Origin of the sequence: Streptomyces sp. YIM 130001 (assembly GCF_003574445.1) — a bacterium.
In the GTDB taxonomy this organism is placed as follows: Bacteria; Actinomycetota; Actinomycetes; order Streptomycetales; family Streptomycetaceae; genus Streptomyces.
Window position 1 is genome coordinate 1 of sequence record NZ_KZ984551.1, and the last position, 57,671, is coordinate 57,671.

General features: G+C 71.5%; 45 protein-coding genes and 1 pseudogene (1 of these 46 running past the window's edge). 19 read left to right on the top strand and 27 right to left on the bottom strand.

Going from position 1 to position 57,671, the window contains the following annotated elements; all coding sequences use genetic code 11:
- The first annotated feature begins 317 nt into the window (after positions 1-317).
- Positions 318-767, top strand: a complete 450-nt coding sequence (locus tag DSC45_RS07780) for a PTS sugar transporter subunit IIA (protein WP_119288487.1) — start codon at positions 318-320, stop codon at positions 765-767.
- A gap of 77 nt (positions 768-844) precedes the next feature.
- A complete protein-coding gene (gene ptsP, locus DSC45_RS07785; protein WP_119288489.1) occupies positions 845-2,515 on the top strand; it encodes a phosphoenolpyruvate--protein phosphotransferase in 1,671 nt (556 codons plus the stop codon).
- Positions 2,516-2,598: 83 nt separating this feature from the next.
- On the opposite strand, the gene DSC45_RS07790 is transcribed toward ptsP, so the two are convergent.
- Complete coding sequence (locus DSC45_RS07790; RefSeq protein WP_119288491.1) at positions 2,599-3,483, bottom strand: hypothetical protein; 885 nt, start codon at positions 3,481-3,483, stop codon at positions 2,599-2,601.
- Between the two features lie 82 nt (positions 3,484-3,565).
- The gene (locus DSC45_RS07795; RefSeq protein WP_119288492.1) at positions 3,566-5,539 is read right to left on the bottom strand and encodes an acetoacetate--CoA ligase; all 1,974 of its coding nucleotides are present in this window, start codon (positions 5,537-5,539) and stop codon (positions 3,566-3,568) included.
- 200 nt (positions 5,540-5,739) lie between these two features.
- On the opposite strand from DSC45_RS07795, the gene DSC45_RS07800 reads away from it, so the two are divergent.
- A complete protein-coding gene (locus tag DSC45_RS07800) occupies positions 5,740-8,106 on the top strand; it encodes a glycoside hydrolase family 31 protein (protein WP_119288494.1) in 2,367 nt (788 codons plus the stop codon).
- 82 nt (positions 8,107-8,188) lie between these two features.
- On the opposite strand, the gene DSC45_RS07805 is transcribed toward DSC45_RS07800, so the two are convergent.
- On the bottom strand, positions 8,189-8,704 hold the full coding sequence (locus tag DSC45_RS07805; protein ID WP_240434560.1) for an NUDIX domain-containing protein: 516 nt from the start codon (positions 8,702-8,704) through the stop codon (positions 8,189-8,191).
- Between the two features lie 155 nt (positions 8,705-8,859).
- On the opposite strand from DSC45_RS07805, the gene DSC45_RS07810 reads away from it, so the two are divergent.
- From DSC45_RS07810 to glpK, 5 genes are all read left to right on the top strand, one after another.
- Positions 8,860-9,666, top strand: a complete 807-nt coding sequence (locus DSC45_RS07810) for a M15 family metallopeptidase (RefSeq protein ID WP_119288497.1) — start codon at positions 8,860-8,862, stop codon at positions 9,664-9,666.
- 311 nt (positions 9,667-9,977) lie between these two features.
- Positions 9,978-10,421 (top strand): Zn-ribbon domain-containing OB-fold protein, encoded by a 444-nt coding sequence (locus tag DSC45_RS07815; protein ID WP_240434533.1) that lies wholly within the window; start codon positions 9,978-9,980, stop codon positions 10,419-10,421.
- Positions 10,418-11,614 (top strand): lipid-transfer protein, encoded by a 1,197-nt coding sequence (locus DSC45_RS07820; RefSeq protein ID WP_119288501.1) that lies wholly within the window; start codon positions 10,418-10,420, stop codon positions 11,612-11,614. The genes DSC45_RS07815 and DSC45_RS07820 overlap by 4 nt, the downstream gene beginning before the upstream one ends.
- Positions 11,615-12,020: 406 nt before the next feature.
- Positions 12,021-12,782, top strand: a complete 762-nt coding sequence (locus DSC45_RS07825; protein ID WP_119288503.1) for an MIP/aquaporin family protein — start codon at positions 12,021-12,023, stop codon at positions 12,780-12,782.
- 28 nt (positions 12,783-12,810) lie between these two features.
- Positions 12,811-14,334 carry a glycerol kinase GlpK gene (gene glpK / locus DSC45_RS07830; RefSeq protein ID WP_119288504.1) on the top strand — a complete coding sequence of 508 codons (1,524 nt, stop codon included), beginning with the start codon at positions 12,811-12,813 and terminating at the stop codon, positions 14,332-14,334.
- 93 nt (positions 14,335-14,427) lie between these two features.
- Here glpK and DSC45_RS07835 read toward each other — a convergent pair whose 3' ends face one another.
- From DSC45_RS07835 to DSC45_RS07855, 5 genes are all read right to left on the bottom strand, one after another.
- On the bottom strand, positions 14,428-15,033 hold the full coding sequence (locus tag DSC45_RS07835) for a GTP-binding protein (protein WP_119288506.1): 606 nt from the start codon (positions 15,031-15,033) through the stop codon (positions 14,428-14,430).
- Between the two features lie 102 nt (positions 15,034-15,135).
- Positions 15,136-18,780 (bottom strand): hydantoinase B/oxoprolinase family protein, encoded by a 3,645-nt coding sequence (locus tag DSC45_RS07840; protein ID WP_119288508.1) that lies wholly within the window; start codon positions 18,778-18,780, stop codon positions 15,136-15,138.
- A 29-nt stretch (positions 18,781-18,809) separates the two neighbouring features.
- Positions 18,810-19,205, bottom strand: a complete 396-nt coding sequence (locus DSC45_RS07845) for a DUF742 domain-containing protein (protein ID WP_119288514.1) — start codon at positions 19,203-19,205, stop codon at positions 18,810-18,812.
- Positions 19,206-19,214: 9 nt separating this feature from the next.
- A complete protein-coding gene (locus tag DSC45_RS07850; protein WP_119288515.1) occupies positions 19,215-19,658 on the bottom strand; it encodes a roadblock/LC7 domain-containing protein in 444 nt (147 codons plus the stop codon).
- Positions 19,655-22,447, bottom strand: a complete 2,793-nt coding sequence (locus DSC45_RS07855) for a sensor histidine kinase (protein WP_119288517.1) — start codon at positions 22,445-22,447, stop codon at positions 19,655-19,657. Before DSC45_RS07855 ends, DSC45_RS07850 begins: the two co-directional genes overlap by 4 nt.
- Positions 22,448-22,860: 413 nt before the next feature.
- On the opposite strand from DSC45_RS07855, the gene DSC45_RS07860 reads away from it, so the two are divergent.
- Entirely contained in the window at positions 22,861-23,280 is a 420-nt protein-coding gene (locus DSC45_RS07860) for a hypothetical protein (RefSeq protein ID WP_240434534.1), read from the top strand.
- Positions 23,281-23,358: 78 nt separating this feature from the next.
- Here DSC45_RS07860 and DSC45_RS07865 read toward each other — a convergent pair whose 3' ends face one another.
- From DSC45_RS07865 to DSC45_RS07880, 4 genes are all read right to left on the bottom strand, one after another.
- Complete coding sequence (locus DSC45_RS07865; RefSeq protein WP_119288521.1) at positions 23,359-28,029, bottom strand: hypothetical protein; 4,671 nt, start codon at positions 28,027-28,029, stop codon at positions 23,359-23,361.
- A 56-nt stretch (positions 28,030-28,085) separates the two neighbouring features.
- Positions 28,086-28,979, bottom strand: coding sequence for a hypothetical protein (locus DSC45_RS07870; protein ID WP_119288523.1), 894 nt, complete (start codon positions 28,977-28,979; stop codon positions 28,086-28,088).
- 58 nt (positions 28,980-29,037) lie between these two features.
- Positions 29,038-30,543 carry a hypothetical protein gene (locus DSC45_RS07875; RefSeq protein WP_119288525.1) on the bottom strand — a complete coding sequence of 502 codons (1,506 nt, stop codon included), beginning with the start codon at positions 30,541-30,543 and terminating at the stop codon, positions 29,038-29,040.
- Between the two features lie 179 nt (positions 30,544-30,722).
- The gene (locus DSC45_RS07880) at positions 30,723-31,796 is read right to left on the bottom strand and encodes an alkene reductase (protein ID WP_119288527.1); all 1,074 of its coding nucleotides are present in this window, start codon (positions 31,794-31,796) and stop codon (positions 30,723-30,725) included.
- Between the two features lie 117 nt (positions 31,797-31,913).
- Here DSC45_RS07880 and DSC45_RS07885 point away from each other — a divergent pair, with 117 nt between their 5' ends.
- Positions 31,914-32,291, top strand: coding sequence for a MerR family transcriptional regulator (locus DSC45_RS07885; RefSeq protein ID WP_119288529.1), 378 nt, complete (start codon positions 31,914-31,916; stop codon positions 32,289-32,291).
- A gap of 44 nt (positions 32,292-32,335) precedes the next feature.
- On the opposite strand, the gene DSC45_RS07890 is transcribed toward DSC45_RS07885, so the two are convergent.
- On the bottom strand, positions 32,336-33,757 hold the full coding sequence (locus DSC45_RS07890; protein WP_119288531.1) for a HEAT repeat domain-containing protein: 1,422 nt from the start codon (positions 33,755-33,757) through the stop codon (positions 32,336-32,338).
- 293 nt (positions 33,758-34,050) lie between these two features.
- Complete coding sequence (locus DSC45_RS07900; RefSeq protein ID WP_119288533.1) at positions 34,051-34,443, bottom strand: ankyrin repeat domain-containing protein; 393 nt, start codon at positions 34,441-34,443, stop codon at positions 34,051-34,053.
- Between the two features lie 297 nt (positions 34,444-34,740).
- Here DSC45_RS07900 and DSC45_RS07905 point away from each other — a divergent pair, with 297 nt between their 5' ends.
- Both DSC45_RS07905 and DSC45_RS07910 read left to right on the top strand, forming a co-directional pair.
- Positions 34,741-34,935, top strand: a complete 195-nt coding sequence (locus DSC45_RS07905) for a hypothetical protein (RefSeq protein ID WP_030360399.1) — start codon at positions 34,741-34,743, stop codon at positions 34,933-34,935.
- Between the two features lie 37 nt (positions 34,936-34,972).
- Positions 34,973-36,649 carry a hypothetical protein gene (locus DSC45_RS07910; protein ID WP_119288535.1) on the top strand — a complete coding sequence of 559 codons (1,677 nt, stop codon included), beginning with the start codon at positions 34,973-34,975 and terminating at the stop codon, positions 36,647-36,649.
- 33 nt (positions 36,650-36,682) lie between these two features.
- On the opposite strand, the gene DSC45_RS07915 is transcribed toward DSC45_RS07910, so the two are convergent.
- Positions 36,683-38,182 carry an SCO1417 family PLP biosynthesis transcription factor gene (locus DSC45_RS07915; protein WP_119288536.1) on the bottom strand — a complete coding sequence of 500 codons (1,500 nt, stop codon included), beginning with the start codon at positions 38,180-38,182 and terminating at the stop codon, positions 36,683-36,685.
- 101 nt (positions 38,183-38,283) lie between these two features.
- On the opposite strand from DSC45_RS07915, the gene DSC45_RS07920 reads away from it, so the two are divergent.
- A complete protein-coding gene (locus DSC45_RS07920; RefSeq protein WP_119288538.1) occupies positions 38,284-38,943 on the top strand; it encodes a membrane protein YczE in 660 nt (219 codons plus the stop codon).
- Positions 38,944-39,230: 287 nt separating this feature from the next.
- A complete protein-coding gene (locus tag DSC45_RS07925; protein WP_119288540.1) occupies positions 39,231-39,608 on the top strand; it encodes an RNA polymerase-binding protein RbpA in 378 nt (125 codons plus the stop codon).
- Between the two features lie 145 nt (positions 39,609-39,753).
- Here DSC45_RS07925 and fxsA read toward each other — a convergent pair whose 3' ends face one another.
- The 4 genes from fxsA to DSC45_RS07945 form a co-directional block, all read right to left on the bottom strand.
- Positions 39,754-40,329 (bottom strand): FxsA family membrane protein, encoded by a 576-nt coding sequence (gene fxsA / locus DSC45_RS07930; RefSeq protein WP_119288542.1) that lies wholly within the window; start codon positions 40,327-40,329, stop codon positions 39,754-39,756.
- Positions 40,330-40,409: 80 nt separating this feature from the next.
- Entirely contained in the window at positions 40,410-41,195 is a 786-nt protein-coding gene (locus DSC45_RS07935; RefSeq protein ID WP_119288544.1) for a polyprenol monophosphomannose synthase, read from the bottom strand.
- A gap of 565 nt (positions 41,196-41,760) precedes the next feature.
- Positions 41,761-43,407 carry an amidohydrolase gene (locus DSC45_RS07940; protein WP_119288546.1) on the bottom strand — a complete coding sequence of 549 codons (1,647 nt, stop codon included), beginning with the start codon at positions 43,405-43,407 and terminating at the stop codon, positions 41,761-41,763.
- A gap of 101 nt (positions 43,408-43,508) precedes the next feature.
- On the bottom strand, positions 43,509-43,949 hold the full coding sequence (locus DSC45_RS07945) for an Lrp/AsnC family transcriptional regulator (protein WP_119288547.1): 441 nt from the start codon (positions 43,947-43,949) through the stop codon (positions 43,509-43,511).
- 204 nt (positions 43,950-44,153) lie between these two features.
- Here DSC45_RS07945 and DSC45_RS07950 point away from each other — a divergent pair, with 204 nt between their 5' ends.
- On the top strand, positions 44,154-44,576 hold the full coding sequence (locus DSC45_RS07950) for a hypothetical protein (protein ID WP_119288549.1): 423 nt from the start codon (positions 44,154-44,156) through the stop codon (positions 44,574-44,576).
- A gap of 28 nt (positions 44,577-44,604) precedes the next feature.
- On the opposite strand, the gene DSC45_RS07955 is transcribed toward DSC45_RS07950, so the two are convergent.
- Both DSC45_RS07955 and DSC45_RS07960 read right to left on the bottom strand, forming a co-directional pair.
- Positions 44,605-45,699: a phosphotransferase family protein gene (locus tag DSC45_RS07955; RefSeq protein WP_119288551.1), complete on the bottom strand. Its 1,095-nt coding sequence runs from the start codon at positions 45,697-45,699 to the stop codon at positions 44,605-44,607.
- Positions 45,700-45,715: 16 nt separating this feature from the next.
- Entirely contained in the window at positions 45,716-46,837 is a 1,122-nt protein-coding gene (locus DSC45_RS07960) for an Rv3169 family protein (RefSeq protein WP_119288553.1), read from the bottom strand.
- An 824-nt stretch (positions 46,838-47,661) separates the two neighbouring features.
- Here DSC45_RS07960 and DSC45_RS07970 point away from each other — a divergent pair.
- Complete coding sequence (locus DSC45_RS07970) at positions 47,662-48,900, top strand: glycoside hydrolase family 18 protein (protein ID WP_119288554.1); 1,239 nt, start codon at positions 47,662-47,664, stop codon at positions 48,898-48,900.
- A 90-nt stretch (positions 48,901-48,990) separates the two neighbouring features.
- On the opposite strand, the gene DSC45_RS07975 is transcribed toward DSC45_RS07970, so the two are convergent.
- The gene (locus DSC45_RS07975; RefSeq protein ID WP_119288556.1) at positions 48,991-49,137 is read right to left on the bottom strand and encodes an SCO1431 family membrane protein; all 147 of its coding nucleotides are present in this window, start codon (positions 49,135-49,137) and stop codon (positions 48,991-48,993) included.
- A 458-nt stretch (positions 49,138-49,595) separates the two neighbouring features.
- Here DSC45_RS07975 and DSC45_RS07980 point away from each other — a divergent pair.
- A pseudogene (locus DSC45_RS07980) lies at positions 49,596-50,502 on the top strand (aminoglycoside phosphotransferase family protein).
- Between the two features lie 452 nt (positions 50,503-50,954).
- Here the strand turns inward: DSC45_RS07980 and DSC45_RS07985 are convergent.
- Complete coding sequence (locus DSC45_RS07985) at positions 50,955-52,313, bottom strand: peptidase C39 family protein (protein ID WP_119288558.1); 1,359 nt, start codon at positions 52,311-52,313, stop codon at positions 50,955-50,957.
- Positions 52,314-52,591: 278 nt separating this feature from the next.
- Between DSC45_RS07985 and DSC45_RS07990 the strand changes: the two genes are divergently transcribed.
- A complete protein-coding gene (locus DSC45_RS07990; protein WP_205571280.1) occupies positions 52,592-53,254 on the top strand; it encodes a uridine kinase family protein in 663 nt (220 codons plus the stop codon).
- A gap of 412 nt (positions 53,255-53,666) precedes the next feature.
- The gene (locus DSC45_RS07995; protein WP_119288560.1) at positions 53,667-55,532 is read left to right on the top strand and encodes an AAA family ATPase; all 1,866 of its coding nucleotides are present in this window, start codon (positions 53,667-53,669) and stop codon (positions 55,530-55,532) included.
- 26 nt (positions 55,533-55,558) lie between these two features.
- Here DSC45_RS07995 and DSC45_RS08000 read toward each other — a convergent pair whose 3' ends face one another.
- The 4 genes from DSC45_RS08000 to ribH form a co-directional block, all read right to left on the bottom strand.
- Entirely contained in the window at positions 55,559-55,996 is a 438-nt protein-coding gene (locus DSC45_RS08000) for a PH domain-containing protein (RefSeq protein WP_119288562.1), read from the bottom strand.
- A 12-nt stretch (positions 55,997-56,008) separates the two neighbouring features.
- Entirely contained in the window at positions 56,009-56,857 is an 849-nt protein-coding gene (gene hisG, locus DSC45_RS08005; protein WP_119288564.1) for an ATP phosphoribosyltransferase, read from the bottom strand.
- A gap of 61 nt (positions 56,858-56,918) precedes the next feature.
- Entirely contained in the window at positions 56,919-57,191 is a 273-nt protein-coding gene (locus DSC45_RS08010; RefSeq protein ID WP_119288565.1) for a phosphoribosyl-ATP diphosphatase, read from the bottom strand.
- 80 nt (positions 57,192-57,271) lie between these two features.
- A protein-coding gene (ribH, locus tag DSC45_RS08015) for a 6,7-dimethyl-8-ribityllumazine synthase (RefSeq protein ID WP_119288567.1) crosses the window boundary here: on the bottom strand, positions 57,272-57,671 show its 3' portion. The gene runs 86 nt beyond the window's last position; 400 of the gene's 486 nt are visible here — the last part of the coding sequence; its start codon lies beyond the right edge, outside the window — the gene reads right to left on this strand; the stop codon is at positions 57,272-57,274.

Below are 57,671 nucleotides of genomic sequence, written 5' to 3' on the forward strand. Positions count from 1 at the left end.
GTTTCCAAACTCTATCAAGCTTTTTCGCTGCTCCTGACCACCCCCTGCGAGCATGCAGAAGAATGATCCAGGGCTAGGATCGGCAAGACAGATGCTGTTCGAGCTTCGGCTTTGATCGCCGTTCGGCCGTGAACAGATGGACGACAGTACAGGCGGGCGCCGTGGGGACGCAAATCGTTTGTGGAGCTCCCCGAGGTCTGTGAAGCAGGAGTTCTCGTGGGGAACCGGGACTTCTTATGACTTAGGCTTCTCACCAGTGCGTCGTTGGCGACAGGTAGTAACGACGCAGTTGATCTCCACCCCCTGGGAGGCCCTCCATGACGACCGTGACGTCCCCACTTGTCGGCCGTGCCATCGGACTTGCTGCAGTACCCGACCCGGTCTTTTCGGGTGCGATGGTCGGGCCCGGCACTGCTATTGACCCCCCGCGCGAGCCGTCGACGGCTGTGGCGCCGGTCGATGGCGTTGTGGTGTCTCTGCACCCGCATGCCTTCGTCGTCGTCGACGCTGAAGGGCATGGGGTGCTCACGCATCTGGGCATCGACACGGTTCAGCTCAACGGTGAGGGCTTCGAGCTGCTGGTGAACAAGGGCGACACCGTGCAGCGCGGTCAGGAAATGGTGCGCTGGGACCCCGCAGCCGTCGAGGCTTCCGGTAAGTCCCCGGTGTGCCCGGTGGTGGCTCTCGAGGCGACGGCCGACTCCCTCTCCGGCGTCGTCGAGGACGGCGACGTCAAGGTCGACGACACGCTGTTCAGCTGGCAGTGACGTCAGTGCCGCCGCCGGCGGCAGGTTCCAAGTCCAAAGCGGCGGCAGTTCCGCTGCACGTACCGGAGACGGGTGAAATGGAGACAACGCTGCGAGGCGTCGGCGTGAGCCACGGTGTGGCGATCGGCGAAGTACGGCACATGGGGACGGCAGTGCTCGAACCCCCGGCCAAGCAGATTCCGGCCGAGGCCGCGGAGCGGGAGCAGGGGCGTGCGCGTCAGGCGGTCGAGGCGGTGGCCGCCGATCTGAACGCGCGGGGCAACCTCGCCGGTGGTGAGGCGCAGGCCGTGCTCGAGGCGCAGGCCATGATTGCCCAGGACCCCGAGCTGATGGCCGATGTGGATCGGCGTATTGCTGTGGGGAGTTCCGCGGAGCGCGGGATCTATGACGCCTTCTCGCACTACCGGGAGCTTCTCGCCGGTGCGGGTGAGTACATGGCGGGCCGTGTCGCCGACCTGGACGACGTACGCAACCGCATCGTGGCGCGGCTGCTTGGCGTACCGATGCCGGGTGTGCCCGACAGCGACGAGCCGTACGTGCTGATCGCCAGGGACCTGGCGCCGGCCGACACCGCGCTGCTGGACCCCGCTCTGGTGCTCGGGTTCGTGACCGAAGAGGGTGGGCCGACCAGTCACAGCGCCATTCTGGCTCGGGCGCTCGGGGTGCCGGCTGTGGTTGCGCTGCCGGGTGCCGGTGAGCTGACCGAGGGCACGGTCGTCGCGGTGGACGGCAGCACCGGTGAGATCTTCGTGGATCCGACTGCTGAGAAGCGTGCCACGCTCGAGGCTGCTGCCGCGGAGCGCAAGGCTGCTCTGGCCGCGTCCACAGGGCCGGGTGCCACCTCGGACGGTCACAAGGTGCCGCTGCTTGCCAATGTGGGCGGCCCCGCCGACGTGCCGGCGGCGCTCGATGCGGGCGCGGAGGGTGTCGGGCTGTTCCGGACGGAGTTCCTGTTCCTGGACGACAGCACGAAGGCGCCGTCCGAGGAGAAGCAGGTCGAGTCGTACCGCGAGGTTCTCGAGGCGTTTCCGCAGGGGCGCGTCGTGGTGCGGGTGCTCGATGCCGGTGCGGACAAGCCGCTCGACTTCCTGACGCCCGCCGATGAGCCCAACCCGGCGCTGGGCGTGCGGGGACTGCGCTCGCTGCTCGATCACCCCGAGGTGCTGAAGACGCAGTTGAGCGCGCTGGCGAAGGCGGCCGAGGGGCTGCCGGTGTATCTCGAGGTCATGGCGCCGATGGTCGCGGACCGGACGGATGCGAAGGCGTTCGCCGATGCCTGCCGTGAGGCCGGGCTGCAGGCCAAGTTCGGTGCGATGGTGGAGATTCCGTCTGCGGCGCTGCGGGCGCGCTCCGTGCTGCAGGAGGTCGAGTTCCTGTCGCTGGGGACGAACGACCTGGCGCAGTACACGTTCGCCGCGGACCGTCAGGTGGGGGCCGTGTCGCGGCTTCAGGACCCCTGGCAGCCCGCGCTGCTCGATCTGGTCGCGCTGTCCGCCGAGGCCGCGAGGGCGGAGGGCAAGAGCTGCGGTGTGTGCGGCGAGGCCGCATCCGATCCGCTGCTTGCCTGCGTGCTGACGGGTCTTGGGGTCACCTCCCTGTCGATGGGCGCCGCGTCGATCCCGTATGTACGGGCGACGCTGGCGAAGTACACGCTGGCGCAGTGCGAGCGCGCGGCCTCCGCGGCGCGGGCTGCGGACACCGCCGAGGATGCGCGCGCGGCCGCGCATGGTGTGCTGTCCGGCGAGTGAGCAGTATCCGGGGCTGACAGCCTCGGCCGAGGGCGTCCCTGTCGAGCGATGGGGGCGCCCTCGGTGTGTGGTCGGCGGGTCAGTCAGTGGGCGGGTCCCTGGTCGAGGGGGCCGAGGTCGGGTGCTGCCCGGTACTCGAGGCCCGGCTCCGGGGCGATCAGGTCTCCCGAGCGGGCGTCGGTGCAGTAGGCGTCGAAGACTTCCGCCTCGGTGAGCGGAACGAGGCGGTCGGACTTCAGACGCCAGCCGCAGACTGACTCGGGGGCGCCCGGTCGGGCAGTGCGCAGGACCGCTCCGCCTGCGCCGGCGGTGGCGATGCCGGCGGCCAGCACCGTCGTGAAGTCGGCCGCTTCTTCCTCGTCCAGATCGACCTGGGCGTCCGCGGTGGCTTCGGCGTGCAGGGCGGCGAGCAGGTTGTATCCGTCGTGCGCGATGCTGCACACGAGGTGATGGACGCCGGGGCCCGCGGCCTGGAGGAGGCGGGTGACCAGGAACGCGGCCCGCGTGAACGCGGCGCGGCCGATGTCCTCGCCGCAGTCCGCGCACTCCCCAACCTCCGCCAGGAGTGCCTGGGCGTACTCCCAGGTGGACTGTCGCATCGTGATGTCGACCAGGTCCGGCAGCAGGTGGCGCAGGGGGCGGCCGTCGTAGGCGACGGTGGGCCCGGCGGCCAGGTGGGCGGTGAAGCGCATCCGGCCGCGTGGGCTGTCGGGTTCGACTCCCTCGTCGGCGCAGTAGTCCGCGTATTCGTCCGGGTCGAAGAGGGCGACGGTGGTGTGGTTCCCTCCGGCGTCGCGGACTCGTAGGAGGCGGTCCATCTCGCGGAGGTAGCCGGTGTGGTCGTCGAAGGTGAAACTGCGGTAGCGGCGCATGGCCGCGAAGTCCTCCGCGTCGGCCAACAGGCCGATCGTGCCGACGACTTCGCGGCGCAGCGTGCGTCGCATGGTGGTGGGCTCGGTGTGCGCCATGGTGTCCCCCTGGTGTTCCGCCGGTGATGAGTGCTCACTCACCGTAATCGGGGGTACTGACAACGGGCCCTGGCCGTCGGGGTCAGGCGCGGTTGGGGGCCTGGTCCGCGTAGAAGCGGAGGAGGTCGAGGTTGTCGACCGAGCCCGGGTTGACCGCCTTTTCCATGGGTGTGCCCTGGAGCAGGCGCTTGACCGGAACCTCGATGCGCTTGCCGGTGAGGGTGTGGGGGACGCCGGGCGCTTCGATGATGTCGTCGGGTACATGGCGGGGCGAGAGCTGTTCGCGCAGTGCCTGCTTGATGCGGGTGCGCAGGGTGTCGTCGAGTTCGGCGCCGGGGGCGAGGTGCACGAACAGGGGCATCCAGTAGCCGCCGTCGGGGAGTTCGAGGCCGATGACCAGGGATTCCTTGATCTCGGGGAGGCGTTCGACGACTTCGTAGATGTCCGCGGAGCCCATCCGGACGCCCTGGCGGTTGAGCGTGGAGTCGGAGCGGCCGTGGATGATCACGGATCCGTGGTCGGTGACCGTGATCCAGTCGCCGTGGCGCCAGACACCGGGGTACATGTCGAAGTAGCTGTCGTGGTAGCGGGTGCCGTCCGGGTCGTTCCAGAAGGAGACCGGCATGGACGGCATGGGGCGGGTGACGACGAGTTCGCCGACTTCGCCTGTGAGTGGCTTGCCCTGGGGGTCCCAGGCGCTCAGGTCGGTGCCGAGGCAGGCGGCCTGGAGTTCGCCGATGTGGACGGGCAGGGTGGGTACGGCGCCGGCGAAGCAGGAGCAGACGTCGGTGCCGCCGCTGACGGAGGCGATCCAGAGGTCGTCGCGCACCTCGTCGTGCAGCCAGCGGAAGCCGTCCGGCGGGAGCGGCGATCCGGTGGTGGCCACGCACTGGACGCGGGAGAGGTCGAAGTCGCGGCCCGGGTGCACGTCGGCCTTGCGGCAGGCCATCACGTACGCGGCGGAGGTGCCGTAGAGGGTGGTGCCGGTGAGTTCGGCGATGCGCCACTGGGCCGCGATGTCCGGGTGTCCGGGGCTGCCGTCGTAGAGGACGATCGTGGTGCCTGTCAGGAGGCCGGAGGCGAGGAAGTTCCACATCATCCAGCCGGTGGACGTGTACCAGAAGAAGCGGTCCGACGGGCCGAGGTCGCAGTGCAGGCCGAGCTGTTTGAGGTGCTCGAGGAGGATGCCGCCCTGGGACTGGACGATGGCCTTGGGCAGTCCGGTGGTGCCGGAGGAGTAGAGCACCCACAGAGGGTGGTCGAAGGGGACCTGCTCGAAGACGGGTGTGCTGTCGCCCGCGGTGACCTCGCGCCAGTCGAGTGCGCCTTCGGGGGCGTCGGTGCCGAGGAGCGGAATGTGCACCACCGCGCGCAGGGTGGGCAGTTCGCGGCGGAGTTCGGCGACCGTGTCGCGGCGGTCGTGCTCCTTGCCGCCGTAGCGGTAGCCGTCGACGGTGAACAGGACGACCGGTTCGACCTGTTGGAAGCGGTCCAGGACGCTGCGGGCGCCGAAGTCGGGTGCGCAGGAGGTCCACACCGCGCCGACGGACGCCGTGGCGAGGAGGGCCGCGATCGCCTGCGGAATGTTGGGCAGGTAGCCGCTGACGCGGTCGCCGGGGCGAACGCCGAGGGCGCGGAGCTGCTCACTGAGGGCGCCGACCTGGCGGCGCAGCTCCGACCAGCTGACCGGGCGGATCTCCTGGGTTTCGTCGACGCCGAGGAGGGCTGGTTCGTCCGGCCGCTCGTCGGCGGTCCGGAGGGCATGTTCGGCGTAGTTCAGGGTGGCGCCCGGGAACCAGGTGGTTCCGGGCATGCTCTGGTCCGCGACGGCGTACTCGTACGGGGTGTCGAAGCGGACCTGGAACCAGTCGGCGACGGCCCTCCAGAAGGTGTCGAGCTCGTCCACGGACCACCGGTGCAGGGCCTGGTAGCCGCCCTCGGCGGGTGCTCCGTACCGCTCCGCGGCCCAGGCCTGGAAGCGGGTGACCGCGGCGGCGTCGATGCGTGCCTGATCGGGCTGCCAGAGCGGAGGCTGCTGCGGAGTGGCGGTGGACACGGGGCGGCTCCCGGGGGTGCGTGGGCGGGTGCGCGTCGGCCGGGGTGGGGCGCGCGGCTGCAACGGACGATGCCACGTGATCGACTTCGGCACCAGGGTGTGCCGGCCATATTCGGCGCCTCGGATGTGTGGCTGTGCCACGGGTGAACGGCAGTTGAACGCCCCACGCGCGCGTGGCCCGTGATGGCAGGGTGAGCTGCATGGATGGTCGGGATCTGGTGCGTGCGGTGCAGTCGGTGGGCGTGGTCGGTTCGGCGCAGGGGCTGCGCTCGGTGCGTGCGGCGTGGCGCAGACGGCGTACGGACGCGTCGGGGTTGCCGCGCAGGTCGGGTGAGCGGGCGCGGGTGCCGGGTCCGGTGACCGGTGTGGAGCCGGGTCCTGGTGGGGGTGTGGTGCGGTTCGCGCGGTCGCGGTTGCAGGTGACGGTGACAGGTGGGGGTGCCGTCTTCTGGGGCTGGGACGGGGCCGGTGCGCAGCCGTCGTACGCCGTGGCGGGTGCGGGCCCGGAACCGGATCCGCGAGCCGTGCTCGAGCCGGACACGAAGGGTGGCTGGCGGGTGGTGTCCGAGCGGGTCACGGTCGTGGTGTCCCGGCACGGTGCGGTGGAGGTGTGCACGCCGGGCGGCGTGGTGCTGAGGCGGGATCTGCCGCCGCGGTGGTGGGCGCCGGAGTCGGGTGGGGAGGCGCGCTGGGTGCAGCGGTCCGAAGTGGCCGCGGACGCGCGGTTCTTCGGGCTCGGTGGGCGCGCTTCGGGGCCTCGGCTGCGGGACGGTGCGTACCGGCTGTGGAACACGGATCCCGGTGGTTCGTTCGGTCCCGGCGACGATCCGCTGTCGCTGACGATGCCGGTGCAGATGGTCGTCGCCGACTCGGGCACGCATCTGGTGTTCCACGACAACACCTGGGACGGCACCGTCACACTGCGGGAGGGCGAGGAGGGGGCCGGTTCGGGGCACGACCGGCCGGGCGGCTGCGAAGTGCGGATGAGTGGTGGGCCGCTGCGGTGCTGGGTCGTGGTGGGTACCCCCGCGCGCGTGCTGGGTGCTTGGGCCGCGCTCACAGGCGCTCCGGCCGTGCCGCCCTCCTGGGCGCTCGGGTATCAGCATGCGCGCTGGGGCTTCGGGAGCGCGGCCGAGGTGCGGCGGGTGGTGGCCGGCTACCGGGAGCGCGGGTTGCCGCTCGACGCGATCCACCTGGACATCGACCACTACGACGGCCACCGGGTGTTCACCGTCGACCGGGAACGCTTTCCTGGGCTGCCGGAGCTGGCCGCCGAGTTGGCGGACGGCGGGGTGCGGCTGGTGTCGATCGTGGACCCTGCGGTGAAGGCGGATCCCGCTACGGGGCTGTACGCGTCGGGGAAGGCTGCTGACGCGTTCGTACGCGACCGGCGGGGCAGGGAGGTACGCGGGGTGGTGTGGCCCGGTGAATCGGTGTTCCCGGACTTCACCTCGCCTGAGGTGCGCCGGTGGTGGGGCGATCAGTACGAGGAGCGGCTCGCGCAGGGTTTCGAGGGGTTCTGGCACGACATGAACGAGCCGGTGTCGTTCGCCGCGTTCGGTGATCCGACGCTGCCGCGGTCGGCGCGGCACGCACTCGACGGGCGCGGGGGCGACCATCGCGAGGCGCACAACGTGTACGGACTGTGCATGGCGCGGGCGGGCTACGAGGGGCTGCGGCAGCTGCGTCCTGACGTACGGCCGTTCCTGTTCTCGCGGTCCGGTTGGGCGGGACTGCAGCGCTACGGGGGCACATGGTCCGGGGATGTGGCGACCGGCTGGTCGGGGCTGCGTGCGTCGCTCTCGCTCGTCCTGGGGCTCGGGCTGTGCGGGGTGCCGTACTCCGGTCCCGATGTGGGCGGTTTCGACGGGACTCCGACGCCCGAACTGTATGTGCGGTGGCTGCAGTTGGCGTCGTATCTGCCGCTGTTCCGTACGCATTCGGCGCTGCGGGCGGGTCGGCGGGAGCCGTGGGAGTTCGGGGCCGCGGTGTTGGAGCACGCGCGCGTGGCGCTCGATGAGCGGCGTCGGCTGGGGCCGTACTTCGTGACACTGGCGCATCTGGCGCATGCGACGGGTGCGCCCTACGTGCGGCCGCTGTGGTGGTCGTCCCCGGAGGACCGGGCACTGCGGGACTGCGAGGACGCGTTTCTGCTCGGTGAGGCGCTGCTCGTGGCTCCGGTCCTGGAGCACGGGGCCGACCGGAGGGCGGTACGGCTGCCACGGGGGCGGTGGTACGACGCGGTTTCCGGCGCGGTGCACGAAGGGCCCGGTCAGGTACTCCTCGACGCACCGCTGTCGCGGATCCCGGTGCTCGTACGTGCGGGTGCGGTGCTTCCCGTACGGGGCGAGGACGGTTCGGTGGAGCTGGAGGCGTGGGCGCCGGCGCGGGGGCGGACCGGTGGCGGTCTGGTGGTCCGGGACGCCGGGGACGGCTGGGAGCACGCGGAGATCGAGCGGTACACGACGCGCTGGGCGGGGGACGAGGTGGTGGTGGAGCGTGAGTCGGGCGAGGGGCCTGTGGTGGTGCGGGATTCGGTGCGGGTGCGGGGGGTGGTCGTGTCTTAGCGGCTGCGCCGTCCGCGCGGGGGACGCGGCACCTTGCTCGGATACGGGGGCAGCGGGAGGGCGGCCGTTCGCCGGGCCGGTCTCAGCCGTATCTGCCCGCGAACCACGCGCGCGTGGCGATGGTGTGCAGCGGGAATCCGAGTTCGCCGGGCTCGCGCAGGAGGTGCCGGCCTCGGGTTTCGTTCGTGGGCTCGTCCGGCGGCAGTCCTGCGGCCGGCACGGCGGGCAGCAGGCCGAAGACCAGCAGGTGCCCTTCGGGTGAGCTGAGGAGGTCGGCGAGACGGACGTCGCGCGCGTGGGCCTCGATACGGGTCTCCTCGTGGAGCTCCCGGACGACGGCGTCGCGCCAGTCCTCGCCGTGGTCGATGAAACCTCCGGGCAGCGCGTCGCGGCCGAGGGCGGGGGCGATCGAGCGGGTGATGACGATCAGTCCGGTACCGCGGGTGTCGTACACGGGCTGGAGGGCGACCGCCACGGGCAGGGGGTTGCGGTAAGCGACGTGGCCGCAGGCGGGGCAACGGCGGGGCCAGGACGAGAGGTTGTCGTGGGCCGCACCGCAGGTCGAGCAGTGTGAATCGCGCAGTGCGGCGGAAGGCACGCCGTCGTTCGGCTCCGATCGGTCGTAGGGCTCGGACAGGCCGTATGGCTCGGTGCTTCGGTTCGGCTCGGACACGCGCGGACTGTATCGGACACGCGCGGACTGCATGCGATCGCCTTTCCCCGGTCGGCTGCGCCTGGTACACGTCTGTGCTCATGACACGACTCACCGCAGCACTGCGCGCGTTCGCCGTCACCGCGACCGCTCTCGCCACGGTCGCCGCACTGCCCACGCCGGCCACGGCACGGCCCGACCCGAAGGCCCCGGAGGAGTTCGTCGCCCTGCGCGACGTGGATCCGACGGTGATCGAGGAGATCCGCTACCCCACGCGGCACAACTTCGTGGGCGATCGCATCGACGGGTACCGGCAGCGGATGTGCATCCTCACGCGGCCCACGGCCGAGGCTCTGCATCGGGCGCAGCAACGGCTGTTGCGCAAGGGCTACTCGTTCAAGGTGTACGACTGCTACCGACCGCAGCGGGCGGTGGACCACTTCGTGCGCTGGGCGAAGAACGTGGACGACGAGCGCATGAAGGCGGAGTTTTATCCGCAGGTCGACAAATCGAGGTTGTTCGAGGACGGTTACATCGCCGAGAAGTCCGGTCACAGTCGCGGGTCGACGGTCGACCTGACGATCGTGAAGCTGCCCGCGAAGCCGACTCGACCGTATCTGCCCGGTGAGCCGCTCGTGCCGTGCTATGCGCCCCAGGACGAGCGATTCCCCGACAACTCCCTGGACATGGGCACGGGTTACGACTGCTTCGACACCCGCTCGCACACCGATGACTCGCGCGTGACGCCGCAGCAGCGGGCGCATCGCGACTTGTTGCGCGACGTGTTGACCGATGTCGGCTTCGAGAACCTCCCGGAGGAGTGGTGGCACTTCACGCACGAGTCGGAGCTGTTCCCGGACACGTACTTCGACTTCCCGGTGTCACGGCGGTCGTTGACCGGCAGATGACGGCCTACCGACGCTCACGCCCGCAGGTGACATACGACTGAAGCGGCCCCTGACGCGGCGACGGCCGGGACCACCACCCCCGCGAGTCCCGGCCGTCCGCATCCGTAGGCAGACGCGCACAGGCCATCGCCGGTGCTCACCCTCGGCCGCCGCACGCAGAGCACCCCGGCCCTCTCGCGCACGGGACCCACGCATGGCACACTCCCGATGGGAACTGATGCACCGTCACATTTTTGGCAGAGGTGGACTGTCGACCAGCGACACCGTCCGGCCAGCTGCCGCGCCGGCGACCCCAGGAGAGGTGGGCAACCGTGCCGCGTACGCGAACACCCGTGGTGGAGGGCTGGTTCACCGGCGAGGGCGAGGAGTTCCGGCTGCTCGGCACGCGGTGCCAGGCCTGCCGGAACGTCCACTTCCCGCGGGAGGACGCGTACTGCCGCAACCCGGCGTGCACAGGTGACGAGTTGGCCGTGGTCCCGCTGTCCCGGCACGGCCGTATCTGGTCGTTCACCGACGGACGCTATCGACCACCGGCCCCCTACCTGTCCGACCCGGAGATTCCCTGGGAGCCGTACACCCTCATCGCCGCGGAGCTGGAGGCCGAGCGCATGGTGGTGCTCGGCCAGGCGGCCCCGGGGGTCACGCCCGCCGAACTGGCGGTCGGGATGACCGTGCGTGTGGTGCCCGGGATCCTCGGCGGCGACGCCGAAACCCTCTGGACGACCTGGAACTTCGAGCCGGTGAGCGGCTCATGAACCACGACGTGGCGGTGCTCGGTGTCGGCATGCACCCATGGGGCAAGTGGGGCCGGGGCTTCACCGAGTACGGGGTGGTGGCCGCCCGCGAGGCGCTGGCGGACGCGGGCCTCGACTGGCGGGAGGTCGGCTCGGTCGTGGGCGCGGAGACGGTGCGTGGCGGATACCCCGGATATGTCGCGGGATCGACATTCGCCAAAGCGCTCGGCTGGCAGGGCGCCAGAGTCACGACGGTGTACGCGGCATGCGCCTCGGGCGCCCAGGCCGTCAACACCGCGCGTACACAGATCCTCTCGGGACTCGCGGACGTGGTCCTCGTGGTCGGCGCCGACGCCGCCCCGAAGGGGTTCTTCCGCCCCGCGGGCGGCGACCGGCCCGACGATCCCGACTGGTTGCGCTTCCGGGTGCTCGGGGCCACCAACCCCGCGTACTTCGGCCTCTACGCCCGCCGCCGGATGGCCCTGTACGGCGACACGCTCGACGACTTCGCGCAGGTCAAGGTGAAGAACGCGGCCTGCGGTGCGCTCAATCCGCTGGCCCGCTACCGCAAGCCGGTCACCGCCCAGGACGTCGCCGGGTCCCCCGTGGTGGCCGATCCGCTGCGGCTGCTCGACATCTGCGCCACGTCCGACGGCGCTGCTGCTCTGGTGCTTGCCGGCATGGACTTCGCCCGCGCGCACTCCCGCACTGCCGAGCCGCCCGTACGCATCCGGGCCGTCTCCACGGTCACGCCGACCTTCCCGGGGACGGCTCTGGACATGCCGGACATCGCCACCGACTCCGCGGCGATCGTGCCGCCGGGCCCGGTCGGATTCCGCGGCTCCATCGCGCGCGCGGCGTACGAGGAGGCCGGTATCGGCCCCGAGGACCTTTCGCTCGCCGAGGTCTACGACCTGTCCACCGCCCTGGAGTTGCAGTGGTACGAGGACATCGGTCTCTGCTCCGAGGGCGAAGGAGCGGCCCTGCTGCGCTCCGGCGCCACGGCCCTCGGAGGCCGGACACCGGTGAACGCCAGCGGCGGCCTGGCCTCCTTCGGCGAGGCGGTGCCGGCCCAGGCCATCGCCCAAGTCTGCGAACTCACCCTTCAGTTGCGGGGTGAGGCCGGGGAGCGGCAGGTGCCCCACGCGCGCGTGGGCATCACCGCGAACCAGGGCCTCTTCGGCCACGGGTCCGCGGTGGTCGCCGTCCGGTGACGCGCCGGGAGTCGTCAGGTGCTGCTCCGGGAGTCCTCGGCCGCGGCGTCGGGGGTCCGCGGCCGGCGCTCCGGAAGCCCGTCGACGCCACGGGCCGTGCGCGGCAGCTCTGAAACAGGTCCGCTCCACCCTGAACAGCCGTTGTCGTCAGCAACCTTGACGCTCCATCACCACCGGTGAACACTTCCGGGTGTCAGTCGGCATCGCCGCCCTCGGGCACCATGCCGCCCACGGCCCCGACCTGCGCTGCGGGCCGCATTACAGGGCGATCCGGCTGCGACGGCACGCTCGTCACCGACGCCGGGCGGGGCTCGGGAACCCCTGTCCTCGGTCGACGTGGGCACGCGAAACGCACCCGCACTCAGGACCGGGGGCCAGGCCCCCGGGCGAGGGCCTAGGAGCCGCCATGTACTCGAACGGGGACATCTTTGTCGGTGAGGTCATCGGCACCGCCATCCTGATTCTGTTCGGCGCCGGTGTGTGCGCCGCGGTGAATCTCAACAAGTCCAAAGCCAACAACGCCGGTTGGGTCGTCGTGTCGTTCGGCTGGGGCCTCGGTGTGATGGCCGGGGCGTACACCGCCAACCCGCTGTCCGGCGGGCACCTCAACCCCGCCGTGACGCTGGGCCTCGCGGTCGCCGACGTCACCGAGTGGGCCGACGTACCGGTCTATGTCGGCGCGCAGATGATCGGCGCGATCGTCGGTGCACTGCTCGCCTGGGCCCTGTACTACGCCCAGTTCCAGGTGGCCAACAAGGACCCGGAGACGGCCGTACCGACACTGGGTGTGTTCGCGACCGCGCCGGAGGTCCGCCATCCCGCAGCCAATCTCGTCACCGAGATCATCGCCACCGCCGCGCTGGTGACGCCGCTGCTGTTCTTCAGCAAGAACACCGGTATCGCGGTCGGCGAGTTCGAGAACGGCATCTACGGATCGGGCATCAACGTGCTGCTGGTCGGCCTCCTCGTGGTCGGCATCGGCCTCTCGCTCGGCGGCCCGACGGGGTACGCGATCAACCCGGCCCGTGACCTCGGCCCACGGCTGGTCCACACCGCGCTGCCGATTCCCAACAAGGGGACGAACGACTGGGGTTACGCCTGGGTACCGGTGGCCGGACCGCTGATCGGCGGTGTCCTCGGCGCGCTCGTCTTCAACGCAGCCTTCTGAACAGCAGCCTTCCGAACTAGGGGTAGCCATGCCGGACAACGCCGACAGGTTCGTCGCCGCCATCGACCAGGGCACCACCTCGAGCCGCTGCATCATCTTCAACCACAGCGGTGAGATCGTCGCCGTAGACCAGCGCGAGCACCGCCAGATCTTCCCCAAGCCGGGCTGGGTGGAACACGACGCCACCGAGATCTGGTCCAAGGTCCAGGCGGTGGTCGCCGGTTCGCTCGCCAAGGCCGGCCTGAGGGCGGACCAGTTGAGCGCTCTCGGCATCACCAACCAGCGTGAGACGACGGTGCTCTGGGAGCGTGCCACCGGCCGGCCGGTCCACAACGCCATCGTGTGGCAGGACACCCGCACCTCCGCCCTCTGCCACGAACTCGGCGGCGCCGACGGCCAGGACCGCTTCCGGGACGTCACCGGCCTTCCGCTCGCCAGTTACTTCTCCGGACCGAAGGCGGCCTGGCTGCTCGACAACGTGCCGGGGCTGCGCGGTCGCGCGGAACGGGGCGAGATCGCCTTCGGCACGATCGACTCGTGGCTGATCTGGAATCTGACCGGCGGCACGGACGGCGGCGTGCACGTCACGGACGTCACCAATGCCGGGCGCACCATGCTGATGGATCTGGAGACCCTTCAGTGGGACGCGTCGATCCTGTCCGCGATGAACGTCCCGGAGTCGATGCTGCCGGAGATCAGGTCCTCCGCCGAGGTGTACGGCACGGCTGTCGGGCAGCTGTCCGGGGTCCCCGTCGCCTCGGCGCTCGGCGACCAGCAGGCCGCCGTGTTCGGGCAGGCCTGTTACGACACGGGTACGGCGAAGAACACGTACGGCACCGGAAGCTTCCTGCTGCTCAACACCGGGAACCGGCCGGTCCCTTCGAAGAGCGGGCTACTGACGACGATGGGCTACCGGATCGGCGGCGAGGCGCCGGTCTACTGCCTGGAGGGGTCGATCGCCATCACCGGCGCCCTGGTGCAGTGGTTCCGCGACCAGCTCGGCATCATCAGCAGCGCGGACGAGATCGAGACGCTGGCGGCCAGCGTCGAGGACAACGGCGGCGCATACATCGTCCCCGCGTTCTCAGGGCTCTTCGCTCCGTACTGGCGCTCCGACGCGCGAGGTGTGGTCACCGGTCTGACGCGGTACGTCACCAAGGCCCACCTCGCCCGTGCGGTGCTCGAGGCGACCAGTTGGCAGACCCGTGAGGTCGTCGACGCGATGTACCAGGACTCGGGCGTGCAGATCACCACACTCAAGGTCGACGGCGGGATGACCAGGAACAACCTCCTGATGCAGCATCAGGCGGACGTGCTCGGCGTCCCGGTCGTCAGGCCGCGGGTGTCCGAGACGACCTGTCTGGGAGCCGCCTACGCGGCAGGGCTCGCTACCGGCGTGTGGAACGACCTGGACGAGCTGAAGGCGCACTGGCAGCGGGACGCCGAGTGGTCACCGCACATGGGCGCCGAGGAACGCGAAGGCGAGTACGACAACTGGCGCAAGGCGGTGGAACGCAGCTTCGGCTGGCACGCCGACGGCGACGCCTCCTGATCCTTCGTTCTGCGCCCCACGGACAACGGCTCGTACCCCGGTCGGCGAGGGTACGGGCCGTTCGGCGTCGCCCGGCCGGTGGTGGACGCCGAATCAGGTGGTCGCGGGCTCCCGTTGGGCGGCGACGCGCGTCATCGCATGCTCCACCACGGTGATCAGGACCTCCTTGACGGACTCCCGGTCCCGGGCGTCGCACAGCACCACCGGTACGCCGTCGTCGAGGTCGAGCGCCCCGCGTACCGAGTCCGCCGGATAACGCGCGGCATCGTCGAAGCAGTTCACGCCGACGGCGAAGGGAATGCCGCGCCGCTCGAAGTAGTCGACGGCGGCGAAGCAGTCCTCGAGACGGCGGGTGTCCGCGAGCACCACACCGCCGAGTGCGCCCGTCGCCAACTCGTCCCACAGGAACCAGAACCGGTCCTGCCCGGGCGTACCGAACAGGTAGAGAACCAGGTCCTCGCGGAGCGTGATCCGGCCGAAGTCCATGGCGACCGTCGTCGTGTTCTTGGCCTCGACGCCGCCGATGTCGTCGACCGGGCGCCCGGCCTCGCTCAGGGTCTCCTCGGTACGCAGCGGCTTGATCTCGCTGACCGCGCCCACCAGGGTCGTCTTGCCCACGCCGAAGCCACCGGCCACGAGCATCTTGAGGGTGACCGGCTCGACGGGGGGCTTACGGCGTCCAGAGCGCCCGATCACCATTGGTCTCCACTCCTGGGTCACTGCTCCTGGCTCACTTCGGTCGAACTGCCTTGTGCGGTAAGGAAGTTCCGCGGAAGACTCTAGCGGCGCGGAGCCGACCGTTCACCCGCGGTGGGCGATAGGCCCGGAATCGTTCCGTCCGGCATCCGCGGCAGGCGGGCCGTAGCCTCCGCCACCCGGGGTTTCGACGACCAGGACGTCACCGGCCGCCAGTTCGGCCGAGTCGCTGCCCTCGAGCTCCTCGACGGTGCCGTCCGCACGCTCGATCCGGTTCGAGCCGAGCGCGCCGGGCTCGCCGCCGGCCATGCCGTACGGGGGTACGCGGCGGTGTCCGGACAGTGTGGAGACGGACACCGGTTCCAGGAAGCGCAGTCTGCGTACCGCCCCGTCCCCGCCGGGCCAGCGGCCGCGGCCGCCGCTGCCGGGCCGTACGGAGAAGTCCTCGAGGAGCACCGGGAGCCGCCACTCGAGGACTTCGGGGTCGGTGAGGCGGGAGTTGGTCATGTGCGGCTGCACCACCGGTGCGCCGGGGAAGCCGTCGCCCGCGCCCGAGCCGGAGGCCAGAGTCTCGTAGTACTGGAGGCGGTCGTTGCCGAAGGTGACGTTGTTCATCGTGCCGGAGCCTTCTGCCTGCACGCCCAGTGCGGCGTAGAGGGCGCCGGTGATGGCCTGCGAGGTCTCCACATTGCCCGCGACCACGGCGGCGGGCGGTTCGGGCGACAGCATGGAGCCGGGCGGGACGATGATGCGCAGGGGACGCAGGCAGCCGTCGTTGAGCGGGATGTCGTCGCCGACGAGGGTGCGGAAGACGTACAGGACGGCCGCGTTGACGACGGCGTAGGGGGCGTTGAAGTTGCCGGGCAGCTGGGCGGAGGTGCCGGTGAAGTCGACGGTGGCGGTGCGCTCGGCGCGGTCGACGGTGACGGCGACCGAGATGGTCGCGCCGAGGTCTGTCTCGTAGGCGCAGCTTCCGTCACCGAGGGTGTCGATGACCCGGCGGACGGCGTCCTCCGCGTTGTCCTGCACGTGCCGCATGTAGGCCTGGACGACGTCGAGGCCGAAGTGCCGGATCATGGCGCCGACTTCCTCCACGCCCTTGGCGTTGGCGGCGATCTGGGCGCGCAGGTCGGCGAGGTTGGTGGCAGGGCTGCGTGAGGGGTACGGACCGGAGGTGAGCAGGCGTTCGGTCTCCGCCTCGCGGAATCTGCCGTCCTGGGTGAGCAGCCAGTTGTCGAAGAGGATGCCCTCCTCCTCGATGCGGCGGCTGCCGGCGGGCATCGAGCCGGGGGCCATGCCGCCGATCTCGGCGTGGTGGCCGCGGGAGGCGACGTGGAAGAGGATCTCGTCGCCGTCGAAGACGGGCGTGATCACCGTGACGTCGGGCAGGTGGGTTCCGCCGTGGTACGGGTCGTTGACCGCGTAGGCGTCGCCCGGCCGCATCCGGCCCCGGCGTCGGCGGATGACCTCCTGGACGCTGGTTCCCATCGAGCCGAGGTGGACGGGGATGTGCGGGGCGTTCGCGACGAGGTTCCCGTCCGGGTCGAAGAGCGCGCAGGAGAAGTCCAGGCGTTCCTTGATGTTGACCGACTGCGCGGTGGATTCCAGGCGCGCGCCCATCTGTTCGGCGATGGACATGAAGAGGTTGTTGAAGACCTCGAGGAGTACGGGGTCGGCGGCGGTGTCCGCGGTGAGTTCCTCGGCGGGTGCGGTGCGCCGCATCACGAGGTGGCCCTCGTCGTCGACAGCGGCCTGCCATCCGTCGTCCACGACGGTGGTGGCGTTGGCCTCGGTGACGATCGCGGGGCCGGTGACCGACTCCCCCGGCACCAGGTCGGTGCGGCGGTGCAGGGGCACCTCACGGCGCCGGCCGCCGGTGTGCAGGATGACGGTCTCGGGGGCGTCTCCACGCGCGCGTGGAGCACGTTCTCCGGAAGGCTCTTCGGGTGCGGTGAGGTCGGGCGGCTCCGTGACGCCGGTGGCCTCGACCGTCAGCGCCTCGACCACCAGCGGCCGGTCGAGGACGAAGGAGTACGTGGCCCGGTGCGCTTCCTCGAAGTCCCGGCGCATCGTGCCGGATTGGGTGAGGTCGACGGTGAGGGCGGTGTCCGTGCCGTCGTAGCGCAGCAGGGCGCGGCGGACGGTGCGGATGCGGTCCTCGGGGACGGCTTCGTCGAGCAGTTCCTGGCGGGCAGCGGATTCCAGTGCGTCGGCGGTGGTCTCGATATCCGGCATCGAGGCCTCTTCGAGCGGTGCCTCCACGGACTGTTCGCGCATCGCCGTGGTGTCGGCGAGGCCGATCCCGAGCGCGGACAGCACCCCTGCCATGGGCGGCACGAGGACCGTGCGGATGCCCAGCGAGTCGGCGACCGCGCAGGCGTGCTGGCCCCCGGCGCCACCGAAGGTCGTGAGGGCGTAGCGCGTGACGTCGTGGCCCTTCTGCACGGAGATCCGCTTCACGGCGCCGGCGATGTTGGCCACGGCGATCCGCAGATATCCCTCGGCCACCTGCTCGGGCGTGCGGTCGTCGCCGGTCTGCCGTGCGATGTCGGCGGCGAGCCGGGTGAAACGGTCACGGACGAGACCCGCGTCGAGCGGCTGGTCGCCGTCGGGGCCGAACACCCGTGGGAAATGCGCGGGTTGGATGCGTCCCAGCATCACGTTGGCGTCGGTGACCGTGAGGGGTCCGCCGGCCCGGTAGCACGCGGGTCCCGGGGTGGCGCCCGCGGAATCCGGGCCCACGCGGTACCGGCTGCCGTCGAAGTGCAGTACCGATCCGCCGCCTGCGGCCACCGTGTGGATGTCGAGCATGGGCGAACGCAGCCGTACTCCGGCGATCTGCGTCGTGTACACGCGCTCGTAGTCGCCGGCGTGGTGCGAGACGTCGGTCGAAGTGCCGCCCATGTCGAAGCCGATGACCCGGTCGAAGCCCGCGCGCTGCGACATCCGGACCATGCCGACGATGCCGCCGGCGGGACCGGACAGGATCGCGTCCTTGCCGCGGAAACGGCCGGCGTCGGTGAGCCCGCCGTTGGACTGCATGAACATCAGGCGTACCGCGCCGAGGCTGGCCGCCACCCGGTCGACGTAGGCGCGCAGCACCGGCGAGAGGTAGGCGTCGACGACGGCCGTGTCACCGCGCGGGACCAGCTTCATCAGCGGGCTGACCTCGCTGGACAGGGAGATCTGGGGGAATCCGGTATCGGCGGCGAGACGGCCGACGGCCTGCTCGTGCCCGGGGTACAGGTGGCTGTGCATGCACACCACCGCGACGGCGCGGATCCCGTCCCGGTGGGCCGCACGGAGTTCCGTGGCGAGCAGGTCGAGGTCGGGCGGGGTCAGGACGGTGCCGTCGGCGGTGATCCGCTCGTCGACCTCGATGACACGCTCGTGGAGGAGCTCCGGCAGGACGATCTCGCGGGCGAAGATCTCGGGCCGGTTCTGGTACGCGATGCGCAGCGCGTCCCGGAAACCGCGGGTGACGACGAGGGCGGTGCGTGCGCCCTTGCGCTCCAGGAGGGCGTTGGTGGCCACCGTGGTGCCCATCCGGACGACATCGACGGGAGCGGAGGCGAGATCGTCGTCGGGGGCCGCGCCGAGCAGTTCACGGATGGCCTCGACGGCCGGGTCTGCGTGGGGTTCGGGTCGCTCGGACAGGAGCTTGTGGGTGACCAGGGTGCCGTCGGGCCGTCGGGCCACGACGTCGGTGAACGTACCGCCGCGGTCGATCCAGAACTGCCAGCCTGTCACTGCGCTCTCCCGCTCGGTGTGCACGCCGTTCAGAGCGCGCGCAGTCCGCTGATCACATCCCGCAGAATACTCTCGTCGGGCAGTTGCGCAGGGGGGACGGGACGCGAGACGTGCACCAGGTCGTCATCCACGAGGTCGCCGACGAGGACCCTCACGACCCCGATCGGCAGGTCGAGCTCGGAGGCGAGCTCTGCCACGGACAGCGGCGCGTCCTGGCAGAGCTCGACTATCGACACGTGCTCGGGCGCCAGCGTCCGGTCGGCGCCCGCGTCCTCGGTGCCCTCCTCGGACATGACCAGGGCGATCAGGTCGAGGCGGTGCTGGGACGCGCTGCTGGTGCGCCCGCGCGTCATCGCGTACGGACGCACCACCGGCCCGGCGTCGTCGTCGAACCAGTGGGGCGTCCCGTTACCGTCGCGGCTCATGCCATCCCACTACCCGCCCGCGGGCGTTTCGGTACGTGGAGCCGTACCCAAATGCACGCCGACCCGCTTGACCAGGAGCGTCATCTCGTAGGCGACCTGGCCGACGTCCGAGTCGGCGTCGGAGAGCACGGCGAGACAGCTGCCGTCGCCCGCGGCCGTGACGAACAGGAAGGCGTCGTCGAGCTCCACGACGGTCTGGCGGACCCGGCCCGCCTCGAAGTGCCGGCCGACGCCCTTGGCCAGGCTGTGGAATCCGGACGCCACGGCGGCCAGGTGCTCGCTGTCCTCGCGGGTGAGGTCCTTGGAGACCCCGGTGGCCAGGCCGTCGCCGGACAGGACGACGGCCTTGCGGATGCTGGCGACGCGCGCGACGAGGTCGTCGAGGAGCCAGTTGAGTTCGCCGGAGCCTCCTCGGCTTCCGTACGGCCCTGAGGCAGTCTGCGGTGCGGTCATCGACCGTCCCCTTCGGGTGTGGTGCGGTGGTCGGCGGCGGGATCCGGGGGTGTGGATTCCGCCGTTTCGCGCGAGGGTGCTTCGGCGTCGGCCGAGGCATCTGCGCTTCCGGCGCCGTTGCCGGTACCGGGGTCGTCGGTCGGGTCGGGGGCGGCGTTGCGCTCCCGGCCCCGCTGCCAGCCGCGCTGGAGGGAAGCCATCCTGCTGCGCACCTCGTCGGCGTCACGGTCGGCGGGCGCCTGCTCGGTGTCGGCCGTACGGGATGCGGAATCCCTGAGCTGCGGCGCGATGCTGGCCTGGCGCACGCGTCGGGGCAGACCGGCGTGCGGTGGGCCGGCGGCGGGCTCCGCGGGTCCGCCGGGCGCGGCTGGTTCACCACCGCGCGGACCGGGGCGGTCCGTGGCGGGGGCGCGCTCCTCGGTGGGCCCGGGCCGCCGCGCGGGCGTCGCGTCGTCGGCCTCGTCGTCGGCGGGTGTGCGGGCGTGCGGCACGGTCCGGCCGTGCGAGCTGACGAGCTTCGGGGTGCGGCGGCGCGGGAGCGGCACCGGTGAGCCGTCGGAGGGCGTCGGCCGGGACGGCTCGCGCCGCTCCACGGCGGGTTCGTCGGCCTGCTGGTGCTCGCGCGGGCCGGAGGTGAGCCGCTTGCGCGGCCGGAACAGACCGCCGCGCTCACTGTCGTCGTCCGCGAGGTCGCCGGCCGTCGCAGTCGGTTCGGCCGAGCGGGCGGCGCCGCGGATCTCCGGCTCAAGTTCGACCGGTCCGTCCAGGATCGACGGCGGGAGGCCGGGCAGCCGGGACGGTACCTCGGTGAGCTTGCCGGTCCGGTCGTCGGGCAGCAACGCGCGCGCGGGCGCGCCCGGACCGCGGTCGAGCCGGAAGCCGGCACCGTCGGTGTCGACCGCGTCGGTGAGCAGGGCCTCCGGAATGAACACCACCGCGGTGGTGCCGCCGTACGGCGACTTCTGCAGGGAGACGCGGACGTTCTGGCGCTGCGCGAGACGGCTGACGACGAAGAGGCCGAGGCGGTCGGTGTCGGAGAGTTCGAAGTCGGGGGTCTCGGCGAGCCGCAGGTTCGCGTCGAGCAGCGCCTCGGAGGTCATGCCGAGGCCGCGATCGTGGATCTCGAGCGTGAATCCGTTCGCGACGCGTTCGCCGTGCACCTGCACCGCGGTGTGCGGTGGCGAGAACACGGTGGCGTTCTCCAGGAGCTCGGCCACCAGGTGCGTGACGTCACCGACGGCCGGGCCGGTCACGGCGACCCGTGGCAGTCGGCGCACCTCGACGCGCTCGTAGTCCTCGACCTCGGCGACCGATGCCCGTACGACGTCCATCAGTTGGACGGGTTTGCGCCACTGGCGGGAGGGGGCGGCGCCGGAGAGGATGACCAGGCCCTCGGCGTGCCGCCGCATGCGGGTGGTGAGGTGGTCGAGGCGGAACAGGTCGGCCAGCTCGTCGGTGTCGTCGGTGCGGCGTTCCATGGTGTCGAGCAGGGTGAGCTGCTTGTGCAGCAGGACCTGGCTGCGGCGGGCGAGGTTGACGAAGACCTCGGACACTCCGCGGCGCACGTCGGCCTGCTTGACCGCGGCCTCCACCGCCGCTCGCTGCAGGGTGTTGAGCGCCTGGCCGACCTGGCCCATCTCGTCACGGTCGTACTCGAGCCGGGGGGCCTCTGTCTCGACATCGACGTGTTCGCCTGCCGCCAGGCGGCGCATCACGCTCGGCAGCCGTACGCCGGAGGCCTCGTGGGCCTCCTTGCGGAGCCGGGTGAGGTCGCGGACGAGGGAGCGGCCGATCCGTACCGACAGGAAGAGCGAGACCAGCAGGGCGAGCAGACCGAGCACGCCGGCCACCGCGGCCTGGACGAGGACCTTCATCGCCACCGGCTGGACACGGTCCTGCAGCCGGTCGCTCGCACCGGAGTTGAGCTTGCCGAGTTGGTCGAGTGCGCCGGTGGAGGCCTGCGACCAGGATGCGGAACTGAGGCCGCGGGGCTTGCCGGGGTCGGAGGCGAGCAGGGTCTTCTCGGCGGCGCGCAGAGGCGCGGTGGCCGGGCTCTTCCAGAAGCGTTCGTAGCGCTGGCGTTCGGCCTGGGGCAGGGCTTCGAGACTGATCTCGTTGCGCTGGGTACGCAGGACGACGAGTTCGGAAACCTGGCGCAGTTCCTTGCTGTTGATGGAGCCGGTGGCCAGCGCGGCACTGACCAGGGCGTCCTCGCGGGCCAGCAGTTCACGCGCGTGTGCGAGGCCGACCAGGGCCCTGCCCTGCTGGTCCATCTCGGAGTCGTCGATGGCGCCGACGTCGGTGAGGAAGGTGTAACAGGGGTCGATGAGGCGGTTGTAGAGGTCGAGCGCCTGCCCGGCGGTGAGCGGGCCGACCTCCACGGAGCGGCGCAGGCTCGCGATGCCGTCGAAGGCCTCGATGATGGACGCGAGGCGTTCGCCGGATTCGCCGTCCAACTCCTCGCGTACGTCCGGGTCCTCGGCGCTGGCCCGGGCCCGGGCGACGGTCTCGTCGGTCGTCGCGCGCTGCCGGCGCAGTGAGCTCAGGGCGTCGGAGGCACGCGGATCTGCCAGGTAGACCAGTGTCTGGCGGCGCTCGGCCTGCAGAACCTGGACGGTGTCCTCGATCGGCTCACCGACCTTGTCGGCGACGAACGAGACATCGAGCAGCTGCTCGGCCTCCCGGCCCGTGATGACCGTCGCGAAGCCCCAGATGGCAGTGAGGGACACCAACGGCACAAGAAGCAACGCCACGATCTTCCGGCGGATGGATTTCCCGCGAAAGCGCATGGCCTCCCCCAGCTCAGCCCCTCGACGGGGGTACTTGCGTCAATAATCTGCGCGAGCCTACTACTGACGAGTGAGCAACTCGAAGGCTTGTCCGGGCACTTTCCGGCCGCCCTGCAAAGCTTGCGTCATGAGTTGTCCGTTCTTACCCGGAGATGGACACCCACCGGCTTCGATGTGATCTACAGCCCACTCTCGGTGAGCCAGTGGCCAGTTGGCCGGAATTTTTCGTCGGGACAACCGAGTAGGGGAATTCTTGAAGGGGTTCAATCGTCAGTTCCGGTAGGGAGTCGGCGGATCGCGCCCATGTTCCGCATGAGGCGCCGAAACCACCCATGAAGGCGGCGTGAACCGGTGCAAGCCGGGCAGTCAAGGAGGCATCGCCTCCGGGGACCGGGGCGAGTGGCTGCGAAGTGATGAAGAGAGACGGTCGAATGGGGACGGCAGAACAGCACATGCCGGAAAGCGAATTGTGGATCGACGAACCGGTGGCCCAGCCCCGGATGCCCGATCCGGTACGGACCGCCGCAGTCCGGGCGGTGCTCATAGTGTCGTTGACCCTGATCCAGGCCATGGTCGCCTTCCTCTGCACGATCGCCGGCTCCTGGCTGGCCTTCCCCATGGTGCTCTCCAGCGTCGCCAGCACCGTCGTGGCCACCTGGGGCGTACTGGACGTATGGGTCACCCGCCAGGTCTGGAACCAGCGCAACGGCGTCGTCTCCTCCCCCGGCAGCACCGCCCGCCGGCTGCGCAAGGAGCGCCGCCGCGCCCGTCGCGCCGCCCGCGCCACGGCTCGGGCCCGGCCAGCCGGCAGCGGTCACCTCTCACGGGCCTGACCGGCCGGACGCTTCCGGTGTCCCGCTGATCCGCGGTGTCCCGTCGATCCGCCGCGGCAGGCAGGGCCGCGGCGGCCCTCAGACCTCCACGGCCGGTTTACGGAACATACGCGTGGCCGTGATCTCGCCCTGGATGGCCTCGCCCTCGGCCTCCGGCGCGGGCAGTCCCGGCCGCAGGTGCTCCTCCACGCTGATGTACTTCAGCCCCGCGCGTAGGTCCGCATCGTTGCGCAGCCGGATGACCAGGGGGAACTCGGCGAGCGCCGTGGTGTCGAAAAGCCCTGTGGTGTACAGGAGTTGGACCCCGAGGGCGTCGGCCACAGCCCGCTGCAGTTCGAGCAGATACGTGGCGTTGGCCCGCCCGATCGGATTGTCGAGGAACAGGGTGCCGGCGTGCCGGTGCTTGTCCCGGCCGCGGTCGTTGCTGCGCAGTGCGGCCATCGTGCAGTAGAGCGCGATCGCGGCCGTGAGCAGCTGGCCACCGGAGAAGACATCGCCCATCTGCCCCACCGGCACCCGCTCGGCGCGCAGCACGGCGTCCGGCTTGAGGATCTCGACGGACACCCCTCGAGGTTCGAGTGCGGCCTGGACTCCCCGCAGGAGCAGGGACATTCCGTCCCTGCGCAGATCGGAGTTCTTGCGGACGGCCGCTTTGGTGGCCTCGTCCACGACCTCGCCGAGGCGTTCCACCAGGGTCGCCTGGTCCGGCTCCTCGAAGCGGATCCGCACGAATTCCTGGCCCGACCACTCGCCGAGGCCCTCCGGCAGGCGGGACAGACGCTGCGCGGAGCGCAGGGTGGCGAGCGCGGTGCCGACCAGTCCGCGCAGCCGGTCCACGATGCTGTCGCGGTTGCGTTCCAGTTGCTCCAACTCGTCGGTGAGGACGCGCAGTCGGGGCGCGAAGGCCTCGGCCCAGCGTGCCGCGTGCTCGGGCAGGGCGGCGGCGGGCAGCTCCCTGATCTGCTGCCTGGCCGGGGTGCGGACCTGCTCGTAGCGCGTGGCGTTGGCGTGCCGGACCAGGACGTCGCTCGCCTCCCGCACCGCCGCTTCGGCCGCGGACAGGTCCGCGGCGCAGCCGCGCAGCGAGCGCCGCGCCTCCGCCGCTGCCGTACGGGCCTGCTCCAAGGTCCCCGGATACGGCTCGGGGTCGCCGTCCTCGTCGTCCTGATGGTCCCGCAGCAGGTCCCGCAGCAGTGCGGCCGTCTCGTCGAAGCCGCCCGCCGCGTCCTCCGCCGCGCGGTGGTCGGCGAGCAGCGCGGTGTGGGCCTGCCCCGCCCGTTCGAACGCCTCGGCCGCGGCGGCCCGCTCGGCGGTCGCCGCGCGCAGCAGCTGCTGCGCGTGGTCGGCGTCGGCCGGCACCAGGTCGTCGGCCAGTTCGGTGTGTGCGGCCCCGTCCTCGGGCGACAGGCGCTCGGCCTCGCCGCGCAGGCGTCCCAGCTGCTCGCTCGCCGTGGACGCCCTGGCCTCGAGCATCTGGACCAGGGACTCGGCACGGGCGGCGGCGGCCTGCCGGGAGGGTCCGTCCGCTCCGTCCGGCCCTTCGAGGAGCTGGGCCGCGCGGGTGCGGACCTTGTTGGTCAACCGCTCGAGCTCGGCGGTGGCGGAGCTCTCCTCGCTCTCCGCGCGGGCCTGTTCGGCGCGCAGGTCGGCACCGACACCGACCTTCTCGTACAGCTGGGAGGCGGCGCGGTACGCCTCGCGCAGGGCGGGCAGCGGCGCGCGGGGGCCGTCCGCCTCCGGAATCTCGTCCGGCGCGCCCGCGATCTCGGCCCGCTCGGCGCGCAAGGTCCGTGCGGTGCGCCGGGCGTCGTCGGCGGCGCGCTGGGCTGCGCGGCGGTCCTCGTCGGCGGCCCGTGCCCGCTCGAGGCAGGACTGCGCCTGCCCCTCCGACTCGGCCGCGTCGTCGGCGAGTTCGCGCAGCCGCGCCTGCCAGCCGGAGCGCTCGCGGAGCCGGAACGCCAGGCCGGCCAGAGCGTCCGCGGCCCGGCGGGCCCGCTGCGCGGCGTCCTGCCGTTCGTCGCGCACCCGCGCGGCGTCCGCCGCTGACTCGTCGGCCTCCATCCGCCGGGCACGGGCCTCGGCGAGCTCGGCCTCCGACTCCTCGGCGAACTCCCGTGCCACCCGGGCCGCTTCGGCCAGCTCGGCAAGGCGGCCCGCCGGGCAGCCGGCGCGCCAGGACGCCAGTCGGGAGGCGAGCTCGCGGTCCTTGCCGAGGCGGTCCGCGAGCGCTCGGATCTCCTCGTCACGGGCGGCGGCCCGGCTGCGCAGCGACTGCCGCTCGGCGTCCGCCGCATGCTCGTCGTGCATCGCCGGGTTCGGCGGTACGAGGAACACGTCGCCGTGGTCCGTCCCGGAATCCGGCGCCGGCGCGAGCAGCGCCGCCGCGGTGCCGACCGCGACCGTGGAGCGCGGCAGCAGTGCGGCCGCCGCGAGCGCCTCACGGGCTCGCGCGTGGGCCGCCGGGTCGGTGAGGACCACCCCGTCGACGAGCTCGGGGCGGGCGGCGAGGACACGTGCGTGGTCCACCGGGTCGACGGCCTGCGCCAGGTAGCGCCAGCCGGGCAGCGCAGGGATGCCGTGCTCGGCCAGGTACTCGACGGTGGCCAGCACGTCGGGTCCGGGCGGCAGCAGTCCGCCGTCGCCGAGCGCGCCGAGAATGCGTGCGTCGTCGGCGGCGGCGGTACGGAGATCGAAGAGCTGGCGCTCGGCGCCGGCGACACCCTGGTCGAGCAGCTCACGCAACTCGTCGGCGAAACGGTCGAGTTCGGCCGCGCCCAAGGGGCCGTCCGCGGCCCGGCGGAGTACAGGGCCCCCGGACGGCTCCGGCGCGGTGGGCTCCGGTCCGCCCGCCTCGGCCCCGGCGCCCCGCGGGGCGGGCACGGACCCGCTCGCGGCCGGCAGCGTGCCCGGCAGACTGAGCAGCTCCGCGAGCCGTTCCTCGGCGGCGAGGACCTCCGCCGTACGAAGCTCCGCCGTGTACGCGACGTCGGCCGCATCGGCGGCGTCGGCCGCACGGGCCGCGGTGAGTTCGGCGCGGCCCTCGGTGGACGTCGTGTCGCGGGCCAGGTCCGCGGCGGTACGGGACGCGTCGCGCGCGAGGTCCCACGCCTCGACGGCCGTCTGCTCGGCGTCGCTGGCGGCGAGCGCCGCCCTGGCCGGGTCGGCGTCCGGGGCCGAGTCGTCGAGCCAGCCCGCGCGTACAGCCTCGTCGGTCTCCTGCTCGACCTCGGCGAGGCGTTGGCGCAGGTGACCGGTCTCGCTGCGGGCCCGTTGCGCTTCGGTGGCCGCGGCGGTGGCGTCGCGGTGGGCCGCCTCGCCGGTCTCCTGCAGGACGGCGGACCGCTCCTCCTCGCCGTTCGCCAGGGTCTCCGCTTCTTCCGCTGCGGCATGCAGCGCACGGACCAGATCGGCGGCCGCGCTCGCGCGGGCGGCGAGGGCCGGCGCCGCGTCCCGTTCGGCCTCGCGGATGGCGGCGGCCACGCGTGCGGTGCGGTCGGCCGATGCACGGTGCCGGAGTACCGCTTCAGCGGCCTGCCAGGCGGAGTGCAGGGTGCGCGCGTCGGCCAGCTCGCGCTTCTGCGACCCGGCGGCCTTCTCCGCGGCGGAGAGCGCCAACGACGCGTTGCGGTAAGCGAGTTCCGCGGCGATCGCCGCTCGCGTGTCCTGTTCCCGGCCCGCTTCGGCGACGTGCTGCTCGGCCGCCGCGAGCCGTTCGGCCAGGTCCGCGGTGCGGCCGCGCTCCTCGGCGGCACGGGCCGAGAGGCGGCCGGCGAGGGTGCGGGTGCGGCGTTCGGCGCCCGCATGCACGTCACGTGCGCGTGCCCGCGCCTCGGTGGACTCCACGATGCGCCCGAGCAGGTCGACCGAACCGGCCGTGAAGTCTCGCTCCGCGATGAGCTCCGCGCGACGGCCGAGCTTCGTGCCGAAGCTGCTGACCAGGTCGGCGAGGCCGTCGGTGTCGCGGGTGTCGGTGACGGCCCGCAGCAGCAGGTCGGTGAAGTCGGAGTCCTTCTTGACCGCGAAGAGCCCGGCCGCCTCACCCTCGTCCGCGTTCATCTCCCGCTGGTAGCGGAAGAGTTCGGGGTCGAGACCGAGGTCGCCCAGGTGCTCGTTCCACCGGTCGTGGATCTCCTCCCAGTGCACCTCCAGGTGCGGATACGCCTTGCCCGCCTCGGCCAGCGCGTCCCGGAAGCCCTTCATGGTGCGCCGCCGCCCGCTGGCCCCCGAAGCGCCTTCGGCGTGCGGGCGCACCGCGGTGGCCTCGGCGACCGGCAGATTGTCGAGACTGAGGCCGGGACCGGGCCGGAACGAGTACCAGCCCTCCGCGAACTTCCGCGGGTCGCTGGACACTTGCCGCCCCCGCCACTCGCTCGCCTTACCGACGACGACGGCCTCACCGGTGAGGGTGTGCTGCCACTCGAGAGCCACGTGACCGCAGTCGTCGGCGAGCAGGAACTTGCGCAGTACGCCGGAGCTCGCGCCGCCCAGGGTGTTGCGGTGGCCCGGCAGCATGACCGAGAAGATCAGTTTGAGCAGGACCGACTTGCCTCCGCCGTTCTCCAGGAAGAGGACACCGGCCGGGGCGGGCCTGCGCGGCGGCCCGGTGGGCTCGTCCTCGAAGAACTCCGCCTGGGCGGGCGCGGGTTCGGGCACGGTTTCGCCGACGCCGCGCAGGTCGAGCACGGTGTCGGCGTAGCGCGCCCCCGCAGGGCCGATCGAGTAGAGGCGGACCCGGGACAACTCGTACATGGCGGCGGACTCTCGTGGTGGGTCGGTGATCGGGGGTACGGACGGGTGGGGGCCTGTCAGGCCCGGTCGGCGTGCAGGGGCAGGCCCGCGTCGGCGACCAGGCCCACTTCCTGCGGGTCGGCGGGCGGCAGCAGACTGGCGGAGCCGTCGGAGACCGGCACCACACCCAGTTCGAGCAGCTCGGCGAGGGCGGCGCTGCCGGCCGTGTCCCGCACCTGCAGCTGGTAGCGGGCGGTGGTGCGGTAGGTGCCTCCGGAGTCGTCACCGGTGCGCTGCAGAAATCCGGAGTCGGTGAGGAAGGCGACCGCCTTTCCGACGATGCCGGTCGTGGAACCGGCGAGACGGCGGGCGTCCTTGGTCGCCCCGGTGGCACTGCGCCGCGCCCAGACCCGCCATGCGGCCTCGAGACCGGGGGCGTCGGTGGCCGGGTCCGTGTTCTCCCCGCGCTCGTCCGCGCGCTCCTCCAGGCGGCGGCAGGCCTGCCGCACGAAGGCGTCCACACCGTGCACGGTGACCCGCCCGATGTATCCGTCGTCGGCGAGGTCCTCGGGGCGCGGGAACGCCATCGCGGCGACGGCGAGGTGGGCGAGGCCGTGCAGGAAGCGGTCGCCGGTGTCGGATGCGGCGCGGCGCGCGTAGTCCCCCATCCGTACGGCGAAGACGGAGTCCTCGGCGGCCGTGACGGCCATGCCCGCGCGCGCGGAGACCTCCAGCACGACAAGGCCGAGGCCGCTCGCGACGGCGTCGGCGAGGCGGGCGAAGGGCGGGTCCTCGCGGTACCGCCGGAGCAGGTCGGCGTACTCGGCGTCCCTGGCCGGCTGCAGCTTCGGCTGCAGCCCGAAGGACACCAGGCGGGCCGCGTCCGCGGCGTCGGCCGGGGTGACCGGAGCGGGCGCCGGGCGGGCCTCGGGCTCACTCCACGCGGCCCTGTCTGCGTGGTGGTCGCTCACGGCTGGTGCTCCTCGATAGGGGTGATGTGCGGGGTCCGGGGTGGGGTGGGCGGGGCCATCAGACAGCCTCGGTACGTCCGGCGGCCATGCCGACGGCGTCCAGCAGCGCGGTGCCGACGATCAGGTCCGCACCGCCGAACTCGGGGTCGTCGAGCTGCGTGCCGTCATCGACGGCGAAGAGCAGCCGTGGCTCGCCCTGCCGGTAGGCGGTGCCCACCGGCGGGCTGGCGGCGTGCACGGCCAGGAGTGCCACCAGATAGGGCAGTTCGGGGTCGGTGCGGCGGGCGTCGGCGAGCAGACCGGAGAGTCTGCGCGGGGCGTCGTGCGCGATGTCCAGGAGGTCCGTCGCGACTGCCAGCTGCTCCTCGCTGAAGCGGCTGTCGTCCGGGGTCGCGATCAGGTCGGGCTCGGGCATCTCGGCACCCAGGTGTGCGCGCTCCACGGGCGGCGTCAGGAGCAGGTCCACCAGGTCGCCGAGGCGGACGGCGGACGGTGTGCGCAGTCCGGTGCCGTTCGCGAAGAAGGCGTCGGTGACCCGGCCCGCCTGCTCCAGCGGCAACGGCAGCGCGGGAGCGAGCAGTTGGCCGTACAGGTCGAGTCCGGTGTGTGCGGCGGGCGGGGCGAAGGCCTGCCGGTCCTGCTCGGCGCGGAACAGCGGTCCTGCCTCGAGGAGCCGGGACTGGAGCTGGGTGTGCCTGCGGATGCAGTCCTTGACGATGTCGACCAGTTCGGCGGCGCGGCGCTTGTGCTCGTGGTCCTCGGCCTCGTCCCGGGCCTTGCGGATGTTCATCAGGATGGCGTTCTCGTGGCGGTAGCGGTCGGCCACGTGGGCGAGCGCCTCGTCGATCATGTCGGGTACGGACTGCAGCCAGTCCACCGCCCGTACGTTGCGCCGGGTGGCGTCGAGGGCGCGGCGCAGGGTCTCGGAGTACTGGACGGTCCGGTACCTGGCCTGCTCGGCGGCAAGTTGGGCGTCGGCGAGCCTGCCGCGGTTGATCAGTACCTCGAGCTTGACCTCGGCGGCGATCTGGGCGCTGGTGACGTCGGTGTCCAGGGCTCCCACCAGGACGTTGACCGCTTCGTCGGTGGTGCGCAGGTAGACGCCGCCTCCGGTGCCCGGCACCTCCTCGACGAGCTTGAAGTCGTAGTCCCTGCGGACGTAACTGCCGTCGGGGGCGAAGGTGCCGTAGACGGCGCGGAAGCCGCGGTCGACGCTGCCGACGTTGATCAGGTTCTCCAGGACCCAGCGGGCCACGCGCTCGTGTTCGTCGGCGGGCCGGCCCGGAGCCTGGGCGGCCACGCGGGGCACGAGTCTGGTCACTATCTGGTCGTGGTCGGCGCCGGTGTCGAAGTCCATGTTGAGCGTGACGAGGTCGATGGCCGAGAGGGCGACCTCCGCCATCGCGTACACCGCATAGGCACCCGCCAGATTCGCCTTGCGTACGTCCAGGTCGTGCAGCGGGGCGGTGCAGGCGAGCGCGCGCAGCCGCCGGGCCAGGCCCTCGTCGGCGGCCGGGCCCGGGGCCGGGGACGGGACGGTCTTGGCCTGGGCAGGTGCAGTCACGACGGCAAGATTAGGCGCTAGCACTGACAACAGCCGAAACGGCACAGATGCGGGTGCTTGTCCGCTGCCCGGCGGACCGGCCCGCCACGCTAGGGGCGACCCCGGTCCGCCGCTGTCAACCGCGCGCCGACCACGGCCCGTTGAAGGACGACCTGGCCGACGGACCCGTCACGTCCGTCTCAGGCCGTGTGCTGGTACGCCGGGTACGTGAGGTATCCCGCGTCGCCGCCCTGGTAGTACGTCGCCTCGTCCACCGGGGCGATCGGCAGGTTGGTGCGCAGGCGCTCGACGAGGTCGGGGTTCGCCACGAAGGCGCGACCGAAGCTGATCAGATCGGCTCCGAGGCCGAGCCAGCGGTCGGCGTCGGCGGGCCCCGCCTGCTTGGGCCCCATCGGCAGCGAAGGGTTCATGATCAGCGTCCCGGGCCAGGCGCGGCGCAGCCCCGACAGGACCTCTTCGTCCGCGGTGGCCTCGAGGTGGACGTAGGCCGGCCCCAGCGCGGCCAGTTCATTCCGCAACTCGCCGTACAGCACGGGCACATCACGCTCCTCGACGCCCCAGAATCCCCCGCCAGGGGAGAGCCGGATGCCGGTCCTGGCGGCCCCGACGGCGTCCACGGTCGCCGCGACCGCCTCGACGGCGAAGCGGATCCGGTTGGCCGTCGACCCGCCGTAGCGGTCGGTGCGCAGATTGGCGTTCGAGGAGAGGAACTGCGAGATCAGATAGCCGTTCGCGCCGTGCAGCTCCACACCGTCGAATCCGGCGTCGACGGCCCGCCGCGCCGCTTCGGCGTACGACCGGGCGTGCTCCGGCACCTCGGAGGTGGCCAGAGCGCGGGGCATCGGCGCGGGTCGCGGTCCGGCCGGAGTGAACACGTCGCCGTCGGCCGCCACCTGCGAGGGCCCGACGGGCTGCATCCCGATGGTGTCCGGATGCGAGACCCGTCCTCCGTGCATGATCTGGGCGAAGACACGGCCGCCGTTGGCGTGCACCGCCCCGGTGACCGGGCGCCAGGCGACGACCTGCTCGTCGGTGTGGAGCCCCGGCGTCCCCGGGTTGGACTGGCCGATCGGACTGGGCTGTACGCCCTCGGTCACGATGAGTCCGGCGGTGGCCCGCTGGGCGTAGTACGTCGCCATCGAGGGCGTCGCAAGACCGCCGGCGGCGGCCCGGACCCGTGTCATCGGAGCCATCACCACACGGTTGGGCAGGGTGAGTTCACCGAGCTGATGGCGGTCGAAAAGTGTCGTCACGGCAGGACTCCCTTGTGAGGCGATAGGCCCGGTTCCAGGCCTGCCGGTTACGCTAGAACCTCACACGGATGTCAGGGTCAAGGCCCTGTGTCCCGCATCACAGCCAGGAGGGGTGGCATGCGCATCGGAGAGCTCGCGACACGGACGGGCGTCAGCGTCCGGTCACTGCGGTACTACGAGGAACAAGGACTTCTCGCCAGCACGCGCAGCCCCGGCGGCCAGCGCCACTACACGGACGAGGAGGTCGAACGGGTCGCCTTCATCCAGCGCTTGTACGCCGCGGGCCTGTCCAGCCGCACCATCGCCGAACTCCTCCCGTGCGTGGAGGCCCCCAGCGAGGAGACCACCGACGCTTCGCTGGAACGCATGGCACAGGAGCACGAGCGGCTCTCGGCGCACATCGAGGATCTGATGCGCACACGGGACAGCCTCGAGAACGTGATCGCCACCGCCCGCGCCCACCGCGAGCGCCAACGGTCCGCACTCGCCCACTGACCCGTGCACGATCCGCCGCCGGCCGCGCACCCGGCCCGTCGGACCTACGCCGTGGCCTCGGGCCCGATCCGGCTGCGGACCGCGGTCTGCACCTCGTCCTCCTCGGCGGGATCCGCCGCGAGCCGGCGCAACTGCTCGACCACGCGCGCGTCGCCGGTCTCCGCGTGCCGGGCCGCGACCTCCCGGGTGGACTCCTCGCAGTCCCACAGGCACTCCACCGCGAAGCCGGCGGCGAAGGTGGGATCGGTGGCGGCGAGGGCGCGCGCCGCCCGGCCGCGCAGATGCGACGAGGCGGTCTCCCGGTACACGTGGCGCAACACGGGCGCCGCCGCGGCGATACCGAGCCGCCCGGCCCCGTCGACCAGTTGCCAGAGCGAGGGCGAGCCGGCCCGTTCGTCGTCGCGCACCGCACGGCGCAGCGCGGACAGCACGAGCGCGTGATCGCGTACTCCGCCACGGCAGGCGAGCACACGGCCCGCGGCGGCGCCCAACTCGTCCGCCCGGTGCACCCACACCCGGGCACGCGCCACGGCGTCCTCGCCGGGCATGCGCTCAAAAGCGTCGACGGCGGCATCCAGCACGACCCCGGGTTCACCGGGGGCGACCGCGGCCTCGATCAGACCGAGCACCTCGGGATCGCGTACGGCCGCCAGATAGCGCAGCGCCGTCGCGCGGGCGCCGTCACGCCCGGACCGCGCCGCGTCGAGAATCTCGGGCCGGTCCTCGTCGCCGGCCACGGCGGCCAGGCAACGGGCTGCGGGCAGATGCCGGCCGGGCCCGCGCTCGACTGCCTCCTCGGCCCAGTCGAAGACGGCCTGCACGCTCCATCCCGGACGCGGCCCGGTACTGCTGAGCTGGCGCTGCCACTGGTCGAAGGAGCCGCGTTCACCGGCGGCACGCACCCGGCCGGAGATCTCCGGCCGCGGGTCGTCGGCCCACAGCCGCCACGGCCGGGGCTCGAAGGCATCGCGCACGGCGGCGGCGAGTTCCCTCTCGCCCTCCGCGGTCCGCGGGAATCTGGCCAGGACGGGGCCGGCGAGCTCCTTGAGTCCCGCGTCCTCGTCGCGCAGGGCCAGCTCGTCGAGGGCCCAGGCCCAGCTGGCGCCGGTGGCCGCGTACCGGCGCAGCAGGACGAGTGCGTCCGCGCGCCCGTAGGAGGCGAGGTGGCCGAGTACCGCGAGGGCGAGTCCGGTGCGTGACTCGGCGTCGTCGAGCGCGTCCTCCACGCAGAACAGGTGCTGTTCGATCTCGTCGAGGCCGCCGTGCAGGTCGACGTAGAGACGGGCGTAGTAGAGCGAGCGGTTCTCCACCTGCCAGTCGTGGCGTGGATCGCTGGTCACACAGGCGTTCAGTGCCGCGAGTGCCTCGGAACGGGGCGCGGTGAGTGCGTGCAGCGTGCCGTCGCCCCGCCCCCGCTGGAGCAGGCCGAGCAGCGTACCGCTGGGCGCTATGACCGTATCGAACATGGAATGAGCCTCACATCAAGCTGTCGACGCAACAGGGGATCGCTTTACCTGGCCGCGCGACAACAGATGCGACTGCCCGTCGTCTCTCGCTTGCTGAAGACCATCTTCCTCTGCCTCTCGTCGATGACCCGGAACGGGCCGTTCACGGCCCGCGTGCTGCGGCGTCTGCCCAGCAGTCGTGTCCGTGAATCACGCCGTCATGATGACCCAGCGGTTCAGCCCGCCGCGACCACATTTCCGCTCATCGCCGCGCCGGCCCGGCACCGCGGGGTCGCCGGGCGTTCAGCCGGCGCTCACGCGGACCCGAACCGCTCGAGCAGTTCCTCCTTGCCGAACATCCGGGCGGTGTCCACGGCCGATGGCGTCCCGGCCGCCGGGTCGGCACCGCCGTCGAGCAGGGCCCGCACGACCTCGTCCTCGCCCTTGAACACGGCGCCGGCGAGCGGGGTCTGGCCGCGGTCGTTGACCCGGTTCGCGTCGGCGCCGCGCTGCAGCAGCGCGCGGACCGCGGCGGGGTGCCCGTGATAGGCGGCGAGCATCACCAGGGTGTCGCCGCGGTCGTTGGTGAGATTCACCGGCACGCCCGCGTCGAGGTACGCCGAGAGGGCCTCGGTCTCGCCCTGCCGCGCCAGATCGAAGATCTTCGTGGCGAGCTCCACGACCTCCGGATCGGGTGCCTCAGTCATCGGCAGGACCGCCTTTCGCTACGGAATGGGTGGGGCCGTCCGGGCGTCGGTGAGTCCTCGGCCGACCGGGTGAATCGCCAGCGTACTGCCCAGGTGGGCACATGAGTCCGCCCGCCGGAGGCAATGATCGTCGCCGTACCGCAGCGGCCCCGTCTCCACACCCGGGTGGCCCTGAAGTGCTGCGCCGCATCGGTGAAATCGGCGGAATTTCACCCAGTTGCACCTTTTATCGTATGGATACATGCTGTGAGCCTGGAAGAACTCATGGTGACTGTCCCCCTCAACCAGGAGACCCTCATGATCCTGTCCATCTCGGGCGTCGTACTGCTCGGAGTCATCGTCTTCCTCTTCTTCCGAAAAGACGGACTCAAGGCCTCGCACGCGCTGGTGTGCGCCCTGTTCGGCTTCTATCTCGCGGGCACCGCCATCGCCCCGAGCATCAAGGCCGGAGGAGCGAGCCTGGCCAGCCTCCTCGGCGGGATCAAGTTCTGACCTATCCGTCCCACCGGAACGACTTCAGGAGAACACCGTGGCCAGGCGACCACTCCCCCGCATCCTGACCAGCGGCACTGCCTCGATCACCCGCAGCAGGGAGCTGGCGAGAACCGCAGCCGACAGCGCCACCGACGTACTCCATCCCCTGATCACGATCACCCGGGGACTGCGCCGCCTTGCCGGGGCCGGGCGGCGCAAGTGGATCGAGACACCCAAGGACCGACGCGGTCCCGTGCTCTTCCTGGTGGCCTCCTGCGCCCTGGTCGTGGCCCTCGTCCCGTACGGACCCGTGCTCGCACTCGTCGCCCTGATGGCGGCCGCCGCGTGGGTCGGCCGTGACCGCACTCCCCCGCAGACCGGCCCGGACGACGCGCACACCGAGAGGCTGCAGGCCCTCTACGACGCGCTCGTGCCGTATTTCTCCGTGCCTGAGGACCCCAGTCCCCTCTTCGCGCACGGCGGTACATGGGACCAGGCCTTCGAGACCCACGATTTCGACGACGACGGCCGGGTCTGCCGTCTGGTCGTGCACTACCCCGCGTACTTCAAGGACGGCGAGACGGAGTCCCGCGCGCGGATCGAGCAGCTGCTCCAGGCAAAATCCGGCCGCGGCCGCGAATACCACTTCGACTGGGACGAGGAGGCCAACCGCCTCACGGTGACCGTCCTCTCCGCACTGCCGGCCGACATCAGTGCCCAGCGGTTCGTGACCTCGCCGGGCGAGACCGTGCTCGGCTTCACCGACGGCACCCATGTCCAGCGCACCCTGCCGGTGCAGACCGGTGACGAGCAGCGGGACGCGTCGCCGGTGGTCTGGCGCACGGGGATCCGCTCCACCGAGCCCCATCTGCTCGCGGTGGGCCAGCCCGGGAGCGGGACCTCCACGCTGCTGCGTTCCGTCGCCCTGCAGGCCCTGCAGAACGGCGACGTAGCCATCGTGGACGGCGGCGGCACCGGAGAGTACGCCTGCCTCGCCGGGCGCAACGGAGTCGTCGCCGTCGAATGCGGTGCGGCGGGTGCCTCCGCGACCCTCGAGTGGGCGTCGCACGAGACGGAACGGCGCCTGATCGCCGCCAACCGGGCCCGGCAGGAGGGACGGACCCCGCCCGAGGACACCCGTAGGCCGCTGTGGGTCCTGCTCGACCGGCCGAGCGCTCTGCTGCAGCTCGCGGAGGCCGATGGACGCCCCGACCCGCAGTCCCTGCTGCAGGTGCCGCTACGACACGGCAGGGCCGCCAACGTGACGGTCCTGGTGGCCGAGCAGTTCGACAGCCTGGACGCGCTGTCCGCCCCCGTGCGCCAGCACACCCGCGCGCGCGTGGTGCTCGGTCCCGCATCGCCGGGCCAGATCGAGTCGGTACTGGGCACGCGGCCCAACAGCACCCCGATCCCGGACGCACCGGCCGGCCGGGGCTACGCACGCCTGGGACTCGGCCCGGTGCACCGGCTCCAGGTGCCGGCGACCCCGGACCCGTACGACGACGCCACCAGCGACGCCCACCGGCAGGCCGTGCTCGACCTGCTGCCCGAGCGGCCCAAGCCCGCCACCGAGGTGCGGCCGGCGGTCGAGCTGCGGAAGGCGGGCCAGGAACAGCCCGCCGTCGAGGCGGAGTGCGCGATGGAGGGCCAGCAGGCGATCGAGCTGGAGCCCGCGGCCGAGACTCCGCCGGCGCTCGATGCGCAGCCGGCGACCGTCGCCGTCGAGAGGTGAAGCGGGCCGCCCCGGAGCCGTACCGGTGACGGGTCAGGCCACGTAGGTGCGCGGCGCCTCGGCGCCCGTTCCGGCTCCCTCACGGACCAGGCGCGCCGCGGCCGCGAGCCGCGTCGCCGCCTCGTCCGCCAGCGCTCCGCCCACGGTGAACGGCAGCCGTACGTATCCCTCGAAGGCTCCGTCGACGCCGAACCGCGGACCGGACGGGACCCTGACCCCGACCCGCTCCCCGACCTCGGCCAGCCGGGATCCCGACAGGCCTCCGGCCCGCACCCAGAGCGTCAGTCCACCGTGCGGGACCTGGAACTCGAATTCGGGCAGCTCGCGGCGCACCGCGGCGACCAGGGCGTCCCGGTTGCCGCGTGCCTGCTGCCTGCGCAGGTCCACGGCCTCGGCCCAGCCGCCGGTGGTCAACAGCCAGTTCACCGCGAGCTGTTCGAGCACCGGCGTACCCATGTCCGCGTACGCGCGCGCCGAGACCAGGCTCCGGATGACGTCGGGCGCCGCCCGCACCCAGCCGATGCGCATGCCAGCCCAGAAGGCCTTGCTGGCGGACCCGACCGTGATCACGGTGGACCCCGCCGGGTCGAACGCACAGACCGGGCGCGGCATCTCGACCTCGGTGTCGAGCCACAACTCGGACATCGTCTCGTCGGCGATGAGGACGGTACCGGCGGACCGAGCGGCCTCCACGAGCGAGCGCCGCTGACCGTCGTCGGGCAACGCGCCGGTCGGATTGTGGAAGTCGGCCACGACGTACCCGAGCCGCGGCGCCGCGTCCCGCAGCACCTGACGCCAACGGTCCGTGTCCCAGCCCGCGAGGCCGGGGGCCATCGCCACCGGCACCAGGCGTGCCCCCGCCTCGCGCATCAGCTGCAGGATGTTGGCGTACGACGGGGACTCGACGGCGATCCGCTCCCCGCGTCCGCCGAAGAGGTGACAGATGGCGTCGATCGCCCCCATGGCACCGGTGGTGACCATGATCTGCTCGGGCATCGTGGGGATGCCGCGCTCGGTGTAGCGGTCGGCGAGCATCTGCCTCAGCGCGGGCAGCCCGGCGGGATAGTCGCCGTGCGTGTGGGCGTACGGCGGCAGCTCTTCCAGGGCGCCCTGAACGGCGCGGGTGAGCCAGGGTTCGGGCGCCGGCAGTGCGGCGCAGCCGAGGTCGATCATCGAACCGAGCGCCTCCGGGGGCAACGGTTCCAGGCCGCGGGCAGGCAGCGGGTTGCCGGCCGGCACGGCGGTCCAACTGCCCGCTCCGCGACGGGATTCGAGAAAGCCCTCACTGCGCAGCGCCTCGTAGGCGGCGGCGACGGTGGTGCGGCTGACGTTCAACGCGAGTGCGAGCTCGCGTTCGGCGGGCAGTCGCGCGGCGACCGGCACCCGGCCTTCCAGGACGAGCAGCCGGACGCCGTCGGCGAGCGCACGATAGGCGGGAGGCCTGCGGGTGCCGGGTCCTGCGGGTCGTTCCTGCTGAGACCCGATCAGGCGGGCCAGCTGAGTGGCACCCACCGCCGACGTCCACTGCGCCATTCGAATCAGTCCACCTAACCTGAATTGGCCATGGTTCGAAGAGTCCAACGAGCCACAGAGTGTCACAGGCAAGTCCGCAGCGACCACCAGGGAGGCACCACTTGCCCGCCGACCCGACGCCACGAGCCCGCCGGCTCCCCCGCCGGCTGTTGCAGCTCTACGTCGGACTCGTGCTGTACGGCGCGAGTTCCGCCCTCCTGGTACGCGCCGGCCTCGGCCTCGAACCGTGGAACGTCCTGCATCAGGGCCTGGCCGAGCTGACCGGCCTGACGATCGGCGTGGTCTCGATCATCGTCGGCGCCGCAGTGCTTGTGCTGTGGATCCCACTGCGCCAGCGCCCGGGGCTCGGCACCGTGTCCAACGTCTTCGTGGTGGGCATCGCGTTGGACGCGACCCTCGCAGCCGCCCCGGACGCCCACACGCTCGCCGTACGCATCCCGCTGCTCGTCGCCGGGATCGTGCTCAACGGCGCGGCCACCGGCCTGTACATCTCGGCCCGCTTCGGACCCGGCCCGCGCGACGGCCTGATGACGGGCCTGCACCAGGCCACCGGCCGGTCGATCAGACTGATGCGGACGGGGGTGGAAGTGACCGTGGTCGTCGTGGGCTTCCTGCTCGGCGGGACCCTGGGAATCGGTACCGTCGCCTACGCACTCACCATCGGCCCGCTCGCACAGCTCTTCCTGCGCGTCTTCGCCATTCCCGAGACCGGCGCCGCCGCCGCGGAACCCCGACCGCGGCGCACGAGTTCTCGCCGCTGAGGCCGCGCGAACCTTTTGTCCGGCGGATTTACCCCTGAAGGCCAAAGGCCGGTAGTGTACGCCTTTGGCCTGCCGGATGGACCGTTACTGCGTGCCGAAGTATCGGAGACGCTGAGTGACATCTCCTGTCAGATGTGACAAACCGGGCACCGGTGGGTACAACAAGGGCGGCTACGACGGCGACACATGACCCGGAACCGGGAATCTTTACCGCCGACCGGACGTTGACCGGATGACGACGACAGCGACACCTGTCCTGTGGGCGACAAGCCCGGGAGGCACGATTCATGAGTGAGCGAGCTCTTCGCGGCACGCGCCTCGTGGTGACCAGCTACGAGACCGACCGCGGCATCGACTTGGCCCCTCGCCAGGCCGTGGAGTACGCATGCCAGAACGGACATCGATTCGAGATGCCGTTCTCGGTAGAGGCGGAGATTCCGCCGGAGTGGGAGTGCAAGGTCTGCGGGGCCCAGGCACTTCTGGTGGACGGCGACGGTCCCGAAGAGAAGAAGGGCAAGCCTGCGCGAACGCACTGGGACATGCTCATGGAGCGACGTACCCGTGAGGAGTTGGAGGAGGTCCTGGCCGAACGCCTGGCCGTCCTGCGCTCCGGCGCGATGAACATTGCCGTGCATCCGCGCGACAGCAGCCGTAAGTCCGCCTGACTCCACCGAGGCGACCAGCACGGCGAAGAACGAGAGCCGTGGGTGGCAGCACATTTCGATGTGCTGCCACCCACGGCTTTTTCATGGCCCGGCCCACGCGCAGCTCGCGCCGAGACTTCCCCCGGCCCAGGCAGAGCGATCCGGCTCAGGAAGCGATCGGCGGGCGCGGGCCTTCGTCCTGCGGCGGCGGAGTGTCGTCCCGGATCACCTCGCCGGGGACGACCTTGCCGTCAGGGCGATGCATACGGGCCTGTTGGTAGGCGTTCTCGAACGTCCCCGGGCCGGACTCGCGCAGGCGGCGCTCCATGGCCCGCTCGGAGCGGGCGGCGACCGTCTTGCGGACCGGCGGCAGCAGGAGCACCAGGCCGACGGCGTCCGAGACCAGGCCGGGGAGCATCAGGAGCAGCCCGCCGAGCATCGTCAGGCCGTTCCCCTCGGAGCGCCCCGAGGTGTCCGGTACGGCGCCCAGCTGGGCCGCCCTGAGCTGTTCGTTGAGGCTCTTGAAGGCGCGGCGGCCGGCACGCTTGATGACGATCCCGCCGAGAACGACTCCGGCGAGGAGCAGCAGGAAGACGGTCAGGCCGCCGGCGGCTCCTGCCACCACGCTGAGCAGCCAGATCTCCAGTACCAGCCAGGCGGCGAGGCCGAGCGGCAGGAACCTGCGCAGCCGCGAGCGCGGCGGTCGGGCGGACGGGGTCGGAGGCGGAGTGCCGGTCGTCATGACTCCAGTGTGCCCGCACACGCGTCCGTACGACGTAAACGGTCGACCGGACGCGAAGCCGACGAGCGGGACGCGGTGGGTCAGCTGCGCGGCCGCGACGGGCGCTTGCGCCCGCCGGTGACCTTGCCGAGCCGCTCCGAGACGCCCCAGGCGGTGACCCGCCACAGCGCCTCGACCAGGATGTCCCGGCTCATCTTGGAGTCACCGTGCTCGCGCTCGACGAACGTGATGGGCACCTCGACCACGTGGTATCCGGCCTTGACCGCGCGCCGGGCCAGGTCGACCTGGAAGCAGTAGCCCTGTGAGGCGACGGCGTCGAGGCCGAGTCCCTGCAGGGTCTCCTTGCGGAAGGCGCGGTAGCCGCCGGTGACGTCGCGGATCGGGACGTCGAGCAGCAGCCGCGAGTACAGGCTGCCGCCGCGGGAGATGAATTCGCGGGACTTGGGCCAGTTGACGACCCGGCCGCCGGGCACCCAGCGGGAGCCGAGCACCAGGTCCGCGCCCTTCAGTGCGGTCAGCAGCCGGGGCAGTTCCTCGGGGCGGTGCGAGCCGTCCGCGTCCATCTCGACGAGGACGTCGTAGCCGTTCTCGATGCCCCAGCGGAATCCCGCCAGGTAGGCGGCGCCCAGGCCTTCCTTGCCCTTGCGGTGCAGTACGTGGACGTGGTCGTCGCCGGCCTCGAGCTCGTCCGCCAACTTGCCTGTGCCGTCGGGGCTGTTGTCGTCCGCGATCAGCACGTGGGCGTCGGGCACGGACTCCCGCACCCTGCCGACGATCGGCTTGATGTTCTCCGCCTCGTCATAGGTCGGGATGATCACCAGAGCCGTGCCGAGCGGGCCGTACCGCCGCTGACCGCCGTCCTTCACTACTGCCCCTTAAGTCTGTACGCAGATGCCCCACCATAGTCGGCGGCCGGCGGTGCCCGACGGCCGCACGGGTGCGGGGGTGTCGGTGAGGCTGCGGTGTGGGGCCCGGCGCCCTTCGGGCCGGCCTGGGATCCGCTGGCTGCGGGTCGACCGAGTGCCGTTGTCTACTGAGCGTCCGGGCCCCATCCGGGTCACACCCTCCCGCGAACCTCCGGGTCCCGGTTCGGCCAGGGCCGAACCGGGCGGGCTCCCGTGACGGGGAGGGACTTCCGACCGGGCGGGACCTCTTCGCCCCCGATGCGCTGGCGCTGAACCTGGCTCCCAGTGGTGGTGTGCCGGTGCGGAGCACCACCCCGTGGTCCAGCGGCGTTCGACGACTGAGTGGAGGTTTCACCGGTCGGACGTCCTGTGGTGGACCTGGCCGAACCTACCTGTCTCGGTCCGCCGTCTGTCAACAGGCGTTTGACCTGGGGCATTTCGCGGACCCACCTGGTCATGCCCGAGGATGCCCAGGTGACGCGGCCGCGTACACGATCTTCGGGTCACCCGGTGGCGCTCCCGGACATCACCCGCCCGGCCCTACGAAGACGGTCCTGCCCGCCACCACCGTCCGCAAGCAGACCGGGAGTTCGGCGCCGGGAGTGAGGTCGGGGAGCCCGGGAGTGCCGGATCGCGGGTCGGTCGACCAGCGCGCCACCCGGTCGTCAGGCGCCTGGACGACCAGTGCGTCCGCGCGCCACACCGCGAAGTCGGCGGGCGCGCCCGGCACCAGGACTCCGGCGTCGTCGCGGCCGACCGCGCGCCAGCCGCCACGGGTGTGCGCGGTGAACGCGGCCCGTACGGACACCCGGTGCTCGGGGGTGCGGTGGAACGCGGCCGCACGCACCGTGCCCCACGGGTCGAGCGGCGTGACCGGGCTGTCCGAGCCGAGAGCGAGCGGGACTCCTGAACGCAGCAGCGCCGCATAGGGGTTGAGGGTCCTCGCCCGTTCGGCGCCGAGCCGGTCGGCGTACATACCGTCCTCGCCGCCCCAGAGGCGGTCGAAGGCCGGCTGTACGGAGGCGGTGAGGCCGAGTTCCGCGAACGCGGCCACGGACTCGGGGGTCAACATCTCGGCGTGCTCGACGCGATGGCGCGCGGCGCGGATGCGGGCGAGGCCCAGTTTGTCGGCGGCGGCCCGCACACCGGTCACGACCGTGTCCACGGCCGCGTCGCCGATGGCATGGAATCCGGCCTGCAGTCCCGCCTCCGTGCACAGCACCACGTGGGACGCCACGGCGTCCGCGTCGAGGCGTGCGGTCCCGGTGTGCGGGGCGGCGACGTCGGCGTACGGCTGATGCAGACAGGCGGTGTGCGAGCCGAGGGCGCCGTCCACGAAGAGGTCGCCGGCGGCGCCGAGTGCGCCCAGCTCACGGATCCGGTCCGCGTCCTGGGCGGAGTGCAGTCGCTCCGCCCAGTAGCCGAAGACGCGGGGGCCGCTCTCGTCGGCGGCGAGCCGCAGCAGGCCGGTCAGGTCGTCCTCGCCGGAGATGTCGGGGCCCGCGCACTCGTGCAGGGATCCGATGCCGAGTGACGCGGCGTGCCGCAGGGCGGCCCGTTGGGCGTCCGTGCGCTGCTCGGGAGTGAGTGCGTCGAGGGCGGCGGAACGGACCGCGTGGTGTGCGTCGTCGGTCAGCGGCTGTGAACTCTCGTACCCGGCGCGGCCGGTGACGCCGGGGACCAGGTCGAGGAGTGCGGTGGTGACCTGGGCGGAGTGGACGTCGATGCGACTGAGGTAGAGCGCGCGGCCGCCCGCGGCCGCGTCCAGTTCGGCGCGGGAGGGCGCCCTGCGCTCGGGCCAGCGGGCAGCGTCCCAGCCGTGGCCGAGCAGGACCCGGTCGGCCGGGTGGGCGGCGGCGTGCGCGCGCACCCGGTCGAGCGCCTCGGCGAGCGTACGGGCGTCGCTGAGGTCGAGGCCGGTCAACGCGAGCCCGGTGGCCGTGGTGTGCACGTGCGCGTCGGTGAACGCCGGCGTGACCAATGCCCCGTCCAGGTCCCACACGTCGTCGACTCCCGAGGCGAAGGCGTCGGCGGCGCCCTCGGAGCCGACCCAGGCGACCTGACCGCGTTCGACCACCATCGCGGTCGCGAAGGGGTCGGCCGGGCTGTGAATGTCTCCGCGGCGCAGCAGTACGGTGCCGTCGCCGGGTCCGGAGGGGGTGCTCTCGCTCATGGGGACCAGTCTCGCGCCTCGACGGCTCCGGTCGCGCACGGGGGCACCCCGCTGACCGGGGTGAGGCGGCCTGCCGGGGGATCCTGGAGACCGGCAGTCGTTCAGACCTGTGGCGGGCGTGCCTCGTAAGGGGTGGAGAGGACGACCGTGGTCCGGGTGGAGACTCCGGACAACGACCGGACCCGGGCCAGCAGGTCCTCGAGTTCGAGCGGGGTCGCCACCCGGACCTTGAGGATGTAGTTCTCGTCGCCGGCGACGCTGTGGCAGGCCTCGATCTCGGGTACGTCGGCGAGCCGTTCGGCGATGTCGTCGGGCGCGCTCGGGTCGAAGGGCTTCACCGAGATGAAGGCGGTCAACGGCAGCCCCACGGCCTCGGGGTCGACCACGGCCGCGTAGCCGCGGATCACGCCACGCTGTTCGAGGCGGCGCACCCGCTGGTGCACCGCCGAGGTCGACAGGCCGGTGGCCTTGCCGAGGTCGGTGTAACTCATCCGCCCGTCCGTGACGAGCAGCTGCACGATCTGACGGTCCAGCTCCTCCATGACGGAAGAACCTACAGGGCCTTGATCCCTCCTGACACCTGAGCGACGTGCCTGGTCATCCGAGCACCGAAGTAATCGTGTGACGAACGCCACAGGCATGGGACCGTGTCCTTCGGGGAGTCGCGATTACCCACGAGGCGAGCCGGGCAATGCTTGCTGTGGCCGACGCAGCGCGTTGTCGGCCCACCCGAGGGGGAGAGTCCCATGCAGAACGTGAAGCACCCCGGTCGCAGTGCCCGGAACCGGCAGCAGCCGGCCGTCGAGCCCCAGCCGGAGGGTGTCGATCCCGGCGAGGACGGCCTCGACACGTACGACACCTTCGAGATGTACCGGGTGATCTGCCCGGACTGCGCCCAGTCCATCGCCCTGCTTGCGGACGAGGACGCCCTGCCCGAGCACGCCAAGTGCCCCACTCCGTGGAACCCGTTCGGCCTCACGGTCTGCTCCGGCACCGGACGTCCGGCGACGCAGGCGGCCGCGGACGGATCGGAGGGGATCCAGGGGCAGGACACCGCCACGCTCCTGACGCTTCCTCAGGGCCTCGACTGGAGGACGCAGCCGTTCTCCCACGTGGGCGGCCCCGGATCGCGTCCCGTACAGGCGCCTCAGCTGCGCCCCGCTGCCTGACGCTTCGTCAACAGGCTGCGCTGATACGTCACTTCCAGTACGTACCCTGCACCATGGCCTCGAGCGAGTCGTGGTGCAGGATCATCCGGTCCGGGTTCCGCGGCACCGAGATCTCACCGAAGTACACCTGCCGATAGGCGATGCGGAGCATCACGGTGGCGTGCCGGCATGCGGCGTAGAGCGTATGGAAGTCCATGTCGCGCGGTGTGTGTCCGGTGAGCGCGGCATAGCGGGCGACGACGTTCTCCCGGGTGAGGAAGTCCGGCAGTCCGCGCTGTCCGGTGCTGGTGGTCAGATCCTGGAAGAAGCGGTGCAGGTACACGGTCCAGCCCAGGTCCACCTCGCGCGGGGCCACTGCCGCCATCTCCCAGTCGAGTACGGCGGCGGGTTCGAAGCCGTCGTAGATGATGTTGCCGATCCTGGCGTCGCCCCAGTTCAGTACGGGTGTGCCGGGGTCGTGCGGCCAGAGTTCCTCGAGTCGGTCGAAGGCGGCCTCGATCAGGGGTGAGCGCGGTAGTCCGTCCACCACCCAGGCGTAGTAGGCGCGTTGGGCGGTGACGTGGCGGCGCAGTGCGCTTTCCTCGCCGGGAGGGGTCAGGAACTCGGCTCGTTCGACGGGGAATTGGTCGTGCAGGCGGGCGAGCAGCCCGATCGTCGCGCGCTCCAGCGCCGCCCGCTGCGCGTCGCTCGCGGAGTGCAGCCAGTTGCCCTCGTAGGTGTAGGGCATGACGTCCGGCGGGACGCGCCCCTCGACACGTTCCATCACGAAGAACGGGGCGCCGAGCGGGCCGGGGTCCGGCTCGTACCACTGCACCGCGGGCACCGGCAGGGTGGTGGTCCGGGCCACCTCGGCCATCAGCCGGTACTGGCGCCCCAGGTCGTACTCCGGGAAGACGGTGTACGCGGCGGGGTCGGCGGCCAGCCGCAACGCGCATGCCCTCAGGGGTGGTTCGGGATGGTCGACGTCGAAGAGGAGGGTCTCGCTGGACATCCCGTTGGACTCCGGGATCCGCAGACCGGTGACGCGTGCGCCGGGCAGGCGGGCGGCGAGCCAGGCGCCGAGGCGGTCGGCCAGGTCTTCGGGGTCGCGGGTGCTGATGCGGGGACGCGGTACGGCGGCCATGTGTCCTCCTCGGGAATCAGGGCGCGGTGGAGTCGAACCCGGTGAATCCGCTCGGGTCGTGGCGTCCGAAGCTGCCGTGCTCGAAGATCCCGTAGCCGGTCCGCCCGTCGAGGGTGAAGCGTGCGGCATGGTCGGTCACTCCGTAGCCCGCGAGCGGGTGTGCGGCGGGGTCGGAGAGGTCGTAGGTCCGACGATCGGTCCAGTCGCGGCCGCGCCAGGTGCCGTGCTGCCAGTCGTCGGCCGGCGGGTATCCGGCGCCGATGGCGAGGGGTGACGAGAGGACGATCTCCGCGCTCATCTCGAGCGGACTGCGGTCGGGGCCGGTCAGGTGCAGTACCGCCCGTTCGGGGTGGCGGGTTCCGGAGCGGTAGGCGATCTCCGTGTGCGGCCAGCCGAGTTGGAGGTCGCGGTGGCCCGGGCGGACGAGCAGCGCCTCGTTGAGGCTGCGGTGGCCGTCGGCGTCCTCCTGGACGATCACCATGACGAAGCGGTCCTCGAACCGCACCGGCACCCAGAGCCAGTGAAAGCCCTCGGGCCGCCCCTCGTCGCCGGCCCGTCCGGCGTCCTCGCCGGGGATCGGCCGCACGCCCCAGCTCCGGTCCCTGGTGCCGGTCCACTCCCCCGACGTCACCCGGATCTCCGTACCGCCCACGCGCAGCACCCCCGAGACGCTGCCGGCCTGGACGAACCGACGGCCCTCCAGGGTGAGTCTGCCGCCGCGCCGCTGCACATGGTGCGGCTCCCACACGGCGGGGAAGTCGGCGGTCCAGGTGAGGTCGTACGACAACGAGTCCGCGCCGTCGCCCGCACAGCGCAGGCGCAACCGCTTCAGCGGCTCCTCGACGGTGATGCTCAGCGGTCCGACCCGCAGGTCCATGCGGTCGTCGCCGAGCGCGTCCGAGGCCCGTACGGCATGCAGGGTGTCGCCGATGCGGACGGTGGCGTAGGCGTCGATGACACCGGCGTTGGGGTAGACGCCGAGGCCGAGGATCAGCAGATGACGTCCCGCGTGGTCGAAGATGTGGAAGATGCAGCGGTCGTAGGCGTTCCGGTCTCCGGTCGCCACATGCTTCATGGAGAGCGGCACTTGATGGACCGGGTACTCGTCGAGCGGAACCGGCCGGTCATCCTCGGCCATGTGGACCTCCCTGGACGCGCGCTGAACGGCGTGCCCGGAGGGGTGCGGCCCCCGGCAATTCGTATGACGGTACGTCAGTTCCCGGTGCGGGGGCCAGAGTCGCGCAACCACCCGAACGACCTGCCCCTTGGGACACACGGTCGAATCCGGCGAGGAGTGACCCGGGGCGCGGGTGAGGCGTTGGCCAGGCATGACAACGATGCACGAGGCGGTGGACAGACGGCGCGAGCGCTACGCTCCGCCTCCCGCAGAATCGGTTCGGCAGACGGAGGCGCAGCAGACCGGCGCGCGCCCGTCCGATCCGCCCATCTACCGGGAGATGCTCGCGCTCTGGGCGCAGCGCGGCCGCACCTTGCCGGGGCTGCGTGACGCGGAGTGGAACCGCCTCTCGGCCCCCATGGTGCGCGCTGGCCAGTTCGGCGGGACGGCGGCCACGAGCAGCAGCACGACCGGAGTGTTCAGCGTGCCCCCGACGGGAGTGCCCGGCGCCGGTGCGACGCGGGATCCACGAGGTGAGGGCCGATGAGCGGGCGCGGGATCTGACCTCTCCGGTCGGCACGGCACGGTTCGCCCTCGGGGTGGGCGAATCGCCTTACGGGGGCGCGGAGTTGACGGGCGCCTCGGGAGTCCGCGGGGTGACATCTCGTGGCGGTCGCGGACGCCCGTGCGGGACCGGGAGCCGGAAGCGGATTGGTCCGAACCATTGACCGCACTGGTCTAGTCCTCTACTTTTCTGGCACTGCTCTACGCGTGCATGTCAAGCACGTGATGTGCACGAGGTCGATCGCACCAGCCCTTTCCTCCCGTCCCCTCGAGGAGAAACGATGCTCAGACCGAACCGTCCCCGCACCCGTGTCCGGGCGCTCGTCGCCGCGGCGTGTGCCGCAGTCCTCGGTGCCGGACTGCTCGTCGGCGCCGGCACCGCGGGCGCCGCCGACCCCGCCCCCACCGCCGAGCCGGCGGGGGCCTCCAAGGTGGTGGGCTACTTCACCGAATGGGGCGTCTACGACCGGAGCTACCACGTCAAGAACATCGAGACGTCCGGCGCAGGCGACAAGCTCACCCACATCAACTACGCCTTCGGCAACGTCCAGGGCGGCAAGTGCACGATGGGCGACTCCTTCGCGGCCACCGAGAAGGCGTACACCGCCGAGGAGTCCGTGGACGGCGAGGCCGACGCCTGGGACCAGCCGCTGCGCGGCAACTTCAACCAGCTCCGCAAGCTCAAGGAGCTGCACCCGGACCTGAAGATCCTCTGGTCCTTCGGCGGCTGGACCTGGTCGGGCGGCTTCACCGACGCCGCGAAGAACCCGGACGCGTTCGCCCAGTCCTGCCTCGACCTGGTCGAGGACCCGCGCTGGGCCGACGTGTTCGACGGCATCGACATCGACTGGGAGTACCCGAACGCCTGCGGTCTGACCTGCGACACGAGTGGGCGCGAGGCGTACAAGGACCTGATGGCCGCGGTGCGCGGGAAGTTCAGCGACCAGCTGGTGACCGCGGCCATCCCGGCGGACGCCAGCGAGGGCGGCAAGATCGACGCGGCGGACTACGCGGGCGCCGCCCAGTACGTCGACTGGTACAACCCGATGACGTACGACTACTTCGGCGCCTGGGACGCACAGGGCCCGACGGCCCCGCACTCGCCGCTGAAGGAGTACGACGGCATCCCGCAGGACGGCTTCAACTCGGACGCCACGATCCAGAAGCTCAAGGGCCTCGGTGTGCCGGCGGACAAGCTGCTGCTCGGTCTCGGCTTCTACGGTCGCGGCTGGACCGGCGTCACCCAGGCCGAGCCCGGCGGCACCGCCACCGGACCGGCGGCCGGCAAGTACGAGCAGGGCATCGACGACTACAAGGAGCTGAAGGACAGGTGCCCGGCCACCGGCACGGTCGGCGGTACGGCGTACGCGCACTGCGGCGACGAGTGGTGGAGCTACGACACCCCGGAAACCATCGCGGACAAGATGGCGTACAAGAACGCGGAGGGGCTCGGCGGCACGTTCCTCTGGGAGCTCAGCGGTGACACGTCCGACGGCGAGCTGATCAAGTCGGTCGACTAGTCAGGGCCTGACGTTCGGGTCAGCAGTTCGGAAGAGACAGGGGCAGGGGCCGCGCGGCTCCCTGCCCCTGCGTCGTCGTACCGCCGGAGGTCAGAGCAGTCCGGCCTGGGTGACGAACATGGCGAGCACGACCACGAGCGTCCAGCCGAGCACGTGCTCGAGGATCTTCGGCCCGTCGTCCTTCGGGCCCCCGGTGCTGGCCCGGAGACGCTCGGCGGTGGCAGTGGTGGCGGTCATGGCGGCTCACTCAAGGTCGTCGTGCAGGTGTGTTCCCCCTGATGCCCGCCCAGACTGCCATCCGGTCCGGGGGCCGGGGTAGAGAGCTGGGTCACGCCCCGCGCCGGCCGCCTTGCGCGCACCGGGCTTCGGCGCATCCGGCGTGACCAGGGTCACCGGACCGCGGGGCCGGATACCGGTCACCGGCCCTGCCCGGTGCCGGCGGTGTCGCACAGCGCACGGTCGACGAGGTCGCTCGCGGACCGCTGTCGCCCGAGCGTGCGCTCGGGGGACGCCGCCGGTGCCCTAGACGCTCCCGTCGTCGGCGTTGTGGCGTTGTGGCGTTGAGTACAGAGCCAGATGTTCTCGCGGGATGCGTCCACCGGGAGCCTCGACGGTTCATCCGCCTTCATGGGCGAGGGGGCCGAGGGCTTCGGCCTGGATCTCGGCGGTCAGGGCTGGGGGCCACGCGCTCCTGGGTGGAGGAGGAGCTCTCCGCGGCGGAGCGCATCAAAAGGTCGAGCGGCTGCGCGGTGACTGGACGTCGGACATGCGCCGCCTGGATCTCTGCGATCCGGAAGGTCGGGCGCTCACTCGTCCTGCGGTCCTTCGTCAAGCCCTTCTTCGTTCGACACGCGGAGGGCCTGTTGACCCGCGAGACGAGCATCCTGCGCCCGCTCGGTGGCACGGATGTGCCCGCTGCCACGCTCGTGGCGGTGGATGCGACGGCGCAGTTCTGCGATCACCCCTCCTTGTTGAAGTCCCAGCTGCCGGGGACCGTGCACCTGGACGATCAGGGCGCTGATACCCGCGCTGAACTGCCGGCCCGGCAACTGGTGCGTTATCCGTCGACTGCCGGTGGCCACGCGACAACGGCCACGTACCTACCAAGCCCCCGCCTCTCCCGAGCGAGTGACTCCCCCAGCCACTGAACGGCCTGAGCTCTGGCAGCGGGCTGTCGACGTCATCCGCCGCGAGCCCCCGGCCCGTCAAGGGCCCTTGCTGCACCGGGACTTCCATCCCGGCAACGTCCTCTGCACAGGCACCCACGGTGATCCTCGGATCGGTGGGGTCGTCGACCGGGTGGAGTCCTCCTGGGGGCCGGCCGACTTGGACGTGGTTCATTGCTCGACGGCTCTCGCCCTGCTGCACGGCAGCCCCGCAGGCATGCACTTCGCCGATCGCAACCTCGCCGCAGGAGGAACCTTGTCCGACGGCGATGCCGCCCATCTCTACCGGCGGCTGCCGGACGCGCTGGACCTCGCTCCGGACGCGGAGAAGGTCGCTGTTGCCTGGCGTGAACTGGGCCGCGTCGATCTGACAGCCAGTGTCCTGACTCAAAGGCTGGAGGGATACGTCGAATCCCTTTTCATGCGCTACGCCTGAACCATCACCTCTGCGGTGACTGCCTGGGTGCCGTCGGTCGTGGACCCGCCGAGCGAGTGCGGTGCGGCCGCGTCGACCACGCAGGGGCACTTGAAGGCCGAGGGCCAGGCGCGGGGCGGAGTCGGACTGGGGCGTTCGTGACGGACGCCTCCCGCTCTGAGGGGTGACGCTGCCCGAGCACGCACCTAGGCTTCTTCACATGTCCCCCACTCCTCCGCCTGGTTCTGCACGGTCTGCTGACGAGCTCAATGAACTGATACGCGCCCTGGTGCTGCGGGCCGGAGGACATCTGGATGCCGAACAGCGGCGGGAGTACCAAATACTGGTCACGGAGTGGGCCGAGGCGGTCCATGGGCGAGTCGTGAAGGCGGCGTAGCGCCCGCTCGCCGAACTCCCCGACGACCTGATCATGCTGGACCGTTCCGCCGAGGAGTTCCGCGTGTGCTGGGTGCTCAGCGGATGCCCGCTGCAGCCAGGGCCTTCCTCTGACCTGTTGTGAGGTCGGTGGGGAAGTAGAGGTAGCAGACGCCGCCGGTGCCGGAGACGACCTCGTCGTCGGCGTTGTGGCGCTGGGTTCTGAGCCAGATGTTCTCCCACTCGCGGCGCTGGTAGACGCGGCGCACGGCGTCGTTGTCCGGTGAGGCGGGGTCGTTGGCGATCACGTCGCCGTCCGGGGTGAAGCCGACGACGGTCATCAGGTGCCCGGCCGTGCCGTAGCCCGCGCCGGTCAGCTCCTCCTCGAGGAAGGACTGCGAGGTGATGACCGGGATGCCGGCGTCGACCAGGGTCTCCAGCTCGTTGAGGGAGCCGAGACGGGTGACGACTGCCTGCAGGTCGTCGTACGTGGCGGCGTAGGCGGCGTTGAACGGCCAGTTGCCGCAGCCCTCGTACTGGTAGTCGTAGGTGAAGCGGGCCGCGTGACAGACCTGCGGGTCGGCGAAGTCCGGATCGACCCAGGCCAGGTCGTCCTCGGTGGGCTTGCGCCCCCAGTACTCGATGATCATCTGCGAGGAGGTCGGGCTGCACCAGGCCTCGCCTCCGTTGTCGTACTCCGGGTACTGGCCGACGTGCGTGTTCTGCGAGTAGCGCGGCACCTCCAGCTCGCGTGCGGCGGTCGGCGTGGACGCGGGCACGGTGAAGCGGTCCGGTACGTCGGAACCCATCGCTCCGGCGCGCCACACGGTGGGCGTGGCCTCGCCACCGGGTTTGCGGTACAGGGTCACGCGCAGCTCGTAGGTGACCAGGCGCAGGCCGGAGGCGGGGTCGTCGAGGGAGAGGGTGTCGGTCCATACCGAACTCTTGCCGTCCGACTGATCGTCGACCGAGGTCCGCCGGATGTCCTCGTCACCGCCGGCCCAACGGCCCATCACGTACCAGGGGGTGCTCGAACCGTCCGAGTACGCACCGCGCAGCTCGATCTGGATCCAGGTGCCTGCCGGGGCGTCGGCGTTCCACGAGGCGATGACCTCGGTGGCCGGGACGGACAGGGCGTGCGCCGGTGACGTCCAGGAGGCGAACTCCCAGGTGTCGGTGCGTCCCGTGTGCGGGTCCGCGTAGTCGGTGCTCCCCGCCGGAGTGCCGATGGCCACGCCGGGCCGGCCGCCCCCGACGACGCGGGTGCCGCGGGCCTTGCCGGCACGCCAGTCCGCGGACGTCGACCAGAAGCGGTTGTCCACCTGCCTGCCCGGGGCGCGCTGGACGGAGGCGGTGGCACGGGGGCCGGACGCGGCGAGCGCGGGAGTGGCCGCACTGCCCGCGGCCGCGGCGAGTGCGGCGGCCAGCACGGTTCTGCGCGAGGTGGGACGGGTCATGGGAAGGAGCCCCCAGTCGGGTCGTAGCCGGTCGGTGCGTGTCCGTGGGTGGGGTCGGCGGTCGGTCGGCGGCAGGCCGGTGGGCCTCGGTCAGGTGCACGACAGTGGGGCAACTATGGCCGGTCACCGGGGACTTCTGCCAGCACCCGGGGACGCGTGGCGCAGCCAATATTGGCGTGGACCTCTGACGCACGATCAGCGCTCGTGCGGGTCTGACCTGCGGGGGCGCGCTGTCCCCGCACCCGGGCGCGAGGGCGAGCGGCCGTACCCTGGGCCCGATGACCACCTCCGACCCGGACTCCCCCGCTCCTCGGCCCACCCTCACGTCGTTCGCCCGAGCGCTGTGCGCGCTGCGGCCGTCCTGCGGTCCGGTCCGGCTGATCGGGATCGACGGCCACGCCGGTTCGGGCAAGTCGACGTTCGCGGACCGACTGGCCGGAGTGCTCGGCGGAGCGCCGGTGCTGCGGCTCGACGACGTCCGCAGTCACGACGCGTTGTTCGACTGGACCGACCGGCTCGACAAGAGCGCGATCGAGCCGTTCCGGCACGGACGGGACGGCGTCGTCACTCCGTACGACTGGGAGCGCCGGCGGTACGGGCCGGAGCAGCCGGTGGAAGCGGCCCCGGTGGTCCTGCTCGAAGGCGTCGGGGCAGGCCGCGCGTTCCTGCGGCCGCACCTGGCGTGGCTGGTGTGGATGGATCTGCCGCGCGATGCGGCGTGGACACGGGGGCGCGACCGGGACGGTTCGGTCCAGAGTGAGTTCTGGGACGCGTGGGAGCCCGCCGAGCGCGCGCACTTCGCCGGCGACCCGACAATCCCGTGGGCGGACACCGTGGTGCGGCAGAGTCCGGAGGGATATGTGCTGCTGCCGGGACCCCGCAGAACCGCAGGACAGCCCCGCACCGACACGGACAGTGACGGGCCGTCGGCAGTGCGCTGAGACGGCGGAAAAGCGCTTCCAACAGTCCCTCAACTCCGCTTGACCCGGGGGTCGTACAGGTCTTACGTTCTCAATGTGCGCCTTGACAAGGGCCACCCACAGACGCGAAGCCCCCGGTTGTTCCCCCGTGATCGGGGGCTTCGTTCTGCCCTTTGTCCCTTTCGTGTGTGCGCCCGGGCGCCACATGTTCACCCTGGGTCACCGCCGGTCCACACGTCCCGGTGACCGGCGTATGACACTGCACCCTTCGGTCGACGACACCCTCGCAGGTACGATGCCTGCGGCGGGGCCCCGTGGACGGTCGCGTCGAGCGGTGCCAGAACTCCCGTCCACAGCACAGTGGTTGACGAAGGCCTTCGGCAGGCGACTGCCGGCGGGCACACCACGGGGGCACGGCTTGTGGGGGGACGGGATGGACTTCGGCACGCAGGGCTCGGTGGCCCCGGCCGACCTGGCCTGGCTTCGGGGCGTCGACGCCTACACGATGGGGGCCTATCCGCAGGCCGAGGAGGAGTTCCGGGCGGCGGTGCGGATCGATCCGTCCATGGCGGACGGCTGGCTCGGGCTGCACGCCCTGCGCATCGACACCACCAACGCGCTGCTGCGCATGCACCGGCACCGCGACCGCTTCGGCGACCAGCGCGCACGGCACCGCCGCACGCTCAACTCCTGGTACTGGCTGGGCTGGTGGGTTCAGCCGGTGCTCGAGTCACCGCGTGATCTGCTGCTCGCACACGCCTCGCACTGGCTCGACGGGCGGCACGTACCCGATCTCGACCGGGCACTGGCCGGACTGCCGCCGGTCGACGCCGATCCGCAGGTGCGCTTCCTGCATGCCTGCCGCGCCTATCTGGTCAAGGACTGGGAGCACCTGGTCCGGCACACCGATCCGCTGATCGACGATCCCGTACTCGGCATCGAGGCGGGCCTGTTCGGCGGTATGGCCCGCGTACGCCTGGAGATGTACGGGCACGCCGAACCGCTGCTCTCGGCGGCCCTGATGCGCTGCCGCAGCGAGCAGCCGCAGCGCAAGGAACTGCGGTACTGGCTGGCCCGCGCCCACGAGGGCACCGGCCGGACGGCCGCCGCGCTGCCGCTGTACCGCGCGGTGCACCGGGTCGACGCGACGTTCATGGACACCTCCGCGCGCCTCGCCGCGATCTCCGAGGGCGACGGCTACGACGAGACCTTCGACCTGGCCCCCTTCTCGCTGGCCGGGGTGGGCCAGGACGTGGTCGACGCCCAGGAGTCGGGCGACGGGATCTTCGGCAGCGACGGCCGGGACCTGCGGCTCGGCGCGGACCCCGATCCCGAGGCCGGCGCGGCGATGACGCCGGCGGACCCGGTCCGGGAGAAGGCCGTCTTCCCGGTGCAGCCCGGTCCCTCGCAGCTGCCTGCCGGACCCTCTGATCCGGCGCTGCTGCAGGAGGCGCTCGCCGAACTCGAGCAGATGGTCGGCCTGGAGCCGGTCAAACGACAAGTCAAGGCGCTCTCGGCGCAGTTGCGGATGGCCCGGCTGCGCACCGGCCAGGGTCTGCCGGTGCAGCCACCGAAGCGGCACTTCGTCTTCTCCGGCCCGTCGGGTACGGGCAAGACAACGGTGGCGCGGATCCTGGGCCGGGTGTTCTACGCCCTCGGGCTGCTCGGCGGCGACCATCTGGTCGAGGCCCAGCGAGCCGATCTGGTGGGCGAGTTCCTCGGCCAGACCGCGGTGAAGGCGAACGAGCTGATCGACTCGGCGATCGGCGGGGTGCTCTTCGTCGACGAGGCGTACGCGCTGTCCAACTCGGGCTACAGCAAGGGCGACGCGTACGGCGACGAGGCCCTGCAGGTACTGCTCAAGCGCGCGGAGGACAACCGCGACCACCTGGTGGTGATCCTCGCCGGGTACCCCGAGGGCATGGACCGGCTGCTCGCCGCGAACCCCGGCCTCGGCTCGCGCTTCACCACACGCGTCGACTTCCCCTCGTACCGGCCGCTCGAACTCACCGCGATCGGCGAGGTGTTGGCCGGGGACAACGGCGACGTCTGGGACGTGGAGTCGCTGGAGGAGCTGCGCTCGATCAGCGGCCACGTGGTCGACCAGGGATGGATCGACGAGCTGGGCAACGGACGGTTCCTGCGGACGCTGTACGAGAAGAGCTGCGCCTACCGGGACCTGAGGCTGTCCGGATTCACCGCGACGCCGTCGCGGGACGACCTGGCGACGCTGCGGCTGCCGGACCTCATGCAGGCGTACGGGGAAGTGCTGTCCGGACGCGAGCCACGGCCGAACTAGGCCCCGCACCGACGGCCCCCGGCGCCCTAGCCGCCGGCGGGACCCGCTTCGACCAGGTCCCGGAGTGCCCGTGCGTCCTCGATCGCCCGCTCCTTCGCGATACCCGGCTGGATCCCCATCGCCGGGAGGCTGGTGCCGTCGCTCAGGTCGAGGAAGACCCAGGCGTCGCCCGGACGAAGGTTGACCTGGACGATCTCCGCCCAGGCGAGGCGGCGCGTGGTGGTCAGATTGATCACCGTGACACCGCCCTCGTCGGCGACGACCTTGGGCCGGGCGAGCAGGAGCAGCACTCCGAGGATCAGTACGCCGGTGAAGACGAAGCTGATCCGCTCCCCCGGACCGAGGTTCTCGAGCAGCAGGGCGACCGCGGTGATGACGGCCAGGATGGCGACGCCGGAGGCGATCAGCACCGCGCGGGTACGGGCGGGCCTGAAGGTGACGGGAAGGGTCGGCAGGGTGGACATGACGCAGTCCCGTCAGAGCCGGCAGGCGTGGATCGCGGTGGTCAGGATGGCCCGGGCGCCGATCTGGTAGAGGTCGTCCATGATCCGCTGGGCGTCCTTGGCGGGCACCATCGCACGGACGGCGACCCAACCCTCGTTGTGCAGCGGGGAGATGGTGGGCGACTCGAGACCGGGGGTGAGGGCGACGGCCTGCTCCAGGTGCTCGGCCCGGCAGTCGTAGTCCATCATCACGTACGTCCTGGCGACCAGGACGCCCTGCAGGCGGCGCAGGAACTGCTGGACCTTCGGCTCGTCGGATCCCTCGCCACTGCGGCGGATGACGACGGCCTCGGACTGCATGATCGGCTCGCCGATCACCTCGAGACCGGCGTTGCGCAAGCTGGTGCCGGTCTCCACGACATCGGCGATGACCTGGGCGACACCGAGCTCGATGGCCGTCTCCACGGCGCCGTCGAGGTGCACGACGGAGGCGTCGACACCCTTGTCGGCGAAGTGCTTGGCGACGATGCCCTCGTAGGAGGTGGCGATCGTCAGGCCGCCGAAGTCGGTGAGGCCGGTGGCCGTCCCGGGGCGGGTGGCGAAGCGGAAGGTCGAGCGGCCGAAGCCGAGGGGCAGGATCTCCTCGGCGTTCGCCCCGGAGTCGATCAGCAGGTCGCGGCCGGTGATGCCGATGTCGAGCTTCCCGGACGAGACGTAGATCGCGATGTCACGCGGGCGGAGGTAGAAGAACTCCACCTCGTTCGTCTGGTCGATCGCGACGAGTTGCTTGGACTCGCGGCGCTGCTGGTAACCGGCCTCATGCAGCATCTCCGCCGCAGGTCCTGACAGGGAACCCTTGTTGGGGACGGCGATGCGCAGCATGAGGTCGGCTTCCTTCGTTCGGTGCGTGACGGGGTGAGGACAGGCTGGGAGAGCGGGTGGATCAGAGGTGGGCGTACACGTCGTCGAGGGAGATGCCGCGGGCGACCATCATCACCTGTACGTGGTACAGGAGCTGGGAGATCTCCTCGGCGGCGGCTTCCTTGCCCTCGTGCTCGGCTGCCATCCAGACTTCGGCGGCCTCTTCGACGACCTTCTTGCCGATGGCATGGACGCCCTTGTCCACCAGCTCGGCGGTACGGGAGGTGGCGGGGTCGCCCTCGGCGGCCTTGTGCTGGAGCTCGACGAAGAGCTCCTCGAACGTCTTCTTGGACATGGTGCTGCTCACTCTACGCGGACCGGCGACAGCGGCGCTCAGCGCCTCCCGCGGCTCCGGGACGGACGGGAACGGTGCGGTCAGCGCCAGGGCTCGGTGACGGTACGCAGGGTGGCAGCGGTCGCGACGGCGGCGGTGACGGCCTCGTGGCCCTTGTCCTCGGTGGAGCCCTCGAGCCCGGCCCGGTCCAGGGCCTGCTGCTCGGTGTCGCAGGTCAGGACGCCGAAACCGATCGGGACTCCGGTGTCGACGGACACCTGGGTGAGGCCCTGGGTGACGCCCTGGCAGACGTACTCGAAGTGCGGGGTGCCGCCGCGGATGACGACGCCGAGGGCGACGACGGCGTCGTAACCGCGGCCGGCCAGCTGCCCCGCGACGACCGGGAGCTCGAAGCTGCCGGGGACGCGCAGCAGGGTCGGCTCGTCGATGCCGAGGTCGCCGAGGGCCCGCAGGGCGCCGTTCACGAGGCCGTCCATGACT

What these genes read in the sequence shown, in the direction of transcription:
- DSC45_RS07845 (WP_119288514.1), bottom strand. Translation starts at nt 19,205, where the DNA reads ATGAGCCGCGACGGTAACGGGACGCCCCACTGGTTCGACGACGACGCC.
- DSC45_RS07985 (WP_119288558.1), bottom strand. Translation starts at nt 52,313, where the DNA reads ATGACCCGTCCCACCTCGCGCAGAACCGTGCTGGCCGCCGCACTCGCC.
- DSC45_RS07905 (WP_030360399.1), top strand. Translation starts at nt 34,741, where the DNA reads ATGATCCTGTCCATCTCGGGCGTCGTACTGCTCGGAGTCATCGTCTTC.
- DSC45_RS07800 (WP_119288494.1), top strand. Translation starts at nt 5,740, where the DNA reads ATGGATGGTCGGGATCTGGTGCGTGCGGTGCAGTCGGTGGGCGTGGTC.
- DSC45_RS07970 (WP_119288554.1), top strand. Translation starts at nt 47,662, where the DNA reads ATGCTCAGACCGAACCGTCCCCGCACCCGTGTCCGGGCGCTCGTCGCC.
- DSC45_RS08010 (WP_119288565.1), bottom strand. Translation starts at nt 57,191, where the DNA reads ATGTCCAAGAAGACGTTCGAGGAGCTCTTCGTCGAGCTCCAGCACAAG.
- DSC45_RS07950 (WP_119288549.1), top strand. Translation starts at nt 44,154, where the DNA reads ATGCAGAACGTGAAGCACCCCGGTCGCAGTGCCCGGAACCGGCAGCAG.
- DSC45_RS07820 (WP_119288501.1), top strand. Translation starts at nt 10,418, where the DNA reads ATGAACCACGACGTGGCGGTGCTCGGTGTCGGCATGCACCCATGGGGC.
- DSC45_RS07960 (WP_119288553.1), bottom strand. Translation starts at nt 46,837, where the DNA reads ATGGCCGAGGATGACCGGCCGGTTCCGCTCGACGAGTACCCGGTCCAT.
- DSC45_RS07780 (WP_119288487.1), top strand. Translation starts at nt 318, where the DNA reads ATGACGACCGTGACGTCCCCACTTGTCGGCCGTGCCATCGGACTTGCT.
- DSC45_RS07915 (WP_119288536.1), bottom strand. Translation starts at nt 38,182, where the DNA reads ATGGCGCAGTGGACGTCGGCGGTGGGTGCCACTCAGCTGGCCCGCCTG.
- DSC45_RS07955 (WP_119288551.1), bottom strand. Translation starts at nt 45,699, where the DNA reads ATGGCCGCCGTACCGCGTCCCCGCATCAGCACCCGCGACCCCGAAGAC.
- DSC45_RS07865 (WP_119288521.1), bottom strand. Translation starts at nt 28,029, where the DNA reads ATGTACGAGTTGTCCCGGGTCCGCCTCTACTCGATCGGCCCTGCGGGG.
- DSC45_RS07900 (WP_119288533.1), bottom strand. Translation starts at nt 34,443, where the DNA reads ATGACTGAGGCACCCGATCCGGAGGTCGTGGAGCTCGCCACGAAGATC.
- DSC45_RS07835 (WP_119288506.1), bottom strand. Translation starts at nt 15,033, where the DNA reads ATGGTGATCGGGCGCTCTGGACGCCGTAAGCCCCCCGTCGAGCCGGTC.
- DSC45_RS08000 (WP_119288562.1), bottom strand. Translation starts at nt 55,996, where the DNA reads ATGTCCACCCTGCCGACCCTTCCCGTCACCTTCAGGCCCGCCCGTACC.
- DSC45_RS07790 (WP_119288491.1), bottom strand. Translation starts at nt 3,483, where the DNA reads ATGGCGCACACCGAGCCCACCACCATGCGACGCACGCTGCGCCGCGAA.
- DSC45_RS07995 (WP_119288560.1), top strand. Translation starts at nt 53,667, where the DNA reads ATGGACTTCGGCACGCAGGGCTCGGTGGCCCCGGCCGACCTGGCCTGG.
- DSC45_RS07890 (WP_119288531.1), bottom strand. Translation starts at nt 33,757, where the DNA reads ATGTTCGATACGGTCATAGCGCCCAGCGGTACGCTGCTCGGCCTGCTC.
- DSC45_RS07945 (WP_119288547.1), bottom strand. Translation starts at nt 43,949, where the DNA reads ATGGAGGAGCTGGACCGTCAGATCGTGCAGCTGCTCGTCACGGACGGG.
- DSC45_RS07925 (WP_119288540.1), top strand. Translation starts at nt 39,231, where the DNA reads ATGAGTGAGCGAGCTCTTCGCGGCACGCGCCTCGTGGTGACCAGCTAC.
- DSC45_RS07940 (WP_119288546.1), bottom strand. Translation starts at nt 43,407, where the DNA reads ATGAGCGAGAGCACCCCCTCCGGACCCGGCGACGGCACCGTACTGCTG.
- DSC45_RS07825 (WP_119288503.1), top strand. Translation starts at nt 12,021, where the DNA reads ATGTACTCGAACGGGGACATCTTTGTCGGTGAGGTCATCGGCACCGCC.
- hisG (WP_119288564.1), bottom strand. Translation starts at nt 56,857, where the DNA reads ATGCTGCGCATCGCCGTCCCCAACAAGGGTTCCCTGTCAGGACCTGCG.
- fxsA (WP_119288542.1), bottom strand. Translation starts at nt 40,329, where the DNA reads ATGACGACCGGCACTCCGCCTCCGACCCCGTCCGCCCGACCGCCGCGC.
- DSC45_RS07990 (WP_205571280.1), top strand. Translation starts at nt 52,592, where the DNA reads ATGACCACCTCCGACCCGGACTCCCCCGCTCCTCGGCCCACCCTCACG.
- DSC45_RS07885 (WP_119288529.1), top strand. Translation starts at nt 31,914, where the DNA reads ATGCGCATCGGAGAGCTCGCGACACGGACGGGCGTCAGCGTCCGGTCA.
- DSC45_RS07975 (WP_119288556.1), bottom strand. Translation starts at nt 49,137, where the DNA reads ATGACCGCCACCACTGCCACCGCCGAGCGTCTCCGGGCCAGCACCGGG.
- DSC45_RS07860 (WP_240434534.1), top strand. Translation starts at nt 22,861, where the DNA reads ATGAAGAGAGACGGTCGAATGGGGACGGCAGAACAGCACATGCCGGAA.
- DSC45_RS07855 (WP_119288517.1), bottom strand. Translation starts at nt 22,447, where the DNA reads ATGCGCTTTCGCGGGAAATCCATCCGCCGGAAGATCGTGGCGTTGCTT.
- glpK (WP_119288504.1), top strand. Translation starts at nt 12,811, where the DNA reads ATGCCGGACAACGCCGACAGGTTCGTCGCCGCCATCGACCAGGGCACC.
- ptsP (WP_119288489.1), top strand. Translation starts at nt 845, where the DNA reads ATGGAGACAACGCTGCGAGGCGTCGGCGTGAGCCACGGTGTGGCGATC.
- DSC45_RS07810 (WP_119288497.1), top strand. Translation starts at nt 8,860, where the DNA reads ATGACACGACTCACCGCAGCACTGCGCGCGTTCGCCGTCACCGCGACC.
- DSC45_RS07850 (WP_119288515.1), bottom strand. Translation starts at nt 19,658, where the DNA reads ATGACCGCACCGCAGACTGCCTCAGGGCCGTACGGAAGCCGAGGAGGC.